53 protein-coding genes and 1 pseudogene (2 of these 54 cut by a window edge) are annotated in these 56,880 nt (G+C 63.1%); 25 read left to right on the top strand and 29 right to left on the bottom strand.

Annotated features, from left to right (window positions below; genetic code table 11):
- Positions 1-861 carry the 3' end of an EAL domain-containing protein gene (locus N0P34_RS19020; protein ID WP_275604770.1) on the top strand. The gene continues 1,797 nt to the left of window position 1, outside the view, so 861 of the gene's 2,658 nt are visible here — the last part of the coding sequence; its start codon lies off the left edge, out of view; it ends in the stop codon at positions 859-861.
- 132 nt (positions 862-993) lie between these two features.
- Positions 994-2,028: a Gfo/Idh/MocA family oxidoreductase gene (locus N0P34_RS19015; RefSeq protein WP_275604769.1), complete on the top strand. Its 1,035-nt coding sequence runs from the start codon at positions 994-996 to the stop codon at positions 2,026-2,028.
- Between the two features lie 64 nt (positions 2,029-2,092).
- On the opposite strand, the gene N0P34_RS19010 is transcribed toward N0P34_RS19015, so the two are convergent.
- The 5 genes from N0P34_RS19010 to N0P34_RS18990 all read right to left on the bottom strand — a co-directional run bounded on the left by N0P34_RS19010 (position 2,093) and on the right by N0P34_RS18990 (position 7,467).
- On the bottom strand, positions 2,093-2,920 hold the full coding sequence (locus N0P34_RS19010) for a dipeptide ABC transporter ATP-binding protein (protein ID WP_275604768.1): 828 nt from the start codon (positions 2,918-2,920) through the stop codon (positions 2,093-2,095).
- Entirely contained in the window at positions 2,920-3,765 is an 846-nt protein-coding gene (locus N0P34_RS19005) for an ABC transporter ATP-binding protein (RefSeq protein WP_275604767.1), read from the bottom strand. The genes N0P34_RS19010 and N0P34_RS19005 overlap by 1 nt, the downstream gene beginning before the upstream one ends.
- 6 nt (positions 3,766-3,771) lie before the next feature.
- Positions 3,772-4,674, bottom strand: a complete 903-nt coding sequence (locus N0P34_RS19000) for an ABC transporter permease subunit (RefSeq protein WP_275604766.1) — start codon at positions 4,672-4,674, stop codon at positions 3,772-3,774.
- 2 nt (positions 4,675-4,676) lie between these two features.
- Positions 4,677-5,684 (bottom strand): ABC transporter permease subunit, encoded by a 1,008-nt coding sequence (locus N0P34_RS18995; protein ID WP_275604765.1) that lies wholly within the window; start codon positions 5,682-5,684, stop codon positions 4,677-4,679.
- 187 nt (positions 5,685-5,871) lie between these two features.
- Positions 5,872-7,467, bottom strand: a complete 1,596-nt coding sequence (locus tag N0P34_RS18990; protein WP_275604764.1) for an ABC transporter substrate-binding protein — start codon at positions 7,465-7,467, stop codon at positions 5,872-5,874.
- A 226-nt stretch (positions 7,468-7,693) separates the two neighbouring features.
- Between N0P34_RS18990 and N0P34_RS18985 the strand changes: the two genes are divergently transcribed.
- The 3 genes from N0P34_RS18985 to N0P34_RS18975 are packed head-to-tail and all read left to right on the top strand — an operon-like array spanning position 7,694 to position 9,521.
- Positions 7,694-8,086: a VOC family protein gene (locus N0P34_RS18985; protein ID WP_275604763.1), complete on the top strand. Its 393-nt coding sequence runs from the start codon at positions 7,694-7,696 to the stop codon at positions 8,084-8,086.
- The gene (locus N0P34_RS18980; RefSeq protein WP_275604762.1) at positions 8,059-8,586 is read left to right on the top strand and encodes a hypothetical protein; all 528 of its coding nucleotides are present in this window, start codon (positions 8,059-8,061) and stop codon (positions 8,584-8,586) included. The genes N0P34_RS18985 and N0P34_RS18980 overlap by 28 nt, the downstream gene beginning before the upstream one ends.
- Positions 8,583-9,521, top strand: coding sequence for an aldo/keto reductase (locus tag N0P34_RS18975; RefSeq protein WP_275604761.1), 939 nt, complete (start codon positions 8,583-8,585; stop codon positions 9,519-9,521). Before N0P34_RS18980 ends, N0P34_RS18975 begins: the two co-directional genes overlap by 4 nt.
- A 58-nt stretch (positions 9,522-9,579) precedes the next feature.
- On the opposite strand, the gene N0P34_RS18970 is transcribed toward N0P34_RS18975, so the two are convergent.
- Positions 9,580-10,608 carry a LacI family transcriptional regulator gene (locus N0P34_RS18970; RefSeq protein ID WP_275604760.1) on the bottom strand — a complete coding sequence of 343 codons (1,029 nt, stop codon included), beginning with the start codon at positions 10,606-10,608 and terminating at the stop codon, positions 9,580-9,582.
- Between the two features lie 129 nt (positions 10,609-10,737).
- On the opposite strand from N0P34_RS18970, the gene N0P34_RS18965 reads away from it, so the two are divergent.
- Positions 10,738-13,932 (top strand): glycoside hydrolase family 38 C-terminal domain-containing protein, encoded by a 3,195-nt coding sequence (locus N0P34_RS18965; protein WP_275604759.1) that lies wholly within the window; start codon positions 10,738-10,740, stop codon positions 13,930-13,932.
- A gap of 151 nt (positions 13,933-14,083) precedes the next feature.
- Entirely contained in the window at positions 14,084-15,298 is a 1,215-nt protein-coding gene (locus tag N0P34_RS18960; RefSeq protein ID WP_275604758.1) for an ROK family transcriptional regulator, read from the top strand.
- A 16-nt stretch (positions 15,299-15,314) separates the two neighbouring features.
- On the opposite strand, the gene N0P34_RS18955 is transcribed toward N0P34_RS18960, so the two are convergent.
- On the bottom strand, positions 15,315-15,680 hold the full coding sequence (locus tag N0P34_RS18955) for an HU family DNA-binding protein (protein ID WP_275607031.1): 366 nt from the start codon (positions 15,678-15,680) through the stop codon (positions 15,315-15,317).
- Positions 15,681-15,824: 144 nt separating this feature from the next.
- On the opposite strand from N0P34_RS18955, the gene rirA reads away from it, so the two are divergent.
- Both rirA and N0P34_RS18945 read left to right on the top strand, forming a co-directional pair.
- The gene (gene rirA / locus N0P34_RS18950; RefSeq protein ID WP_275604757.1) at positions 15,825-16,301 is read left to right on the top strand and encodes an iron-responsive transcriptional regulator RirA; all 477 of its coding nucleotides are present in this window, start codon (positions 15,825-15,827) and stop codon (positions 16,299-16,301) included.
- 219 nt (positions 16,302-16,520) lie between these two features.
- Positions 16,521-18,332: an ABC-F family ATP-binding cassette domain-containing protein gene (locus tag N0P34_RS18945; protein ID WP_275604756.1), complete on the top strand. Its 1,812-nt coding sequence runs from the start codon at positions 16,521-16,523 to the stop codon at positions 18,330-18,332.
- A 44-nt stretch (positions 18,333-18,376) separates the two neighbouring features.
- Here N0P34_RS18945 and mnhG read toward each other — a convergent pair whose 3' ends face one another.
- The 7 genes from mnhG to N0P34_RS18910 form a co-directional block, all read right to left on the bottom strand.
- Positions 18,377-18,763 carry a monovalent cation/H(+) antiporter subunit G gene (mnhG, locus tag N0P34_RS18940; protein ID WP_275607030.1) on the bottom strand — a complete coding sequence of 129 codons (387 nt, stop codon included), beginning with the start codon at positions 18,761-18,763 and terminating at the stop codon, positions 18,377-18,379.
- The gene (locus tag N0P34_RS18935; RefSeq protein ID WP_275604755.1) at positions 18,760-19,041 is read right to left on the bottom strand and encodes a K+/H+ antiporter subunit F; all 282 of its coding nucleotides are present in this window, start codon (positions 19,039-19,041) and stop codon (positions 18,760-18,762) included. Before N0P34_RS18935 ends, mnhG begins: the two co-directional genes overlap by 4 nt.
- Positions 19,038-19,532 carry a Na+/H+ antiporter subunit E gene (locus N0P34_RS18930; RefSeq protein WP_275607029.1) on the bottom strand — a complete coding sequence of 165 codons (495 nt, stop codon included), beginning with the start codon at positions 19,530-19,532 and terminating at the stop codon, positions 19,038-19,040. Before N0P34_RS18930 ends, N0P34_RS18935 begins: the two co-directional genes overlap by 4 nt.
- 2 nt (positions 19,533-19,534) lie before the next feature.
- Positions 19,535-21,157, bottom strand: coding sequence for a monovalent cation/H+ antiporter subunit D (locus N0P34_RS18925; protein WP_275604754.1), 1,623 nt, complete (start codon positions 21,155-21,157; stop codon positions 19,535-19,537).
- On the bottom strand, positions 21,157-21,495 hold the full coding sequence (locus tag N0P34_RS18920; RefSeq protein WP_275604753.1) for a Na+/H+ antiporter subunit C: 339 nt from the start codon (positions 21,493-21,495) through the stop codon (positions 21,157-21,159). The genes N0P34_RS18925 and N0P34_RS18920 overlap by 1 nt, the downstream gene beginning before the upstream one ends.
- The gene (locus tag N0P34_RS18915; protein WP_275604752.1) at positions 21,495-24,440 is read right to left on the bottom strand and encodes a monovalent cation/H+ antiporter subunit A; all 2,946 of its coding nucleotides are present in this window, start codon (positions 24,438-24,440) and stop codon (positions 21,495-21,497) included. Before N0P34_RS18915 ends, N0P34_RS18920 begins: the two co-directional genes overlap by 1 nt.
- A gap of 202 nt (positions 24,441-24,642) precedes the next feature.
- On the bottom strand, positions 24,643-25,635 hold the full coding sequence (locus N0P34_RS18910; RefSeq protein WP_275604751.1) for an aldo/keto reductase: 993 nt from the start codon (positions 25,633-25,635) through the stop codon (positions 24,643-24,645).
- A 110-nt stretch (positions 25,636-25,745) separates the two neighbouring features.
- Here N0P34_RS18910 and N0P34_RS18905 point away from each other — a divergent pair, with 110 nt between their 5' ends.
- A complete protein-coding gene (locus tag N0P34_RS18905; protein ID WP_275604750.1) occupies positions 25,746-26,762 on the top strand; it encodes a zinc-binding alcohol dehydrogenase family protein in 1,017 nt (338 codons plus the stop codon).
- A gap of 6 nt (positions 26,763-26,768) precedes the next feature.
- Here the strand turns inward: N0P34_RS18905 and N0P34_RS18900 are convergent, their stop codons facing one another.
- Complete coding sequence (locus N0P34_RS18900) at positions 26,769-27,461, bottom strand: FCD domain-containing protein (protein WP_275604749.1); 693 nt, start codon at positions 27,459-27,461, stop codon at positions 26,769-26,771.
- A 166-nt stretch (positions 27,462-27,627) separates the two neighbouring features.
- On the opposite strand from N0P34_RS18900, the gene N0P34_RS18895 reads away from it, so the two are divergent.
- The 6 genes from N0P34_RS18895 (at position 27,628) to N0P34_RS18870 (ending at position 34,825) form a co-directional block, all read left to right on the top strand.
- On the top strand, positions 27,628-29,175 hold the full coding sequence (locus tag N0P34_RS18895) for a sugar ABC transporter ATP-binding protein (protein WP_275604748.1): 1,548 nt from the start codon (positions 27,628-27,630) through the stop codon (positions 29,173-29,175).
- Between the two features lie 276 nt (positions 29,176-29,451).
- Positions 29,452-30,450 (top strand): ABC transporter permease, encoded by a 999-nt coding sequence (locus N0P34_RS18890; RefSeq protein WP_275604747.1) that lies wholly within the window; start codon positions 29,452-29,454, stop codon positions 30,448-30,450.
- 87 nt (positions 30,451-30,537) lie between these two features.
- On the top strand, positions 30,538-31,485 hold the full coding sequence (locus N0P34_RS18885) for an ABC transporter substrate-binding protein (RefSeq protein WP_275604746.1): 948 nt from the start codon (positions 30,538-30,540) through the stop codon (positions 31,483-31,485).
- A gap of 133 nt (positions 31,486-31,618) precedes the next feature.
- A complete protein-coding gene (locus N0P34_RS18880; RefSeq protein ID WP_275607028.1) occupies positions 31,619-32,353 on the top strand; it encodes an SDR family oxidoreductase in 735 nt (244 codons plus the stop codon).
- Positions 32,354-32,388: 35 nt separating this feature from the next.
- Positions 32,389-33,672, top strand: coding sequence for an L-fuconate dehydratase (locus tag N0P34_RS18875; protein WP_275604745.1), 1,284 nt, complete (start codon positions 32,389-32,391; stop codon positions 33,670-33,672).
- Between the two features lie 109 nt (positions 33,673-33,781).
- Entirely contained in the window at positions 33,782-34,825 is a 1,044-nt protein-coding gene (locus N0P34_RS18870; protein ID WP_275604744.1) for an HD domain-containing phosphohydrolase, read from the top strand.
- Between the two features lie 3 nt (positions 34,826-34,828).
- Here N0P34_RS18870 and N0P34_RS18865 read toward each other — a convergent pair whose 3' ends face one another.
- Genes N0P34_RS18865 through N0P34_RS18855 form a run of 3 tightly spaced genes read right to left on the bottom strand, consistent with a single transcriptional unit; the run spans position 34,829 to position 37,753 of the window.
- Positions 34,829-35,662, bottom strand: a complete 834-nt coding sequence (locus tag N0P34_RS18865; RefSeq protein WP_275604743.1) for an ABC transporter ATP-binding protein — start codon at positions 35,660-35,662, stop codon at positions 34,829-34,831.
- Positions 35,655-36,695: an iron ABC transporter permease gene (locus N0P34_RS18860; RefSeq protein ID WP_275604742.1), complete on the bottom strand. Its 1,041-nt coding sequence runs from the start codon at positions 36,693-36,695 to the stop codon at positions 35,655-35,657. Before N0P34_RS18860 ends, N0P34_RS18865 begins: the two co-directional genes overlap by 8 nt.
- Positions 36,692-37,753 carry an iron ABC transporter permease gene (locus N0P34_RS18855; RefSeq protein ID WP_275604741.1) on the bottom strand — a complete coding sequence of 354 codons (1,062 nt, stop codon included), beginning with the start codon at positions 37,751-37,753 and terminating at the stop codon, positions 36,692-36,694. The genes N0P34_RS18860 and N0P34_RS18855 overlap by 4 nt, the downstream gene beginning before the upstream one ends.
- A 61-nt stretch (positions 37,754-37,814) precedes the next feature.
- Here N0P34_RS18855 and N0P34_RS18850 point away from each other — a divergent pair, with 61 nt between their 5' ends.
- Positions 37,815-38,729 (top strand): iron-siderophore ABC transporter substrate-binding protein, encoded by a 915-nt coding sequence (locus N0P34_RS18850; protein WP_275604740.1) that lies wholly within the window; start codon positions 37,815-37,817, stop codon positions 38,727-38,729.
- Positions 38,730-38,893: 164 nt separating this feature from the next.
- Here N0P34_RS18850 and blaOXA read toward each other — a convergent pair whose 3' ends face one another.
- Positions 38,894-39,700 (bottom strand): class D beta-lactamase, encoded by an 807-nt coding sequence (gene blaOXA, locus N0P34_RS18845; protein ID WP_275604739.1) that lies wholly within the window; start codon positions 39,698-39,700, stop codon positions 38,894-38,896.
- Positions 39,701-39,838: 138 nt separating this feature from the next.
- On the opposite strand from blaOXA, the gene N0P34_RS18840 reads away from it, so the two are divergent.
- On the top strand, positions 39,839-40,264 hold the full coding sequence (locus tag N0P34_RS18840; RefSeq protein WP_275604738.1) for an organic hydroperoxide resistance protein: 426 nt from the start codon (positions 39,839-39,841) through the stop codon (positions 40,262-40,264).
- Between the two features lie 145 nt (positions 40,265-40,409).
- Here the strand turns inward: N0P34_RS18840 and N0P34_RS18835 are convergent.
- The 6 genes and pseudogenes from N0P34_RS18835 to pcaD form a co-directional block, all read right to left on the bottom strand.
- A pseudogene (locus N0P34_RS18835) lies at positions 40,410-40,745 on the bottom strand (lytic transglycosylase domain-containing protein); the annotation flags it as partial.
- 357 nt (positions 40,746-41,102) lie between these two features.
- Complete coding sequence (locus tag N0P34_RS18830) at positions 41,103-42,134, bottom strand: 3-carboxy-cis,cis-muconate cycloisomerase (RefSeq protein ID WP_275604737.1); 1,032 nt, start codon at positions 42,132-42,134, stop codon at positions 41,103-41,105.
- Between the two features lie 310 nt (positions 42,135-42,444).
- Positions 42,445-43,062, bottom strand: a complete 618-nt coding sequence (gene pcaG / locus N0P34_RS18825; protein WP_275604736.1) for a protocatechuate 3,4-dioxygenase subunit alpha — start codon at positions 43,060-43,062, stop codon at positions 42,445-42,447.
- Positions 43,062-43,808, bottom strand: coding sequence for a protocatechuate 3,4-dioxygenase subunit beta (pcaH, locus tag N0P34_RS18820; RefSeq protein ID WP_275604735.1), 747 nt, complete (start codon positions 43,806-43,808; stop codon positions 43,062-43,064). Before pcaH ends, pcaG begins: the two co-directional genes overlap by 1 nt.
- The gene (gene pcaC / locus N0P34_RS18815) at positions 43,805-44,194 is read right to left on the bottom strand and encodes a 4-carboxymuconolactone decarboxylase (protein ID WP_275604734.1); all 390 of its coding nucleotides are present in this window, start codon (positions 44,192-44,194) and stop codon (positions 43,805-43,807) included. Before pcaC ends, pcaH begins: the two co-directional genes overlap by 4 nt.
- The gene (pcaD, locus tag N0P34_RS18810; RefSeq protein WP_275604733.1) at positions 44,187-44,981 is read right to left on the bottom strand and encodes a 3-oxoadipate enol-lactonase; all 795 of its coding nucleotides are present in this window, start codon (positions 44,979-44,981) and stop codon (positions 44,187-44,189) included. The genes pcaC and pcaD overlap by 8 nt, the downstream gene beginning before the upstream one ends.
- A gap of 140 nt (positions 44,982-45,121) precedes the next feature.
- Here pcaD and pcaQ point away from each other — a divergent pair, with 140 nt between their 5' ends.
- Together pcaQ and N0P34_RS18800 are read left to right on the top strand one after the other, a co-directional pair.
- Complete coding sequence (pcaQ, locus tag N0P34_RS18805; RefSeq protein WP_275604732.1) at positions 45,122-46,048, top strand: pca operon transcription factor PcaQ; 927 nt, start codon at positions 45,122-45,124, stop codon at positions 46,046-46,048.
- 108 nt (positions 46,049-46,156) lie between these two features.
- Complete coding sequence (locus N0P34_RS18800) at positions 46,157-47,611, top strand: aldehyde dehydrogenase (RefSeq protein WP_275604731.1); 1,455 nt, start codon at positions 46,157-46,159, stop codon at positions 47,609-47,611.
- Positions 47,612-48,074: 463 nt separating this feature from the next.
- On the opposite strand, the gene N0P34_RS18795 is transcribed toward N0P34_RS18800, so the two are convergent.
- A complete protein-coding gene (locus N0P34_RS18795; protein WP_275604730.1) occupies positions 48,075-48,929 on the bottom strand; it encodes a helix-turn-helix domain-containing protein in 855 nt (284 codons plus the stop codon).
- Between the two features lie 71 nt (positions 48,930-49,000).
- Here N0P34_RS18795 and pobA point away from each other — a divergent pair, with 71 nt between their 5' ends.
- A complete protein-coding gene (gene pobA / locus N0P34_RS18790; protein ID WP_275604729.1) occupies positions 49,001-50,158 on the top strand; it encodes a 4-hydroxybenzoate 3-monooxygenase in 1,158 nt (385 codons plus the stop codon).
- Between the two features lie 128 nt (positions 50,159-50,286).
- On the opposite strand, the gene N0P34_RS18785 is transcribed toward pobA, so the two are convergent.
- Positions 50,287-52,173, bottom strand: a complete 1,887-nt coding sequence (locus N0P34_RS18785; RefSeq protein ID WP_275604728.1) for a sugar phosphate isomerase/epimerase and 4-hydroxyphenylpyruvate domain-containing protein — start codon at positions 52,171-52,173, stop codon at positions 50,287-50,289.
- A gap of 171 nt (positions 52,174-52,344) precedes the next feature.
- A complete protein-coding gene (locus N0P34_RS18780; protein WP_275604727.1) occupies positions 52,345-53,031 on the bottom strand; it encodes a TetR/AcrR family transcriptional regulator in 687 nt (228 codons plus the stop codon).
- Positions 53,032-53,229: 198 nt separating this feature from the next.
- Between N0P34_RS18780 and N0P34_RS18775 the strand changes: the two genes are divergently transcribed.
- Positions 53,230-54,093 carry a shikimate dehydrogenase gene (locus N0P34_RS18775; RefSeq protein ID WP_275607027.1) on the top strand — a complete coding sequence of 288 codons (864 nt, stop codon included), beginning with the start codon at positions 53,230-53,232 and terminating at the stop codon, positions 54,091-54,093.
- Between the two features lie 6 nt (positions 54,094-54,099).
- Here the strand turns inward: N0P34_RS18775 and N0P34_RS18770 are convergent, their stop codons facing one another.
- Entirely contained in the window at positions 54,100-54,777 is a 678-nt protein-coding gene (locus N0P34_RS18770; protein WP_275604726.1) for an FCD domain-containing protein, read from the bottom strand.
- A 245-nt stretch (positions 54,778-55,022) separates the two neighbouring features.
- Here N0P34_RS18770 and dctP point away from each other — a divergent pair, with 245 nt between their 5' ends.
- The 3 genes from dctP to N0P34_RS18755 all read left to right on the top strand — a co-directional run.
- Positions 55,023-56,003: a TRAP transporter substrate-binding protein DctP gene (gene dctP, locus N0P34_RS18765; RefSeq protein ID WP_275604725.1), complete on the top strand. Its 981-nt coding sequence runs from the start codon at positions 55,023-55,025 to the stop codon at positions 56,001-56,003.
- A 62-nt stretch (positions 56,004-56,065) separates the two neighbouring features.
- A complete protein-coding gene (locus N0P34_RS18760; RefSeq protein ID WP_275604724.1) occupies positions 56,066-56,584 on the top strand; it encodes a TRAP transporter small permease subunit in 519 nt (172 codons plus the stop codon).
- Positions 56,581-56,880: the start of a TRAP transporter large permease gene (locus N0P34_RS18755; protein ID WP_275604723.1), read on the top strand. The gene runs 1,008 nt beyond the window's last position; only the first 300 of its 1,308 coding nucleotides appear in the window; its start codon is at positions 56,581-56,583; its stop codon lies off the right edge, out of view. Before N0P34_RS18760 ends, N0P34_RS18755 begins: the two co-directional genes overlap by 4 nt.

Genomic DNA, 56,880 nt, shown 5'->3' with positions numbered 1-56,880 from the left:
GCCGATATTGCGCTCTATCGGGCCAAGGCCCGTGGCCGTAATCGCTATGAGTTCTTTTCGGCGGCGCTGCAGGCTGAAGTGATCGGCACCAAGCGCAGGGCCGACGAAATCCTCAAAGGTCTCGACACCAACGCCTTCATCGCCCACTACCAGCCCCAGTTTGACGCCCGCACCCATGATGTGGTGGGCGTGGAGGCACTGGCGCGCTGGAACCACCCGACCCAGGGGCTCAAGACCCCCGACAGCTTCATGAGCATCGCAGAGGAACTCAGCGTCGTCTCGAGCATCGACCGCATCGTGCTCGAACAGGCGCTGCGCGACCTCGAGCGCTGGCAGGCCATGGGTCTCGTCGTGCCGCGCGCTTCGGTCAATGTCTCCCAGCGCCGCCTCCACGACGAAGACCTGGTACAGAGCCTGCGCGAACTGCATATCGAGCCGGGCCGCATTGCCTTTGAATTGGTGGAATCGATCTATCTCGACGAGAGCGACGGCATCGTCGGCTGGAACATCGATCGCATCAAGGAATTGGGTATCGACATCGAGATCGACGATTTCGGCACCGGCTACGCCTCGATCGTCTCGCTGCAAAAGCTCCATCCCCGGCGCCTCAAGATCGACCGGCAGCTCGTCGACCCGATCCTGACGGAGCCGGCGCAGCGGCGGCTTCTGGCCTCCATCGTCGATATCGGCAAATCCATGGATATCGAAATCGTGGCCGAGGGTGTCGAAACCATGGAGCACGCCGCCATCCTGCGCGATCTCGGCTGCGACATCCTCCAGGGATATGCCTTTGCCCGGCCGATGGACCGATATGCCCTGGAAGATTTCCTCCGGCGGGAAAGCTGGCGGAAAGCGTCCTAGCACTCCGTCTTCGTCGCAACCTCGCCTATTCCATTGCCCCCCCAAGACTTTGTCGGGATGACAAGCGCCGGGTCTCGACGCATCATGGCCCGACCGACATGAAAACGCGGATCAACGCGGAGGAGGGACATAATGGCGGACGGGAACAAGCGCCTGGGCTTGGGCGTGGTCGGGGCAGGCATGGCGGCCAAGCCTCATGCCCTCGCGCTCAATGCGCTACGGGGCGAAATCGAGGTGCGTGGTGTCTGGCGGCGCAACGAGGCCGCGTTGAAGAGCTTTTGCCACGAGCATGGCTTTCCCCCGGCTGCCAGCCTTGAGGCCCTCCTCGCAGATCCAGGGATCGAGGCCGTTCTGATCCTCACCCCGCCCAATGCGCGCGAGGAGATCGTTGCAGCGGCAGCCGCGGCCGGCAAGCATGTGTTGATGGAAAAGCCCGTTGAGCGCACGACATCGGTGGCCCGCGCCATCGTCGAGCGGTGCGACGCTGCGGGTGTGACGCTTGGCATCATCTTCCAGCATCGATTCCGCGCGGCCTCGCAGGCGCTGGCGGCGAAAGTGGCGAGCGGCGCGCTTGGAAAACTCTTCGCGGTTCATCTCGTCGTGCCCTGGTGGCGCCCCCAGCAGGGCTATTACGACAAGCCGGGCCGGGGCACGCTTGCCCATGATGGCGGTGGCGTTCTCGTTACCCAGGCCATCCATTCGCTCGACCTCATGCTGAGCCTGACCGGACCGGTGCGCGCTGTCACCGCACTTGCGGCGACGACCGGATTTCACCAGATGGAGACCGAGGATTTCGTCGCCGGCGGGCTCGAATTTGCCAATGGCGCGGTGGGTGCGCTGATGGCGACGACCGCCAATTACCCAGGCGCCGCGGAAAGCCTTACCCTCAATTTCGAAAAGGCCAGCGCCACCCTGACTGGGGGCAATCTGACACTGCACTTGATGGATGGGCGCACCGAGACAATCGGGGAAGCCAGCAATTCGGGCGGCGGCGCCGATCCCATGGCGTTTCCCTTCGACTGGCATATGGCCCAGATCGCCGAGTTCGCCGATGCGGTGAGGGCAGGGCGCCAACCCGTCTCGACGGGGCACTCGGCGCTGCAGGTGCATGAGTTGGTCGATGCGCTGATCGCGTCGGCCAAAGAGGGCCAGCGGGTGGCGCTCTAGGAGAGAACAGGCGGTCATCCCCGGGCTTGCGCCGGGGTGACCGCCTCGATTTATGCCGCCGTGGTCAGGCGGCAGCCTTCTTGCGGGCGATGCGGGCGCGGATGCTTTCGACATCGGCATTGGGCGTCGCGGCAAAGAGCGTGCGCGTATAGTCGTGCTGAGGATTGGCAAAGAGCGCCTCGCGGCTGCCATGCTCCACCACGTCGCCGAAATACATCACCATCACCTCGTCGGCGATATAGCGCACGACGGACAGATCGTGGCTGATGAACACATAGGTCAGCCCGAACTCGTCCTGCAGATCCTTGAGCAGATTGAGGATCTGCGCCTGCACCGAAAGATCGAGCGCCGAGACCGGCTCGTCGAGCACGAGGAAACTCGGATTGAGCATCAGGGCCCGGGCGATGGCGATGCGCTGGCGCTGCCCGCCGGAGAACATATGCGGATAGCGGTTATGGTGCTCTTCGCGAAGGCCCACTTTGAGGAGCATGGCCATGGCCTTGTCCCGCCTGTCGGCCGCCGACATGTCGGTGTTGAGCAGGAGCGGCTCGGCCAGCACATCGCCCACCTTCTGGCGCGGATTGAGCGAGCCATAGGGGTTCTGGAAGACGATCTGCACCTTCTGGCGCAGTTCCTTGGTCACATGGGCGGCGCTGGCCGGAATGCCGTCGATCAGGATTTCGCCCGAAGTCGGGGGATCGATCAGCGTGATCATGCGCGCCAGGGTGGACTTGCCGCAGCCACTTTCGCCGACCACGGCCAGCGTCCGACCCTTTTCTAGCGAGAAATTGACGCCCTTGACGGCATGGACCACCTTGGCCGGGCGGAACAGGCCACCCGAGGAGACATAGTCGCGCTTGAGGTCGCGGACTTCGAGAACGGGTGTGGTCATCAGCGCGCTCCCGGCACGGGTTCAAACAGGATGTCGGAAACAGTAGGCAGACGGTCGCCCACCGCGTTTTCCGGCAGGGCCGAGAGCAGCGCCCGCGTATAGTTCGATTGCGGGTTTTCGAAGAGGGAGAGCACGTCCGCTTCCTCCATCTTGCGCCCCTTATATTGCACGATGACGCGGTCCGCCGTTTCGGCGACGACGCCCATATCGTGGGTGATCATGATCAACCCCATGCCGGTCTCGGCCTGCAGCCGCACGAGAAGGTCGAGGATCTGCTTCTGGATGGTGACGTCGAGTGCCGTCGTCGGCTCGTCGGCGATCAGCAGCTTGGGGTTGCAGGAGATCGCCATGGCGATCATGACGCGCTGGCATTGGCCACCCGACATCTGGTGGGGAAATGCGCGCAGCTTGTCGGCCGCATCGCGAATGCCCACCAGTTCGAGCAGCTCGATTGCCCGCTGCCGCGCAGCACGCCCGGATAGGCCGAGATGCTTTTCCAGCACTTCGCCTATCTGGAAGCCGACGGTGAAGCAGGGATTGAGGCTGGCGATGGGTTCCTGGAAGATCATGGCAATATCCTTGCCGATGATCTTGCGCTTTTCGGCGGCCGACATGGAGAGAAGGTCGAGACCCTCGAACTTCATGACGTCGGCGGTCACCGTGGCGGTGGAAGGCAGAAGACCCATGGTGGCGAGCATGGCCACTGATTTGCCGGACCCCGATTCCCCGACAATGGCGAGGACCTCGCGGGCGTCGACGGCAATGTCGATGCCGTCGACAGCCTTGAACAGGCCCACCGAGGTGTCGAAGGCGACGGTGAGATTTTTGATCTCGAGCAGGGACATTTTTGGTCAGCTCCGCTTGAGTTTGGGATCGAGCGCATCACGCAGCCCGTCGCCGATGAGGTTGATCGCCAGCACGGTGACGAGGATGCAGAGGCCCGGGAAGGTCACGACCCAGGGCGCCTTGAGGATGAATTCTCGCGCCGTGGCGAGCATGGTGCCCCATTCGGGCGTCGGCGGTTGTGCGCCCATGCCGAGAAAGCCGAGCGCCGCCGCGTCGAGAATGGCGTTGGAAAAGCTGAGCGTCGCCTGGACGATCAGCGGCCCGAGGCAATTGGGCAGGATGGTGACCAGCATCAACCGCAGATGACCGGCGCCGGAGAGTTTGGCCGCTGTCACATATTCACGGTTCTTTTCCGCCATCACCGCCGCGCGGACGAGGCGCGCAAAGTGCGGTTGCAGCACGATGGCGATGGCGATCATGGCATTGAACAGGCCCGGCCCGAGAATGGCCACCAGCACCAGCGCCAGCAGCAGGGACGGGAAGGCGAGGATGATGTCCATCACGCGCATGATGACGACGTCGACCCAGCCGCGGAAATAACCGGCCAGGACACCCAGGATAACGCCGACGAAGAGGGCGCCGATGACGACGAAGAAGCCGATGAACAGCGAATAGCGCGCGCCATGGATGAGGCGCGAGAGCACGTCACGGCCGACCGGGTCGGTGCCCAGAATGAAGCGCGGATTCCCATTGACGTCCCACATCGGGGGCTTGAGCAGGGCATCGCGATATTGCATGTCCGGCGAATGCGGCGCGATCCAAGGCGCCAGTATCGCCATGACGATCAGGATCGCAAAGACCGTGAGGCCGATGACTGCGCCGCGATTGACCGAGAAATAGTACCAGAATTCGCGGAAGCCGGAGATCGGCTTGGTGCCCGTTGCCACGGGTTCGGTAGTTTGAGCCATGACTATTGCACCCGGATGCGTGGATTGATGAGAGCGTAGAGCAGGTCGACGATCAGGTTCACCGCCATGACGATGAGGGCGATGATGAGCAGGCCCGACTGCACCACGACATAATCGCGCTTGAAGATGGAATCGATCATCCACTTGCCGATGCCCGGCCAGGTGAAGATGGTTTCCGTCAGGATCGCGCCACCCATGAGCAGGCCCACCTGCAACCCGATGGTGGTGACCACCGGGATCAGCGCATTGCGCAGCGCGTGGACATTGACCACCCGGCCGGGCGCCATGCCCTTGGCGCGGGCGGTGCGCACATAATCCTCGCCGAGCACTTCGAGCATGGCCGAGCGGGTCTGCCGGGCGATGACGGCGAGCGGGATGGTGCCGAGGACGATCGCGGGAAGGATGAGATGCCGCAGCGCCGAGACGAAAGCCGCCCAGTTTCCATAGAGGAGGCTGTCGACCAGCATGAAGCCGGTGATCGGCCTGAGGAAGAAGCTCAGCGCGATGCGTCCGGAGACCGGCGTCCAGCCGAGATAGCCGGAAAAGAAGATGATCAGCAGAAGGCCCCACCAGAAGATGGGCATGGAATAGCCGGTGAGCGCCACGCCCATGGTCAGCTGGTCAAACCAGGAGCCCCGCTTGACGGCGGCAAAGATGCCGGCGGGAATGCCGATGGCGACGGCGAACAGCAGCGCGCAGAGCGCCAGTTCGACCGTTGCCGGGAACAGCGCCATGAATTCGGTCAGCACCGGGCGCTTGGTGGCGAGCGAAATGCCGAAATCGCCGCGCAGCACGCTGCCCAGATAATTGAAATATTGCTGCCATATCGGCAAATTATAGCCGAACTGCTCGCGCAGGATTTCGTAGCGTTCCGGGGTCACGCCGTGCTGGCCGGCCATGGCCAGGATGGGGTCGCCGGGGAGAACGCGGACAAAGGCGAAGGCGCAGATGGAGATGCCGATAATGGTCGGCACGAGCAGCGCCAGCTTTCGCAGGATGTAATTCAGCATGTTGGGGGTCTTTCACCCAAGGGCAGCTGAGGCCGCCTGATGGCGGAGCCAGCTGATCCCGTTTCCTGTATCGGCCGGTCCTTGTGGGCATCATACGCCCATGTCCCGGCTCATTCTATAAAACAACGGAGCCCCGCTCCGGCTTGCCGGATCGAGGCCCCTTTGCCTGAGATAAGGCTCTAAAACCTTATTCCTGGATATCCACGTCCTTGAAGGAGTGGGTGCCCAGGGGGCTCATCTGGTAGTTCAGGACCGTCTTCTTCATCGGCATGAACACGCGGGAATGAGCGAGCGTGATCGCAGGTTCTTCAGCCTTGAAGATTTCCTGGGCCTTGGTGTAGAGCGCGGTGCGTTCTTCCGGGTCGGACGTGGTCTTGGCGGCCTGGATGGCAGCCTCGAACTCGTCATTGCACCAGCTCGAATAGTTCGAGACGCCGATGGCAGCGCACGAGAACAGGGTGGCGAAGAAATTGTCCGGATCGCCATTGTCGCCGGTCCAGCCGATCATGAACGGGCCCTTGCGATCGGCCTGCTTGCCGCGCTCGCGATATTCGGTCCATTCATAGGTGACGATATTGGCGGTGACGCCAACCTTGGCCCAGTCAGACTGGATCAGTTCGGCAACGCGCTGGCCATTGGGATTGTAGGGGCGGGACACCGGGATGGCCCAGAGGTCGGTGGTCAGTTCGGTGACGCCCGCTGCTGCAAGCATCTCCTTGGCCTTTTCCGGATTGTATTCGTCGGCCGGAATGGCGTCGTCATACGACCACATGGTGGGCGGGATCAGGTTCTTGGCGTCCTGGCCGGCACCCTGGTAGACCGCCTCGATGATGGCGGACTTGTCGATCGCCATGGTCAGGGCCTTGCGCACTTCGGCAGTGTCGAACGGCGCTTCGGTGGTGTTGTAGGAGATGTAGCCGATATTGAGGCCTTCCTGCTCCATCACGGTCAAATCGGTGTCGGCCTTGAGCACGTCGATATCTGCAGGGGCCGGATAGGCCATGATATCGCATTCGCCGGCCATCAGGCGCTGGGCGCGGACCGAGGCATCGGTGGTGATGGCGAAGATCAGATCGTCGATCTTCTGCTTTTCACCCCAGTAATCGCCAAAGGCCTGGTAGCGGATGACGCTGTCGAGCTGGTAGTCGACCAGCTGGAACGGACCGGTGCCGACCGGCTGGGTCGAGAAGGAAGCGAGGTCTCCCGAAGCTTCCACCTGGTCTGCATATTCCTTGGAGACGATCGAGGCGAACTGCATCGCCAGGTTCGCGAGCATCGGCGAATTGGCTTCGGTCAGCGTCAGCTTGACGGTCAGGTCATCGACCTTTTCCAGCGAGGAGATGTATTTGGGCATGTCCATGCCCTGGAAATAGTCCCAGGTCATGCCTTCGAGATAGGCATACCACTTGTTGTCTTCCTTCCACTGGCGCTCGAACGAGAAGATCACGTCGTCTGCGTTGAGGTCGCGCGTGGGGGTGAAGTAGGGCTGGGTGTGCCACTTGACGCCGGGGCGCAGGTGGAAAGTATATTCCAGGCCGTCCTCGGAAATGTCCCAGCTCTCGGCCAGGCCAGGCACGACATCGGTGCCGCCCGGAGCGAATTCGACGAGGCGCTCGAAAATGGTGTGCGCGGAGGCGTCGAAATCATTACCACCGGTCAGCGGGCCGGGGTCGAAGTGTGCCGGCGAAGCTTCCGAGCAATAAACCAGCTGCTTGGCCTGCGCGGCGCCGGCGGCAAGGGCCACCATGGCGGTCGCGGCCATCAGGGTTCTCATCAATTTCATGACTGCTGTCTCCCGAAGTAATTTTTGCTCTCCAGCTGCATTTCTGGAGGCTTGGCGCACACAAAAGCGCAGTTTTTGGGCAAGCGCAATGGGGAGATTGACCAATTGGTCAATCTCGTGGGGAGGTTGATTTCTTTTGCTTGGAAATCAATAATTTAGCGCCCGGCCTGTCGGTCACAATCGCTTCGCACTTGACCGGAATGGCGATGAAATGCTGGTGTTGGGCATGGTTCAGAAAATTGCGACTATTTCTCTTCTCGTCGAAAATTATCAGGACGCGATAACATTTTACTGTGACAAGCTCGGCTTTGACCTGGTGGAGGATACCGATCTAGGCGCCGGCAGGCGCTGGGTTGTTGTTGCCCCGAGGAGTGGTGGCGGGGCGCGTATCCTGCTGGCCCGGGCAGAGGGCGAGGCCCAGCGCCAGGCGCTTGGCAACCAGGCCGGTGGCCGCGTCATGCTGTTTCTTGAAACCGATGATTTCGCCGGCGATCACGCCAAGATGGTCGAACGTGGCGTCGCCTTCCTCGAGCCGCCCCGCCACGAAGCCTATGGCAGCGTCGCCGTTTTCGCCGATCTTTATGGAAACAAATGGGACCTTATCGAGCCGCGGCGGTGAGCCTGTTGTTCTGCGCACCGGTCGTCGCCCAGGGGCCCGGCTGGAGCTTTTCACCCCTCATGGGAGAGGGAGATCGCGCCGCCATGGGCTGCGACCGAGACAGCACCAGGGACGATTTCATCTGTATCGTCGTCCGCTGCGAGGACGATTTTTCCCCTGGCATCCACCTCTTTTCGAGCCGCAAGCCGGATGCTCTGGGCACCTGGGCGCTGACACTGGATCGGGAGGATCGGTCCGTAGACGTCGTCGCCGATGCAGCGCCCTATTCGGGGCGTGTCGCGACCGATACCGAATGGCTGCTCGATCGGCTCCAGCAGGGCAGCTACATCTATCTGCGCCACAGCGCCGACGAAACCGCCGCCTTTCGCTTCATCACCCTTGCCGGCTCCTTCGCCGCCATTCATGAAGCGCTCTATTGGTGCGCTCCGCGCGTCACCCCGACCGAACAAAACGCCGAGACAGGCGTTGAATCAAACAACGAACTTGGAGAGAAGCCATGAACCGTCGCCCCCTTGGACGCAGCGAAATCGTCATCGAACCCCTGGTTCTGGGCGGCAATGTCTTCGGCTGGACCGCAGACGAGAAGCAAAGCTTCGAGATCCTCGACGCTTTCCTCGAAGAGGGTTTTAGCGCCGTCGATACGGCCGAAGGCTATCCCAACTGGGTCGAGGGCAACCCGCCCGGCATGAGCGAAACCATCATCGGCAATTGGATGAAGGCGCGGGGCAATCGCGACAAGGTGCATCTGATCACCAAGGTCAATTCCGCCAAGCATCCCGGCGGCCTCAGCCATGATGGCATCAAGCAGAGCGTCGAGGCCTCGCTCAAGCGCTTGCAGACCGACTATATCGACATCTATTTCAGCCACTGGCCCGATCCCACGACCGAGATCGAGGAAACGCTCAGCGCCTATGACATGCTGGTCCGCGCCGGCAAGGTGCGCACCATTGGCGCCTCGAACTACAATCGTGCCCAGATGGAAGAGGCGCTAGAAACCTCCATCGTCAAGTCGCTGCCGCGCTACGATGTGGTCCAGCCGCTCTACAATCTCTACGAGCGCCAGGATTTTGAAGAGCTGCGCCGCTTCCTCCTCGAAAACGACGTCGGCGCCATTGTCTATTACAGCCTTGCCGCCGGTTTCCTCACCGGCAAATACCGCTCGGCCGAGGATAAGGAAGGACGTATCCGCGGTCTCAAGATGGACCGGTTCCTCAACGACAAGGGGTTCCGCATTCTGGCGGCCATGGACGAGGTGGCAGCAGAGACGGGCGCCACGCTGGCCGAGATTGCGCTGGCCTGGCTGGTCGCCCAGCCCGGCGTCAGCGCTCCCATCGCTTCGGCCACTTCGGTCGAACAGGTCCGGAGCCTGGCCAAGGGTGTACGTCTGACGCTCTCGGACGATGCCGTCGCCCGCCTGAACGCCGCCGGCGCATAATCGGTCCTGCAGGGATAGTGAACGCCTCCGGATCTCCGGGGGCGTTTTTGTGTCCGGCCTAGCTGCGCCAGTGCAGCACGGGTTCGGCCAGGGTCTGCAAACCCGCAACGGGCGCCCCTTCTATCCGCTGCAGCAACAAGCGCGTGAGCTCGACACCTGCCGCGAAAACATCTTCCTGGATGCTGTCGAGCCGGGGGAACAGGGTGGGGAGTATGCCCGAGGTCTGCTTGTAGATCAGCTCGATCCCGTCTCCAGGCGTCAACCCGCCTTCCAACAGCCCCCCGATCAAGGCGATGGCGCGCATTTCGCTGTCGCACACAATGCCGTCGGGACGGTTCTGGCGCCCCGCCAAATCCAGCCCCAGCGCGCGCATCATGGTCGGGTTGCTGCGCGGTACGCCATTGTCCAGCACCTCGGCCGCAAGGCCCGCCTTGCGCGCGGCCTGCTCGAAGGCGCCGGTGAGATTGCGGTAATTGGTGGTGCGGTCGTCGCCGATGACCAGCATGATCCGCCGGCAGCCTTTGGCGGCCAGCCGCTCGACGGCGCGTCCGGCAAACGCCTCGGCGTGAAAATCGTGAAAGGCGTGCTGCGCGGTAAAGGCGGTGCGGCCGTGGCTGACGAACGGAAACCCCGCCTCCATCAATGCCTCCACGCGGGGATCATCGGGCGCGGTATGGGTGATGATGACCCCATCGGCAGCGCGGTTTTCGAGAATATAGCGGATCGTGTCGGCCGATTGGGTCCGTGAAAACTCCGGCGTTACGTTGAGATGATAGCGGGTGCCGGCGATGGCCTGGCCGATGCCCTGGATCATCTGCCGCGCAAAATCGATGGAGTCTTCGGCTCCGTCGAGCACCAGGGTCACCACATTGGTCTTGCCGGTGCGAAGCCGCACCCCGGCGCGATCGGGCACATATCCGAGGGCCTGCGCCGCCGCATTGACCTTGTCGCGCGTCTCCTGCTTGAGCGTCGTGCCGCCGCGCAGCGACAGCGAGACGGTCGAGAGGCTGAGGCCGGTCATCTCGGCGATGGTCTTGAGCGTGACCCGGTCCCCGCGCTGCGGGCGAAGCGGCTCGTCTGCAGTCATGGCAACCTCCAGGCCGCCATCCTAAAGGGTTTTGGTGCCCCTGCAAATCCGGCTCCCCGGTGTCCTTCCCTATCTTTGCAACGTTGCATTTTCGTGATTACCTGCCGATGCCGCCATTCGGGGATCTCCATGACCTATTCCAATCCGCTTTCGACAAAGCTTGGCCTGCTCGACGACGATCTCAAGATAGAGGGCAAGCTGCTGCGGCTCTGCGCCGACCTCGAGCGCAAGATCCGCACGCCGATAGATGGCGTGCCGTTTCAGTGGCATGTCGAGCGGGCGGACGGCGTCAGCGCTGCGGACGCGCTGGCGGCAGACTGGCAAGGCTGGGAAAAATTCGGCCCCCATACGGTCTGGGGCAAGCATCAGGAACACACCTGGTTCGCGGCGGAAATCATCGTCCCGGAGGCGGCGCGCGGCAAGGTTTTCGTCGCCCGTTTCACCAGCCAGTGGCAGGACCGCCCCGGCTCGACCGATCCGCAATGCCTCGCCTATCTCGATGGCAGGATCGCCCAGGCGCTCGATGGCAACCACACCGAACTGGTGATCGAACGGAACGCCGTACCCGGCAGTCGGCATGTGATCCTCGTCAACGCCTTCACATTTTTCGACCGTCCCCTGGTCGGCTTCGGCGTCGACTTCTTCATCCGCAATGAGCGGGCCGAACAGCTCTATTATGATCTGCAGACGCCGGTGGACGTGGCCATCCGCCTCCACCAGAACGACCCGCGCCGCCACGCCATCCTCGCCATCGTCGAACGCGCCCTGCGCGCCCTCGATCGCCGCGATGGCCATACCGAGGCTTTCGAGAAATCCCTGCCGACGGCAGAAAAGATCGCCGCCGAAATCTATGACCTGACCGATACGGAAGTGCAGCCCCAGATCACCGCGGTGGGTTCCACCCATCTCGATGTCGGCTGGCTCTGGCGCGTGCTCCACACCCGCGACAAGACCGCCCGCAGCTTTGCCACCGTGCTCAAGCTCATGGAGGAATATCCCCAATATGTCTTCATGTATAACCAGTCTGTGCTCTTCGACTTTTTGAAGCGCGATTACCCAGAAATCTGGGAGGGCCTGCTCAAGCGCGTGAAGTCCGGCCAGTTCGAAATCGAAGGGGCCATGTGGGTCGAGCCCGACGTCAACATCGCTTCCGGCGAAAGCCTCGTGCGCCAGATCATGCGCGGCCGCCGTTTCCATCAGGAGCATTTCGGCGTCACCCCCAAAACCGTCTGGCTGCCTGACACTTTTGGCTATTCGGCCAATCTGCCCCAGATCATGGAAAAGTCGGGGCTCGAATATTTCGTCACCTCGAAGCTCTCCTGGAACGACACCGACCGGCATCCCTACGATACCTTCTTCTGGCGCGGCATCGACGGCACGGTCACCAAGGCCCAGCTCATCACCGCCCAGCGCTATGAGAGCGATGCGATCTACACCACCTATAATGGCGATCTCTCCGTGTCCGAGACCATGGGCGCCTGGAAGCGCTATGAGCCCAAGGCGGCCAATAGCGAAGTGGTCATGTCCTATGGCTATGGCGACGGCGGCGGCGGCCCCACCAGAGCCATGATCGAGCGCGGCATCCGCCTCGAACGGGGCATTCCCGGCGCGCCCAGGGTCAAGCTCGAAGGCATCGTGCCCTATCTCGACCGCCTCGGCAGACGCATGGATACCAATCCGGCAAAATTCCCCACCTGGAATGGCGAGCTCTATCTCCAATATCACCGCGGCACCCTGACCTCGGTGGCCAAGAACAAGGCCAATAACCGCAAGGCCGAGCGCCTGCTGCGCGAGCTCGAATTTTTGGGCTCCATGGCCCTGGCCAGGGCTGGCATGGACTATCCCACTGAGACGCTCGCCGAGTTCTGGGAGCTTCTGCTCATCAACCAGTTTCACGACATTCTCCCCGGCACCTCCATCCCCGAGGTGTATGTTGACAGCGATTCCGATTACGAGCGCATCTTTTCCACCCTTGCATCCGCCAATGGCCCCTGGCATGCCGCCGCCGAGGCCGCGACTGGCCCAGGCCGGGATCGCCTGCGTCTCCTCAATTTCACCAGCCAGGCCCGGTCCGAACTGGTCCATCTCGGCGATGGGCACGATCTCGATGGCCTGTCCCTCGCCACCGGTCACGATGTGCAGCCGATCCAGAAAATCACCCGCGCCGACGGCTCGACAGATTACGTGGCGCCCATTGCCAATCTCCCCTCCCTCGGCTGGGTGGAGGCGGGCATCGCCTCCGGTCCGGGCAATGCCGCGAGCGGGGTGTCGGTGTCGAAAACCCATCTCGAGAATGATCGCCTGCGCGTCGTCTTCGACGACAAGGGCGAAATTACCTCCATCATGGACAAGGCCCGCGCCCGCGAGGTGCTCGCCCCGGGTGCCCGCGCCAATCGGCTCATCGCCTACGAAGACAAACCCATGGAGTGGGACGCCTGGGATATCGACCGCTATTTCGAGGAGCAGTTCTGGCTGCTGGCCGATGCGCCCTCGACGATCGACGTGGTCGAAACCGGTCCCCATCGTGCGGCCATCCGTGTGGAACGCCGCTATCAGAACTCCCGCATCGTCCAGGTGATCTCCCTTGCCGCCGGCGAACGCCAACTCGAATTCGACACTTTCATCGACTGGCAGGAACGCGCTCACGTGATCAAGGCGGTCTTTCCCTTCGATCTCAACACCTCGGAAATTCGCTCCGAAATCCAGTTCGGCCACGTCCGCCGCCCCACCCACCGCAATACCAGCTGGGACAAGGCGCGCTTCGAGGCCTCGATGCAGCGCTGGGTCGATCTCAGCGAGGCCGATTTCGGTGTCGCGCTCATCAATGATTGCAAATATGGCTATGATTGCCACGAGCAGTGCGTGCGCCTGTCGCTCGTGCGCGGCTCGAGCTTTCCCGATCCCGGGGCCGATCTTGGCGAACATCGCCTGCGCTATGGCTTGTTCGTCCATGAGGGCGTCGCCGACATCGCCCAGGTGCATCGCGCCGCGGAACGGTTCAACAATCCGGTCGCTATCATCGGCCCGCGCCGGCCCGGCACGGCGGTTGTGGAGGCCGCCGGGTTCAGTTTTGCCTCTGTCGACAGGGACAATGTCACCATCGAAACCGTCAAGAAGGCAGAGCGCTCCTCTTCCATCGTCCTGCGCGTTTTCGAGCATGCCAATACACGAGCCGATGTTCGCATCAGCTTTGGCCCGGAGGTGAATTCGGCAAAGATCGTCAACCTCATGGAGGAAGACGGCGCCCCCCTGGCGGTGGAGGACAATGGCATTCGCCTGTCGCTGCGGCCGTTCGAGATCATTACCATCGAGGTGGGCATCTGACTAAAGTCTAAGCTTGCAGCCTATTTTGCCGAATAACGTGATTTTGGCATTATGCCGCAGGGGGAGCCCCGAATCACGCCGCCGTCTTCGGAAGGGCTGCGTGGCTCGGTGTGCGTCCGGCTGGCGCACGCCGCGCATCACGGGACACATCATGACCGACGACTACGCTGCGCCAGTCGATATTTTCCAATTGAAATCGAAGGGGTTGCAACACCACGGCCTGCGGCAGAACAATCTGCGTGTCGTGCTCAACGTCATCGGCTTCAATGCCGGACTTTCCAATGCCGAGATCGCTCGCATGTCTGGCCTCGCCCCGCAGACGGTCTCCGCCATCCTCAACGATCTCGAACGCGAGGGGCTGATCGTGCGGGGGCCCGTGCTGCGCGGTCGGCGTGGCCAGCCGGCGATGCCGATTTCCCTGCGGGCCGAGGGCGGGTATTCCATCGGCATTGAAATTGGCTGGCGACATGCCGAGGTGGTGATCATCGATCTCCACGCCACCATCGTCGGTCATCGTCGGCTGACCTATTCCTATCCCGATCCCCGCACCATCATCGACCAGGTCGCGGGCCTGGCCAGGGCGCTGATGGAAGAATTGCCCCCGGAAAGCCGGGCCCGTCTACTTGATGCTGGTATCGCCATGCCCGGGCGCATGGCCCAGGCGCTCGCCAGTCTGGGCGCCAGCGAAGACGTGGTCACGCTCTGGGCCGAGCTCGCCCCAGCGGCCGAACTCGAGCAGCGTCTCGGTCTTTCGGTCTATGCCTATAAGGACGGCAATGCCGCCTGCTGGGGCGAACTGATTGCCCTCCAGGCGCCGCGACCCGCAAGCTTTATCTATCTGCTGGTTTCAACCTATGTCGGCGCGGGCATATTCGGCGATGGGCGCCTGTGGGAGGGCGCTACGGACAATTCCGCCGATCTTGGGTCCATGCTGATCCGTGTCGACGGCGACAGAACCCGGGCTGCCCATCACATCGCCTCCTTGTCGGCCCTTGAAGCCAGGCTCAGGCAGGCTGGCTTTTCGGTCGACCTTGACGACGGAGAAAACTGGGACCTTGCCGCGATGGAGACTGAAATCGAGGCCTGGATCGGGGATGCGGCCCGCGCCTTGGCAGTGGTCATCTTCAACACGATGCGGGTTATCGATGCCGGGCTAATTGTTGTGGATACCGTCCTGCCGGCGCTCTCCGATCGCCTGGTGGCGCGCGTCGAAGCAGAATTGGAAAAACTGCCGACCGCGAATGCCTTGTCGCCCAAGGTGCAGAGGGGCCGTCTGGGGCATCTTTCCCCAGCTGTCGGGGCGGCTGAATTGCCGCTTTATCGGCGGCATTTTTCGCGCATGCAGAGCATGGATCCGCACCGCTGAGACATCGTCCGCTGCGTCAGCGGGCGTCCCCATTGGTCGGTTTTTTCTTGGTGCCGGGTTCGTCCTTCAACAGGGCATCGAGTGCCTCGCGGAGGCGTCCACTGGGCGTGAACATGACGGTGTGCCGCGGTGTGATCCGGTGCTGCGTGCCGGTCCGCGGATTGCGGCCCACGCGTTCGGCACGGGAGCGAATCTGTAGCGACCCAAATCCCGTGAGCTTGACCGTCTCGCCCTCCATCAGGGCCTGGCCGATCAATTCAATCATCCGATCGCTGATTTGACCGACATCGGTCCGGGCAAAACCCGTCGCCTCAGCAACAGCTTCGCTGAGCATGGCGCGCGTGACTGTCTTGGCCACCTGCGTTCTCCTGTACGAATAAATTCATATGCCGAAGTTAAATGGCTGTCTAGATCGGTGCAAACCTGACGCAATCGTTCAGGATTAGTTGACTTTTTTTAGAATGGTTATAAGTTCCGACCGACCCGGGGCCGAGATTGGCCGCGCATTGCAAGGGATTGCCCGCCCGTGAGAATGACTCGTCAATCAAACTATGCCATCCGCACTTTGGTGTATTGCGCGGTAAACGAGCCGCAATTAAGTCGGGTTGCAGAGATTGCGAGGGCTTACGCAATTTCCGAGCTTTTCCTGTTCAAATTGATCAAGCCGCTGGTTGAGAACGGTCTTTTGCAGACTGTCAGGGGCCGGCATGGCGGCATCCGCCTCGGCAAGCCTGCCGATCAGATCACCCTGCTCGACACTATCCGCCTCACCGAAGAAAGCTTCGCCCTGGCGGAGTGCTTTGAAGAGGGTGCCGATTGCCCGCTCATCGGCGAGTGCGACCTCAATTCCGCGCTCCGCGAGGCCCTTGGGGCCTTCTTCGATGTGCTGGCGGGCTACACGATTGCCGATCTGGCCAGCAAGAAGCGCTCGATTCGTGAACGCCTCGGTCTCTACGATCTCGAATTGCCGACGCCGTCCGACGCGCAATTTGCTGAAATATGAGTTTGACGATCAAGTTTAACTGTGCTTGATTATGGGCATGGTGCAGCGCCCCCGTGGGGCCTGTGGGGTGCAGCGCCAGTCTTCTGACGGGGCTTGCTGCTACCGTCTCCCCGGACCGGCCAGGATCCTCAACATCCTGGCCGGTCTTTTCGCATTCCCCCCAAACATTGATCTGCTGGTTGGGCTGTGCTCTATCCCGCACAACATTCCGGATTGACCATGGCCGCGCCCCCCCTTCTTTCTCTGCAGAATATCCAACTGACCTTCGGTGGCACCCAATTGCTGGAGGCTGCCGAACTCATCGTGTCGCCGGGCCAGCGCATTGCCCTTGTGGGGCGCAACGGCTCGGGCAAGTCGACCCTGCTCAAGATCGCCGCCGGCTTCATCCAGCACGATGCCGGTGTTCGCTTCGTCGAGCCCAGCGCCACGATCCGCTATCTGCCCCAGGAGCCCGATCTGGCCGGCTTTGCTACTACCTTGGCCTATGTCGAGGCGGGCATGGCGGGCGGCGACGACGATTATCGCGCCCAATATCTGCTCAATGCCCTGGGTCTCACCGGCACCGAAGATCCGACAACTCTTTCGGGCGGCGAGGCGCGCCGGGCCGCATTGGCGCGCGTCCTGGCCCCCCAGCCCGATGTGCTGCTGCTCGACGAGCCGACCAACCATCTCGACTTGCCCGTCATTGAATGGCTGCAGGCCGAGCTCGATTCCATGCGCTCCGCAATGGTGATCATCAGCCACGACCGTCGTTTCCTCACCGATCTCTCGCGCTCGACCGTCTGGCTCGACCGCGGCGTCACCCGCCGCATCGAACGCGGCTTTGCCGCCTTTGAAGGCTGGCGCGACGAGGTGCTGGAGCAGGAAGAAAAGGATCGCCACAAGCTCGATCGGCAGATCGTGCGCGAGGAGCACTGGCTGCGTTACGGCGTCACCGCTCGGCGCAAGCGCAATGTGGGTCGTCTCGAGCGCCTGTCCGATCTGCGCCAGGACCGGCGCGAGCAGCGCCGCGCCGTCGGCAGCGTCAGCATGGCCGTCTCCTCGGGGCGGACGTCGGGCGCGCTCGTGGTGGAAACGGAAAACATCTCCAAGAGCTATGGCACGAGACCCATCGTCACGGAATTTTCGACGCGCGTCCTTCGCGGCGACCGCGTCGGCATTGTCGGGCCCAATGGCGCCGGCAAGACCACGCTGATCAAGATGCTGACGGGGCTCTCCGAGCCCGATAGCGGCACCATCAAGATGGGCTCGGCGCTCGAACTGGCCATGCTGGATCAGGGGCGCGCCCGCCTCGATCCCGACACGCGCCTGCGCGATGCGCTGACCGGCGGCGGCAGCGACACGCTGCTGATTAACGGCGAGAACAAGCACGTCGTTGGCTATATGAAGGATTTCCTGTTCACGCCCGAGCAGGCCAATACCCCAATCGGCAAACTCTCGGGCGGCGAACGTGCCCGCGTGGCCCTGGCCCGCGCCCTGGCGCTGCCGTCCAACTTCCTCGTCCTCGACGAGCCGACCAACGATCTCGACCTCGAAACGCTCGACCTGCTTGAGGAAATGGTCTCCGACTATGCCGGCACCGTCATCGTCGTCAGCCACGACCGTGACTTCCTCGACCGCGTGGCGACGTCCATCATCATGGCCGAAGGCGATGGTCTTTGGATCGAATATGCCGGTGGCTATTCCGACATGGTTGCCCAGCGCGGCGCCGGCGTAAGCGCGCGCGTCGTGGAAAAGGCTGCCAAGGCCGAAAAGGCCCGCAATCAGGCGGCGCAGCCTTACCCTTCATCGAAGCGCAAGCTGAGCTTTAAGGAAAAGCACGCGCTCGAAACCCTTCCGGGTGAAATCGAAAAGCTGGAAGCCAGGATGCGTCAGCTCAACGAAAAGTTGGCCCAGGGCAATTACTACACAAGCGACCCCGCCGGCTTTGCCAAGGACAGCAAGGCCTTGGCCGAGGCCGAGGCGAAACGCAGCGCTGCCGAGGAGCAATGGCTCGAGCTCGAATTGCTGCGCGAAGAGATCGAGGGCTAGCCCTCGATCCCGCTACCAGGGTCACGCCCGGTGCATCTTGCTCATCAGGGTTGTGCCGGGTTTTCCGGCTCGACCACGACGTCCTGGCCGACCGGATCGGGCACATTGCCATTGGCCTCGGCGCGGTCGCGATAGAGCGCAGCGCGGGCCAGGAGCATCAGCGTCACTGGCGTCGTCACCAGCACGAAGGCCAGGATCAGCAGCTCATGCACCGCCGGCCGCTGCCCCGACACGAAGAAATACAGCATCGACGCCATGACGATGAAGATTGTGCCAAAGCTGGTGCCCAGCGTCGGGGCGTGGACGCGGGAGTAAAAATCCTTGAACCGCGCCAGCCCGACGCAGCCGAGCAGCGTCAATATTGCGCCTGCGATTGACAGCGCGACGACGATGATGGCGACCCAGACGGGAATATCAGCAGCGTCCATTATTCGATCACCTCGCCGCGCATGAGGAATTTGGCCAGCGCCACCGTCCCCACGAAACCCAGAATGCCGATGATCAGCGCCACCTCGAAATAGATCGCTGAGCCGACGCGAATGCCGAACAGCATCAGCATCAGCATGGCCGCGACATAGAAGGCATCCAGTGCCAGCACGCGGTCCTGGGCCCGCGGCCCGATAACGATCCGGTAGGCGGCAAAGGCCATGGCCAGCGCAATGATCATCTGGGCTGCAGTCAGTCCCCAATGAAGGATGATTTCGCTCACTCGAAAATCTCCATCAGCAGGCGCTCGTAATTATGTTTGACGGTCCGGACCCATTCGTCCTCGTCCACCACGTCGAGCACATGGAGCAGCACCGTATTGTGGCCCGGCGTATATTCGAGCCAGGCGCTGCCGGGCGTCGCGGTGACGATGATCGAGAGTACCGCAAGGCCAAGCTTGTCGGTCAATTCGAGCGGCATCAGGATAAAGGCGGGGTGCGGCTGGTGCTTGCGTCCGCTGACGGCGATGATCGCCACGGCGATATTGGAGCGCAGCACGTCGGCAACGACATAGAAGATCAGCTTGATGATCGCGATGGGATTGCGGACGCGCGGTGGGTCAGGCTGGAGCGCCTGCATGGCCCGTCCGGCGCCGATGGCGATAAGGCTGCCGAGCAGGACATGGCCGAGGCTCAGGCTCTGCTGCAGCAACAGCCACATCACCACCAGCGACAGTGACAGCAGCGGATAGGGCAAGATGTGGCGCCTGATCATGCTCAATGGACCGCCTCCACGCTGACCACCAGGGGTGTTTCAAGGATCCGGGTGACGGCGCCACCAGGCAGGTACAGCTCCTCGGCTGCGGCCTGCATGTAGTCCATCACCGGTGCGGCCATGATCGTCATGCCGACGGCAATGCCCAGAAGCAGCGCCACCGGCATCATCTCCAGCACCCGCACCGGTCCGGGCGTGTCGGAAAGCGTTGCCCAGAAAGTGTTGATGCCCTCGCGCATCAGCGCGATCAGCGTGGCAAAGCCCGAAAAGATCATCAGGCCGGCGAGCCCCCAGGCCCAGGGCGAGATCGCCCCGGTCTCGGTCAGGCCTTCGGGATTGAAGAGGCTGCTGATGATGGCGAACTTGGCGAGGAACCCGGCCAGCGGCGGGAAGCCGGCCAGCAGCAGCGCCGAGACGCAAAAACTGATGGACAGCATGGCCAGCGCGCCGGGGATCGAAAGGCCCACCTCTTCCTCGGCTTCCTCGTCATCGTCGCCGAACACTTCGAGCGTCAGGGCAAGGACATTGGCGCCCTCGATGCGGACGCGATCCATCAGTTCGATCAGCATGAAGAAGGCGCTGACCGCCAGGGTCGAGACCACGAGATAATAGAGCGCGCCGCCCGTCGTTGTCGGATTGCCGATGCCGATGCTGGCCAGCAGCGTGCCCGCCGAAACGAGGACGCTATAGCTGGCCATGCGGCCCGGTGTCCGCGAGGCGAGCAGTCCGATCACCCCGAAGACGATGGTGGCCATGCCGCCGCAGAGCAGCACGATCTGGCCGAAGCCCTGCGACGCGCCGGCTTCCGTCCCGAAGGCCAGCGTCGAAAGGCGCAGCAGCGCATAGATGCCCACCTTGGTCATGATGGCAAAGATCGCCGCCACGGGGGGAGCCGCAACCGAATAGGTCGCCGGCAGCCAGAAGCCCAGCGGCCAGGTGCCGGCCTTGATGAGGAAGGCCACGGCAAGCACGGCCGCGCCCATTTCCATCAGCCCGCGATCGGCTGCAGGCACCATCGCCACTTTCATGGCGAGATCGGCCATGTTCAGCGTGCCGGTGACGCCATAGATGAGCGCCGCCCCGATGAGGAAAAGGAAGGAGGCTGCGAGGTTGATCGCCACATAGTGCAGGCCCGCCTTGACGCGGGCGCTGCCTCCGCCATGGAGCGCCAGGCCATAGGAGGCCGCCAGCATCACCTCGAAGAACACGAAGAGGTTGAAGATGTCCCCGGTGAGGAACGCGCCATTGAGCCCCATGATGAGGAAGTGCATCAGGCTGTGGAAGCTGGGCCCCGAGGTGTGCCAGCGGGCCAGGGAATAGACCAGCGTTGCCAGCCCCAGCGTCGTCGCCAGCAGCACCATCATCGCCGACAGGCGATCGGCCACTAGCACGATGCCGAAAGGCACCGGCCAATTGCCGATGGCGTAGCTGATGGTGGAAACGCCTTCGCTCTGGCTGACCTGGACGACCATGGCAATCGCCGCGGTCAGCAGAATGAGCAGCCCGGTAAAGCTGATAATGGCCTTCAGCGTGCGCTGGCGATCGTCGAACAGCACCAGCACCGCGCCGGTAATCAGCGGGATCAGGATGGGCAGGACGGGAAGGTGAGCGGCAAGTCCGTGCATCAGCGTTGCTCCCGTCCGTCGACATGGTCGGTGCCGGTCAGGCCACGATTGACCAGCAGCACCACGAGGAACAGCGCCGTCATGGCAAAGCCGATGACGATGGCGGTCAGGACCAGCGCCTGCGGCACCGGATCGGTATAGAGCGCGGGGTCGACAGTGCCATGGTCGATGACCGGCGCTGCATCCACCCGCAGCCGCCCCATCGAGAAGATGAAGAGATTGACCGCATAGGACAGCAGCGACAGGCCGATGATGACCTGGAAGGTGCGCGGGCGCAGCATCAGATAGATGCCGCTGGCGCAAAGAACGGCGATGCCGATGGCGAGAACGAGTTCCATCAGGGCTTCTCCACCGGTGCGTCTGCCGACACTTCAATTTCCCTTATGGGCGGTGCGGGCATACGGGCTGCCTTGGGCGAGCGGACCGATTGGTGCGCCAGCGCGATGAGGATGAGCACGGTTGCACCGAGCACGAGAACGAACACGCCAAGATCAAAGATCAGCGCGCTGGCCATGGGCACCTTGCCGATCAGCGGAACGTCCAGATACTGGAAGCCCGTGGTCATGAAGGGATAGCCCATGATCTGCGGCACGACGCCGATCAGCACCGCCAGCACGAGCCCGGTGCCGATCCATTTGAGCGGCAGGATGCGCAGGCGTTCCTCGGTCCAGCGCGTGCCGCCGGCCATATATTGCAGGATAAAGCCGATGGACATGACGATGCCGGCTGCAAAGCCGCCACCCGGCTGGTCGTGTCCGCGCAGGAAGAAATAGGCGGCCAGGACGATGATGACGGGGAACATCCAGTTCATCATCACCGCCGGGATCAGCAGATATTCCTTGACCGTGTCGCCGACCTCGCGCTCGGGCTGCTTGTCGTCGAAGGCGGCCTGAATCTTCTGCTGTTCGGTCTTGCCCACCGAATCGGCGGCCGGACGGAAACGGCGCAGCAGCGCGAAGACTGTCAGCGCCACGATGCCGAGCACGGTGATTTCGCCCATCGTATCGAAGGCGCGGAAATCGACGAGCATCACATTGACCACATTGGTGCCGCCGCCCAGCGTGTAGGAATTTTCGAGGAAGAAATCGGAAATCCCTGCCGGCAACTGACGGGTCATCACCGCATAGGCCGTGAGCCCGAGGCCGAGGCCGGCGACGATGGAGATGGTCAGGTCGCGATAGCGGCGCAATTGGGCGCGCATCAGCAGGGTTTCGTCGCGGTTCTGCTCGACCCGCTTGGGCAGCCAGCGCAGCCCGAGAAGGATCAGGACGGTGGTGACGATTTCGACCAGCAGCTGGGTTACCGCCAGATCGGGGGCGGAGAACCACACAAAGGTCATGCAGACGACAAGGCCGGCCCCGCCCATCAGCACCAGTGACACAAGCCGGTGGAACTTGGCCTGCTGTGCCGCCATGACGGCGCAGACTATGCCGATGGCCCACATCATGGTGAAGGCGGGGTCGAACCCGTCCATCGAGAAATTGACCTGCCCGATGCCCCCCAGCAGCGACACGCCGGCAGCGAGCGTTGCGATAAAGAACAGCAGCATCAATTGCGGCTGCAGCCGGCGCGTGCCGAGAACGCCTTCGAGCGTGCGCGCCCATTTGGAGGTGACCGTCAGCATGATGCGCTCGAAGATGCGCTGCCCCTTGAACTGGCGGATCAGCGGCGCGCCGTCGATGCCCTTGGCCAGATAGCGGTAGAGCGCCCAATAAAGGAGGGCGCCACCAACCAGGGCCAAAAGGCTCATGAACAGCGCCAGGTTCCAGCCGTGCCAGATCGAGAGCGAATAATAGGGCGTATCCGGCCCGACGACCGACAGCACCGCGGCCGCCAGGAACGGCGCCATGGTGATGCCGGGGATGATGCCGACGAGAAGGCAGAGCAGGACAAGGATTTCGATCGGCCGGCGCATCAGGGCAGGGGGCTCGTGCGGCTCCTTGTCGAGGCCCACGGGGGCCGGGCCGAAGAACACGCCGTGCACGAAGCGCAGCGAATAGACCACGGCGAAGATGCCCGCGATCGTCGCGCCCAGCGGCAATGCGATATTGACGAAGGGATTGGCGTCGCGCTGGGCTGTTTCGGCGAAGAACATTTCCTTGGAAAGGAAGCCGTTGAGCAGCGGCACGCCGGCCATGGCCGCGCTCGCCACCATGGCGAGGGTCGCTGTGAAGGGCATGAAGCGGAAGAGCCCGCTCAGTCTTCGGATATCGCGCGTGCCGGTCTCGTGGTCGATGATACCGGCTGCCATGAACAGCGAGGCCTTGAAGGTGGCGTGATTGGCGATGTGGAAGATCGCCGCCACCGCCGCCAGCGGGCTCGACATGCCCAGGAGCGTGGTGATCAGCCCCAGATGCGAGATGGTCGAATAGGCGAGCAGCCCCTTGAGATCGGTCTGGAAGATCGCCGCATAGGCGCCAAAGATCAACGTCGCCATGCCGGCAAAGGTCACGACCCAGAACCAGGCGTCGGTGCCGGCCATGACGGGCCAGAACCGCACCAGGAGAAACACGCCGGCTTTCACCATGGTGGCCGAGTGCAGATAGGCCGAAACCGGGGTCGGCGCCGCCATGGCCTGAGGCAGCCAGAAGTGGAACGGGAACTGCGCGCTCTTGGTCAGCGCGCCAAGGAGCACGAAGCCCAGCGCCGGAAGGTAGAGATCGCTGTTGCGGATGAGATCGCCCGAATTGAGCACCACGTCGAGATCGTAGGAGCCCACGATATGGCCCACGATCAACATGCCGACGAGCAGGCCGAGCCCGCCAAGGCCGGTCACCGTCAGCGCCATGCGGGCGCCGTCGCGCGCCTGCGCCAGATGGAACCAGTAGCCGATCAGAAGGAACGAGAAGATGCTGGTCAGCTCCCAGAACACCACCAGCTGGATGATGTTGCCCGAAAGCACGAGGCCGAGCATCGAGCCCATGAAAGCCAGGAAGAACGAGAAGAAGCGCGGGACCGGGTCCTTGGGCGACATGTAATAGCGTGCATAGAGCACGACGAGGAAACCGACGCCGGTAATCAGGATGCCGAAGAGCCAGGAAAAGCCGTCAAGCCGGAAGACGAGGTTCAGGCCCATTTCCGGAAGCCAGGCCACGTCGTGGCGAATGACGCTGCCATCGGCGATCTGGGGGAAGAGCCAGATCATGGACCCCAGGCCAAACACCGCGACCGCGCCGGCCAACCAGGCTTCCGCATTGCGCGCGTTCGAGGGCAGGGCTGCGGCCAGTACACTGGCCATGAAGGGCACGAGCACAACGAAGAGCAACAAGACGGATGGCGTCATCAGCGCGTTAAAGACCTCTAGGGTAATGATCGGGAGCTAGACGTTCAAAAGAACGCATCACTGCTTTTCGCTGCACAAGCTCAAATGCGCAAGTCGGAATTTGGGCGTGAATGTACAAGGGGCGATTTTTTTTAGGCGCGGCAATTGTCCGGGCCGACACGTGCCGGCCCGAATAAAGATATTGTTAACCCCTCAATGCGGTTCAGGCCAGGCGCGAGGGGCCCGAGCCTGCCCCGGTCCGCTCGATGGACTGGGCGATGGTCTCGAGATCGTCCGCATCCAGTTCGAGCCGGGCTGCATCGATCCAGCCATCCACCTGCGCCGGCGAACGGGCGCCGACGATCGCCGCCGTCAGGCCCGGCCAGGACAGGACCCAGGCCAGCGCCACGCTCGAAACGCTGGTGCCGTGCTTTTGCGCGATCGGCTTGAGGCCGTCGGCCAGGGCCAGGTTCGCCACGAGGGCGTCCCCCTGGAATTCCGGGCTTTCCCGGCGCCAGTCATTATCGGCCAGAGCGGAGGCCCGCTCGGCGGTAAATGTGCCTGTGAGAAGTCCTGCCTGCATGGGGCTATAGCAGATCACGCCGGTCCCATGCTGATGGCACCAGGGCAGGATTTCGGCGGCAGTCTGCCGCTTGATCATCGAAAAAGGCGGCTGCAGCGTCTCGACATGCCCAATCGCCTCTGCCTTGGCGAGCTGCTCGACGCTGTGGTTGGAAAGGCCCACATTGCGCACCTTGCCCTCGGCCTTGAGCTCGAGCAGCGCCCCCCAATACTCTTCCAGTCCAACATCGTCCGATGGCCAATGCATCTGGTAGAGATCGATGGTCTCGACCCCCAGCCGCTTGAGCGAATTCTCAAGCTCTCCGCGCAGATGATTGCGCTCGCCGATCCGGCGCGGGTTCTTGCCCTCGCTGTCGCGCACGATGCCGCCCTTGGTGAAGACCAGCGGACGCCTGTCGGCCGGCAGTTTCCGCAGCGTCTGGCCGATCACCTCTTCGGAATGGCCATTGCCATAGACGGCGGCTGTGTCGATCCAGTTGATCCCGAGCTCGATGGCATGGCGAATGGCAGCGTCGGATTTCGCGTCGTCCTGCGGCCCCCACATATTGCCGCCCATGGCCCAGGCGCCGATCCCGACGCGGGTGATGTCGAGGCCGGTCTTGCCCAATGGGCGCGTTGGCAAATCAGTTTTCATGTCCGCATTCCCTTGCTCGCTTTGCCTGCTGTTTATCGCTTCGAGGCCGTTGCTGTCATCCTTCATGTATGGAAGATAGTGGGTGGCGCTTCGGCGTCCAGGAGACGATCATGCAAGCCCTCAGCATTCTCAAGCCCGGCCAGGCCGGCCTTACCGAAATGGCAGTGCCCGAGCCGAAAGCCGGCGAAGTGGCCATCTCGATTGCCTATGTCGGCTATTGCGGCTCCGATCTCACCTCCTATCGCGGGCTCAATCCATTGGTGAGCTATCCCCGCGTGCCGGGCCATGAAATCGCCGGCACCATCGCGGCGCTCGGCGAGGGCGTGACCGGGCTTGCCGAGGGGCAGGCGGTCACTGTCATCCCATATTTCAATTGCGGCACCTGCCACGCCTGCACCACAGGCCGCCCCAATGCCTGCGTCAGAAACCAGACCATGGGCGTGCAGCGCGAGGGCGCCATGACCGGGCGCATTGTCGTGCCCGCGGCAAAGGTTCTGCCCGTGGACGATCTGCCCCTGCGCGATCTGGCGCTGATCGAGCCCTGTGCCGTTGGTTTTCACGCCGTGCGCCGCGCCGGTCTGCAGGAAGGCGAGACCATTGTCGTCCTCGGTTGTGGCATGATCGGGCTCGGCGTACTGCTCGGCGCCCTGCGGGTTGGAGCGCGCGTCATCGCCGTCGATCTCAGCGACGCCAAGCTGGACATCGCCAAAAAACTCGGCGCCCACGAAACCATCAATGCAAGGACAGATGTCCGCGCCGCCGTCTCTGCCCTCACCGGCGAGGGGCCCGATGTGGTGATCGAGGCCGTGGGTGCGGAGGCGACCTTCCTCCAGGCGGTGGATATGGTCGTCACCACCGGGCGCGTGGTCTATATCGGCTACGCCAAGGCGCCCATTGCCTATGACACCAAATATTTCATCACCAAGGAACTCGACATTCGCGGCTCGCGCAACGCCCTGCCTGAGGATTTTGCCGCCGTTATCGATTGCCTAAAGGCCAATCCCGGCGCCGGCGATCTCATCGTCTCGCGCATCGCTTCGCTCGATGAAGCGCCCTCGGCCCTTGCCGAATGGGATGCCGATCCCGGCGCCTTCACCAAGATCCTCGTTGATCTGCGGGCCGGATGAAGCGGTCTATTCCCAGCTATTGAGCATGGCGGCGGTGACATAGTCGAGATGGGCCGCCATCGCAGCCCGCGCAGCCTCTGCATCGCGCTGCACGATCGCCGCCACAATGCTTCTATGGTCTTCCATGATATGCAGGCGCACGTCCGATATCGTCGCCAGATGCTCGTGGAAGCGCTTGTCGACGTCCTCGGAACGAGAATTCCACAGCGTGTCCAGAATTTCCCGTAGCATGGAATTGCCCGACCCCTCGGCGATGGTCAGGTGCATGGTCCTGTCCCATTCCGATGTCCACAAATCCCGATCCGCGTCGGCCTGCATATGTCCCAGCACTTCGGCCAGCCGCGCCAGACCTTCGGGGGCAATGGCCTGCGCTGCAAGTGCGGCGGCTTCCGGTTCGAGCAGTCTGCGCACATTCATGATTTCGATAGGGGAATGGCTCTGCTCGGGCAGCGCCTCGCCCGGCTTTTCCTGGCCCCGCACAAAGGCGCCGACACCGACGCGCACCTCCACCAATCCTGCCACTTCCAGCGCGATCAGCGCCTCGCGCAGCGTGGGCCGGGAGACCCCCAGGCTTGCCGCAAGATCGCGCTCGGAGGGCAATTGCCTGCCCGGCGCCACCGCGCCCGCGCTGATCTGCTCGCGGATCTGATCGGCGATCTGGAGATAGAGTTTCCGGTTAGAGACGGCCTGTAGTTTCATTGCTCCCCCGCAGCCGCGGAACGATGCGGCAGCCGGTCAAGACATAGCGCCGCGGACCGACCCTGTCCACTGGTCTGACCACTTGACAGCTTGTCAGACTTGTCATTAGCTCGTCGGGCTTGTTGAGCATCGCCGCAGAGCGGGCCGGCCGGCTGGAGGACGTCACATGGTTGCAAGCCAGTCGGACCGCGCCGAACGCAGCGCTCCGCTCGTCGAAATGACCGATATCGACAAGAATTTCCCCGGTGTCCGGGCCCTGTCCCATGCCCGCTTCGATCTGGTGGCAGGGGAAGTCCATGCCCTCATGGGTGAAAACGGCGCCGGCAAGTCCACGCTGATGAAAGTGCTTTCGGGCGTCTATCAGCGCGACAGCGGCACGGTCCTGCTCGAGGGACATCCGGTGGAAATCGTCTCGCCGCGCGAGGCACAGAATCTGGGCATTGGCATCATCCATCAGGAACTCGCCCTGATGCGCGATCTCACCGCCGCCCAGAACATCTATATCGGCCGCGAGCCACGCCGCTTCGGCCTCCTCGACGAGCGCCAGCTCAACCGCGATACGGCCGCGATCTTTCAGTCCATGAACCTCAATCTCGATCCCACTGTGAAGGTCGAGACGCTCACCATCGCCAAGCAGCAAATGGTCGAGATCGCCAAGGCGCTCTCCTATCGCTCCAAGGTGTTGATCATGGATGAGCCCACCGCGGCCCTCAACGACGCCGAGATCGCCGAGCTCTTCGCCATCATCAATCGGCTCAAGGCCGAGGGCGTCGGCATCGTCTACATCTCCCACAAGATGGACGAGATCAAGCGCATCTCCGACCGCGTCACCATCATGCGCGATGGCGAATATGTCGGCACGGTTCCCGCTGCCGAAACCCCCATCGAAACCATCATTTCCATGATGGTGGGGCGCACGCTGAGCCAGGAAACGCTCTCCATTCCCAACACCGCCGATGCGCCGATAGCGCTGGAGGTCCGCAACATCCGTCGCGGCCGCGACATTCGCGATGTCAGCTTCTCGGTGCGCAAGGGTGAGATCCTCGGCTTTGCCGGTCTCATGGGCGCTGGTCGAACCGAGGTCGCCCGCGCCATTTTCGGGGCCGATCGGCGCGAGGGCGGCGAAATCTGGGTTCACGACAAGCGGGTCGGCATCTCCTCGCCTCGCGATGCGGTTGCCTGCGGAATTGGCTATCTCTCCGAGGATCGCAAGAATTTCGGCCTCGCCACCGGCCTTGATGTCCGCAACAACATCGCGCTCCCCAGCCTCGAGCGCTTCACCGGCCCGGCCGGCGTGCTCGACGAGGCCGGCATGCGCGAGGCCGCACAGAAATTCATCCGCCAGCTTGCCATCAAGACCCCGTCCGACACCCAGGAAGCGCGCCTCCTCTCGGGCGGCAACCAGCAAAAGGTCGTCATCGCCAAATGGCTTTTGCGCGATTGCGATATCCTGATCTTCGACGAGCCGACGCGCGGCATCGATGTCGGCGCCAAGTCCGAAATCTACAAGCTCCTCAATGCCCTCGCCGCGGAGGGCAAGGCCATCATCGTCATCTCCTCGGAGCTGCCGGAGATCCTGCGCCTCTCCCACCGCATCGCGGTGATGTGCGAGGGCCGCCTCACCGGCATCCTGCCCGGCGGCGCCAGCCAGCAGGACATCATGCGGCTCGCCACCATGCGCGAACCCGCCATGCAGGTGCGCCATGCCAGCTAGCCTTTTCCACGAACACCGCCCCTCTCTTCGCCTCTCCCTTGGGGGTGAGGTCGGCGCTCCGCGTTGGGTGAGGGGGCCTCGCCTTAACACCGACATACATGTTCATCGTCTCCCTCCCCCTAGCGGGGAGGGATCAAGGGTGGGGGGGCGAGAGCCCGGATATCAAGGCTTCCGACACCCCCTCCCAACCTCCCCCGTCGAGGGGGAGGTGTCGCGAAGCGGGCGGGGCAAATATCGAGCCAAAAATTCAGGCTGCATCACCGCCGGAGGAAATCCATGACCGACACCACAGCCCCAGCGGCCCAAAAATCGGGCCCGCGCATTTCCGGTGCCTTCCATCGGCTGCTGGCCTTTTCCGGCCTCATCGCGCTGATCGTGGTCTTCTCCCTGGCCTCGCCAAATTTCATGCAGACCCAGAACGTGCTGGCGATCCTGCAGGCCACCTCGGTTAATGGCGTCCTCGCCATCGCCGCGACGCTGGTCATCATCACCGGCGGCATCGACCTCTCGGTCGGCACGCTGATGACCTTCTGTGCCGTGATCACCGGCGTGCTCTTGACCTTTCTGGGCCTGCCCCTGCCGGTCGGCGTGGTCGGCGCCATCCTTGCCGGCGCCTTTTGCGGCACGGTCTCGGGCGTGGTCATCGCCAAGCTCAAGGTCCCGCCTTTCATCGCCACGCTCGGCATGATGCTGATCCTCAAGGGCCTGTCGTTGGTCATTTCCGGCACGCGCCCGATCTATTTCAACGATACGCCCGGCTTCACCCAGATCGCCCAGGGCTCCATTGTCGGCACAATCATTCCGGCCATTCCCATTCCCAATGGTGTCGTCATTCTCTTTGCCGTCGCGCTGCTGGCCGCCTTCGTCCTCGGCAAGACCGCGCTTGGCCGCTACACCTTCGCCCTAGGCTCGAACGAGGAGGCGGTGCGCCTCTCTGGCGTCAATATCGATCGCTGGAAGATCGCCGTCTATTCGACGGCCGGCGCCATTTGCGGGGTCGCGGGCCTGCTCATCGCCTCGCGCCTCAATTCGGCCCAGCCGGCGCTCGGCCAGGGCTATGAGCTCGACGCCATCGCCGCCGTGGTCATTGGCGGCACCTCGCTCTCGGGCGGCCGCGGCACCGTGCTCGGCACGCTGATCGGCGCGCTCATCATCTCCGTGCTGGCCAATGGCCTGCGCATCCTTTCCGTCGCCCAGGAATGGCAGACCGTGGTCACCGGCACGATCATCATCCTGGCCGTCTACGCCGATATCTTGCGGCGCCGGGCTCTCTAGCGCCCCCTTCGTTCCCGCGCATTCCGCGCCAACAAGAGGCAGACAAAAATGCCCGCCAAAATCACCGCAGCATTTGGGAGGAAAACCATGCTCAACCGTCGCACCCTGCTCGGCGCCCTCAGCGCCGTGGCCATGCTGGCCGCCACGTCCGGCGCCGTGCAGGCCCAGGACAAATATGACATTGCCCTCATCTCGAAGGGCTTCCAGCACCAGTTCTGGCAGGCCGTGAAGGCCGGTGCCGACAAGGCGGCAGCCGAGTTCAACGCCAATGTGACCTTCGAAGGCCCCGATACCGAGACCCAGGTCGACCGCCAGATGGACATGCTCGCCGCCGCCCTCTCGCGCCAGCCCGACGCCATCGGCTTTGCCGCCCTCGACAGCCAAGCCGCAACCCCGCTGCTGCAGCAGGCCCAGAGCGCAGACATTCCGATCATTGCCTTCGACAGTGGCGTCGACAGCGATATCCCGTTGACCACCGTCACCACCGACAACGTCGCTGCCGCCGCCCTTGCAGCTGACAAGATGGCCGAGCTCATTGGCGGCGAAGGCAAGGTCGCCGTCGTCGCGCACGACCAGACCAGCCGCACCGGCATCGACCGCGTCGATGGCTTCGTCAACCGCATCAAGGAAGCCTATCCCAATATCGAAGTGGTCACCGTCCAGTACGGTGGTGGCGACCAGTTGCAGTCGACCGAAATCACCAAGTCGATCCTGCTCGCCAATCCCGATCTCAAGGGCATTTTCGGCGCCAATGAAGGCTCTGCCATCGGCGTTGCCAATGGCAAGACCGAACTGGGCTCGGAAATCGTCGTCATCGGTTTCGATAGCGGTGCTGCACAGAAGGGCATGATCACCTCCGGCGTCATGGCCGGCGCCATCACCCAGAACCCGGTCGGCATCGGCTACGAAACCGTCAAGGCCGCCATCGGCGCGCTCAACGGCGAAGAACTGCCCAAGATCATCGACTCCGGCTTTGCCTGGTTCGATGCGACCAATATGGACGCCCCCGAAATCGCAGCCGTGCTCTACGACTGAGAAATATCTTGGCCCTTCCCCTCGGGGAGGGGCCTTTGCACAATGTCATTCCCGCAAAAGCGGGAACCCCCTTTTTTGAACCGGGGGGTCCCCGCTGTCGCGGGGATGACGGATCTAAGTTTTAGCGAGAAAAATAATGACCGACATTGCCGGCAAAACAGTTCTTATCACCGCCGCTGCCCAGGGCATCGGCCAGGCCTCGGCTCTCGCCTTCGCCCGCGCCGGGGCCAGTGTGATCGCCACCGATATCAATGCGGCCAAGCTTGGTGAGCTCAACGGCACCCCCGGCATCACCACGCGCGTCCTCAACGTGCTCTCCAATGAGGACGTCACCGCTGCAATGGCCGAAATCGGCCGCATCGACGTTCTCTTCAACTGCGCCGGCGTCGTCCACAGCGGCACCATTCTCGAGATGAGCGATGCCGATCTCGACTTCGCGCTCGATCTCAACGTCAGGGCGCAGATCCGCACCATTCGCGCCGTTCTGCCGCAAATGATCGAGCGCCGCGATGGCGCCATCATCAACATGGCCACGGTCGCCTCCTCGGTGAAGGGCGTTCCAAACCGCGCCGCCTATTCCATCTCCAAGGCCGCCGTCATCGGGCTGACCAAATCCGTCGCCGCCGACTATGTTGCCCACAATATCCGCATCAACGCCATTGCCCCGGGCACGGTCGAGAGCCCGAGCCTGCATGAACGCTGGCACGCCACCGGCGATTTCGAGGCGGCCAAAAAATCCTTCATCGCCCGCCAGCCCATCGGCCGCATCGCCCAGCCCGAGGAAGTCGCCGACCTCGCCGTCTACCTCGCCGGCGCCACCTACACCACCGGCCAGGTCCACATCATCGATGGCGGCTGGACAGGCTGACCCATTTTGAGGGTGGCGGAAAAATGGAAACGGCCATGACCAAAATCACATCGCTTAAAACCCACGACCTCCGCTTCCCCACCTCGGCTTCGCTCGACGGGTCCGATGCGATGAACCCGGACCCCGATTATTCCGCCGCCTATGTCGTGCTGGGCACGGACAGCGCTCTTGAAGGCCATGGCCTCACCTTCACCATCGGCCGCGGCAATGAAGTCGTCTGCGCCGCGATTAACGCCCTCACCGATCGGGTGAAAAACCTCGATCTCGACTGGATCGAAGAAAATCCCGGCCGCTTCTGGCGCCATATGACCGGCGACAGCCAGCTCCGGTGGATTGGCCCCGACAAGGGCGCCATGCATCTGGCGACCGGCGCGGTGGTCAATGCCGTCTGGGATCTCCTCGCCAAACGGGCCGGAAAACCGGTCTGGCTCTATGTCGCCGAAATGAGCCCCGAACAGCTCGTTTCCATCATCGATTTCCGCTACCTCACCGACGCCATCACGCCCGAGGAAGCCCTCGCCATCTTCCGCGCTGCCGAGCCCGGCAAGGCCGAACGCATCGCCAATCTGCGCGCCGGGGGATATGCCTGCTACACCACCTCCGCCGGCTGGCTCGGCTATCCCAATGAAAAGCTCATCCGCCTCGCCAATGAGGCGGTGGCGTCCGGCTTCACTCATATCAAGATGAAGGTCGGCCGCGATCTCGAGGACGATATCCGCCGTCTCGACATTGTCCGCTCCATCATGGGACCGGACCGCTATCTGATGATCGACGCCAACCAGGTCTGGGAAGTCGACCAGGCCATCGCTTGGGTCAACCAGCTCAAGCGCTTTAATCCGTTCTTCATCGAAGAGCCGACCAGCCCCGACGACGTCGAGGGCCACCGCAAGATCCGCGAAGCCATTGCCCCGGTAAAGGTCGCCACCGGGGAAATGTGCCAGAACCGCATTCTCTTCAAGCAGTTCATCACCCGCGACGCCATCGACATCGTCCAGATCGACGCCTGCCGCATTGGCGGCCTGAATGAGGTCCTCTCCGTCCTGCTCATGGCCGCCAAATACGAAAAGCCCGTCTGGCCACATGCGGGCGGGGTCGGCCTCTGCGAATATGTCCAGCATCTCTCGATGATCGACTATCTCGCCGTCTCCGGCACCAAAACCGGCCGGGTGATCGAATATGTCGATCACCTCCACGAGCATTTCCTCGCCCCCTGCGCCATCCGCAATGCCGCCTATATGCCGCCGGAGGCGCCCGGCTTTTCCATTCAGATGAAGCCTGCCTCCATCGCCGCCAACACGTTCCACCCGCTCGCGAAATAGGAACGGCTTTTTTGCCAGATCCATCAAATCCGCCTGGGTTCCGTTAAGCCTCGACTAAGAGCTCTCCCCCTAGTCTCAAATCGAAAAGTTCTGCCGGGGGGCCGAAGCAGTGCGTTTGTTGATTGTCGATGATTCTCGATCAAGCCTTGCCCTGCTCGGCTCGATTGTGGGCCAGTCCGTATCGGGCGATGTCCAGCTTTGCCTCAATCCCCGCCAGGCTCTCGCCCGGGCCGATGCGGAGCAGTTCGATCTGATCCTCGTCGATCATATCATGCCCGAAATGAGCGGCATGGAATTCACCGCCGCCCTGCGCCAGCGCCTCACCTATCGCAGCGTGCCCATCATCATGGTCACCTCCGATATCGACAAGCAGGTGCGCATCGAGGCCATCAAGTGCGGCGCCAATGATTTCCTGACCAAGCCCTTCGACCCTATCGAGCTTCAGGCGCGCGTCACCAATCTGCTCGCCCTGCGCGGCGCCCAGCTTGAGCTGGCCGGCCAGGCCGAGCGGTTGGCGCGCGAGGTCGAGGCAGCCACAGCCCATCTTCTCGAGCGCGAAGAAGAGATCATCTGGCGCCTCGCCCGCGCCATCGAATATCGCGATGGCGACACGGGCGAGCATGTCTCGCGCGTCGCCCGCATCAGCCAGATCATCGCCGAAGGCGTCGGGCTCGATGCCCATCGCTGCCGCATGATCTATCTGTCGGCCCCGCTGCATGACATCGGCAAGATCGGCATAGCCGATGCCATTCTGTCCAAGCCCGGCAAGCTCACCTCCGAGGAAATGACGCGCATGCGCGAGCACGTCACCATCGGCGCCAGAATTCTCGAAAACGGCGACAGCGATCTCATTCGCACCGCCGAGCTGATCGCCCAGAGCCACCATGAAAAATGGGACGGCACCGGCTATCCCGACCGCCTTTCGGGCACCGACATTCCCGTCGAGGCGCGCATCGTCGCCATCGCCGATGTGTTTGATGCGCTCTGCTCCGAGCGGCCCTATAAAAAGGCCTGGCCCCTGGCCAAGGCCTATGCCGAGATCCTCAATTGCGCCGGCACCCATTTCGACCCGGCCTGCGTCACCGCCTTCCGCAATGGCTGGGGTGAAATCCGCGCGCTCATGGAGCCCCCGGCATTGGCCGAGAGCGCCTGATCGTCACGCCACGGCGTTGAGCTCTTTTTCGGCCGCAGGCCTTGCCCGTCCGCGTGGAATACAGATCGGCCGGCCATGCACGGGGTCGGTCATGATCGCGGCGTCCACCTCGAACACCTCCGCCAGCAATTCCGGCTTCATCAGCTCTTCGGGCCGGCCCAGCGCGCGCACGCGCCCTTCATGGACAAACACCAATTGGTCCGCATAGCGGGCCGCCAAATTGAGATCGTGCAGCACCAGCACGATGGTCCGCCCATTCTCGCGATTGAGCTTTGCCACGAGGTCGAGGCAATCGAGCTGATGGGCCATGTCGAGATGGTTCACCGGCTCGTCGAGGCAGATAATGTCGGTCTCCTGCGCCAGGACCATGGCAATCCAGGCGCGCTGCAGCTGGCCACCGGACAGCGAGCCGATATGGCGTTGGCGCAGGCTCGTCACCCCGGTCCCGTCCATGGCCCGCAGCACCGCTGCCCCGTCCTTTTCGCTCCAGGGCTGCATCATCGCCTGGTGCGGGTAGCGGCCAAGCCGCACCAGCTCTTCCACGCTCATATCCGGCGGCGCATTGGGGCTTTGCGCCAAAAGGCCGATCTGGCGCGCCAGCTCCTTTGCGCCCAGCTTGCCGATATCGATGCCATCGAGAAGGATATGCCCCTTCTGCCCCGTCTGAAGCCGGCGGATCGCCCGCAACAGTGTGGATTTCCCACACCCGTTGGGCCCTGCCAGCACGGTCACCTTGCCGCGCGGGATCGGCAGGCTGAGTGCGTCGAGCACCGTGTCATTGCCATATTTCAGCGTCAGGTCGACGACATCGATGCGGCTCGTCGGGATCTCAGCCATTGGTCTTGTCCTTGCGCATCAGCAGGAAGAGGAAATAGGGGGCGCCGACAATGGCGGTAATGGTGCCCGCCGGCACTTCGGTCGGTGCAAAGGCAACTCGCACCACCAGGTCCGCCGCCACCAGCATCATCGCCCCCAGCATCATGGATGTGACAATGCCGGCAAGGCGCGCCCGGCCGACCAGCAGCCGCGCCATGTGCGGCGCAATCAGCCCGAGAAAGCCGACCGCGCCGACAAAGGCGACCGCGATGGCCGTCAGCGCGCCGGCAATGAAAAAGACGGCAATGCGATAGAAATGCAGATTGAGCCCGACGCTGCGCGAGGAGACATCGTCGAGATCGGCCGGCGGCAGATCCCGTGCGAGCCAGCCGGCGATCAGCACCGTGGGGATCAGCGCCGCCAGCATGATCTGGATTTCGCTCCAGCTGATGGCATAGACGGCGCCGGCCAGCCAGCGGGCGGCCTGCGTGGCCTGATAGTTCGGACCGATCAGGATGAAAATGGTCGTCAAGGCCTTGGCGACGGCGGCAATGGCGATGCCGAACAGCAGGAGGCGTATGGTCGACGATGCCTGCCGCCCCGATAGGATGAAGACCAGCGCGATGGCAACCAGTGCCCCGATTGCCGCCGCCAGCGGCTGCCAGCTCACGGGCACCATCAGGGCATTGGCTTCATTTGAAAAAATAGCGAGGAACAGCACGACGCCGAGCGACGCGCCATCGACCACGCCCAGCACGCCCGGCGAGGCCAGCTCGTTGCGGGTGATGCGCTGCAGCAGATAGCCGGAAAAGGCGATGGCCGCCCCCGCAATGATCGCCGCCACGACGCGCGGCAGGCGCAATTGCAGGATGACGAGGCGTTCCGATTTTTCGCCGCCGCCCAGCAGGACATTGGCTATGGTTTCGGGCGACATCCAGATCGTGCCGAAGCCGATGGCGCCGAGCAGCAGGAGGAAGAAGGCGCCGGCAACGATCAGTGTCGGCACGGCCGGGTTGAGGCGTCTCTGGCCGGTCATGGTGAGTGAAGCGCTCATGCCGCACGCCTCCGGAGCAGGACCACCAGCGTGATGGCCCCCACCACGGCGGTCACCGCCCCCACGGGCGCCTCCACCGGATAGATGACGAAGCGCGCCGCCACATCGGCCAGCGTCGCATAGACGGCGCCGAACAATGCCGCCGCTGGCAATTGGTGAATATGCCTCAGCCCGACCAGCCGCCGTGCGGCATGGGGAACGACAAGGCCGACAAAGGCCACCGGCCCCGCCATCGATATGGCCGCACCGGTCAAGATCGCCACGGCCACGAAGGCCAGGGCGCGAACGAGGCCCAGCGGCACGCCCAGCCCCTGCGCGGTGGCATCGTCGGCCTGCAGCGCATCGAGCGCCCGCGACAGCCCCACTGCGACAATGCCTCCAACCAGAACGACGGGCAGGGCGGTGTAGAAAAGCCCGATGGGCCGGTCGACAAAGGCGCCCGATAGCCAGAACAGCAATTGCTGCAGCATGGCCTCATTGCTGGTCAGCAGCACTTCGACGAAGGCATGGGAGAGGCTGGCAAAGGTCACCCCGACCAGGACGATCTTGAGCGGCGAAAGCCCGCCCGCGCCGGCGGCGATGCCGAACACCACGATGGCGGTGACAAAGGCACCGAGCGAGGCGGCCATGGCAAGCCCTGCCAGCGACTGCACGCCAAAGACGATGCCCGCCACGACGACGGCGAGGGACGCGCCGGCATTGAGCCCGAGCGTATCCGGCGAGGCGATGCGATTGCGCGACAGCGTCTGCACCAGCACCCCCGCCATGCCAAGCGCCGCCCCGGTCAATGGCGCAATCAGCGCCCGCGGCAATCGCAGGCCCGCAATCACCACGGAGGTTTCCGATCCGTCATGGGCAAAGAGCGCAGTGAACACCTGGTCGAGCGAGTAGACCTTGTAGCCCAGGGTCAGGCTGGCCAGCATCGACAGGGCAAGCAGCAGCGCCAGCCCGACATAGACCTGGACCCGCGAGGGGCGAGACAGGGAAATCGGCCGGGGCACTGACAAGGCTGAGGCCACGTGGATACTCTCTATGTTGATATTGACAGTCAGGTTCACTTCTGGCTGTTTGCAGCCATCTTATTTCTGACGCTCGATGTCAAGAAAAGAGGGAACTCCAATGAAGTATGCCTCCACGATTTTCGCCTCGATCGCCCTTGCCGGTCTCCTGTCCGCGCCGGTGCTGGCCCGCGAAATCACCCATTCCATGGGCGTCACCGATGTGCCGGACAATCCGCAGCGCATCATCGTGCTGACCAATGAGGGCACCGAGGCATTGCTTGCCGTCGGCATCACGCCGGTCGGCGCGGTCAAATCCTTCCTCGGCAATCCCTGGTACGATCACATCGCCGCTGACATGGCCGATGTCGTGGTTGTGGGCGAAGAATCCGCGGTCAATCTGGAGCTTCTCGTGTCCCTCGAGCCCGATCTGATCCTGGGCAACAAGATGCGCCATGAAAAGATCTACGAGCAGCTGTCCGCCATTGCCCCGACCGTGATTTCCGAGCGCCTGCGCGGCGACTGGAAGATCAATATGGAGCTCTATACCGACGCGGCCGGCGTGGGCGAAAAGGGCAAGGCCGAACTGGCCAAATTCGATGCGCGCATCGACGCGCTGAGTGCCGAACTGGGTGACGCGCTCAACGAACAGATCTCCATCGCCCGCTTCATGGCCGGCCAGACCCGCATCTATTACAAGGATACTTTCTCGGGCCTGATCCTAAACGAAATCGGTTTCAAGCGTCCCGCGACCCAGGACAAGGACGATTTCGCCGAAGAAATCACCAAGGAGCGCATTCCCGAGCTCGAAGGGGATCGCCTGTTCTATTTCAACTATGAAACCGGCAATGGCGAAGCCGACAGCCAGGCCGCCGACTGGACAGCCGATCCGCTCTGGCAGAATTTGAACGTGGTCAAGGCCGGTAAGGTCCATGCCGTTTCCGACGCCATCTGGAACACCGCCGGCGGCATCATCGCTGCCAATATCATGCTGGACGAGATCGAAAAGTTCTACGGCGTCGCCCCCACGCGCTGATCGCCACGTCTCAAAGAGGGGGGCATTCCGCCCCCCATCCCCGCACCGGCTTCCCTCGGGCTCGACCCGAGGGCCACTCCGCGAGCCCCGATACCGCCAATTCGCGTGTCAGTTCGGTGACTGGGGCCGAATGTCGGCCAAGCAGGTCGTCGGCCCTCCCCCCCTCAAAGCCCCGCTGCCCGGATCAGTCCCGCCCAATCCCGCACCAGCGCATCGCGCGCCCGAAGCCCGCCTGAAACAGGGTGCCGCTCTTCGTCCTGGGCCAGCCGCGCGAAGACCAGTGTCTGCCCGCCTTTTTCGGCCCAGCCGACAAACCATCCCCAGCCCCGCGCCCGGTCGAAACTCTCGTCCCGATTGCGAGGATAGGCCGATCCGGTCTTGCCGAAAATGCGCCAGCCATCCACCGTGCCGGCCTCTTCGACCAGCGCCATTGCCCCTGCCATCGCCTCCGCCGAAACCGGCAATGTCCCCTCGACCAGCGCAGCCAGAAATGCCGCCTGCTCCAGCGGCGAAATGGCCAGAGACGACGATATCCAGGCGCGTTCGAGGCCATTGTTCTTTCCGGGGTCCCCGGAAAAATCGGCATTGCCATAGCCGAAATTGCGCGCATGCAGGCCCAGCCTTTCGGCACCCATCGCCTCGGCCAGTCTCTGCGAATACCAGACGATGGAATGCTCCATCCATCGCGCGGGCGTCGCGTCTTCTTTCCAGGCTGCTCCGCCCCAATCGGCATAGCCTTGCTTGAACGGCAGCTTCGGGACCTCGCTCGAAATGAGGATCCCATCCGCAAACCCCATCACCGCCAGCGCGATCTTGAAGGTCGAGGCGGGGGTCCCCCGGGTCTCGCAATTCCCCTCCTGATGGAGGATTGCCCGTGTCGAAGCGTCGGCGACGATGGTGCAGAGATCGCGTCCCAGCGCCGGCGACTGGACGCCGAGTGCCAGAACGGCGGCAACCATCAGGGCGGACATTTTCGCACGTATCATATTGCCCCTATCGAGCCCGTCAGTGTCATGATCTTGTTCGTGTCGCAGCCGATTGTCTTCATTGTGACGCAACCGGCCCACCATCCCGCGTGGTTACCCAATGATAAACCAAGGAGATGCCTGATGACCAAGATCATGTATACGGCGCGTGCCACTTCGACCGGCGGCCGTGTCGGCCACGGTGCGACCGATGATGGCGTGCTCGATGTCACTTTGACGTCGCCAAAGGAAATGGGCGGCGATGGGGCGCGCGGCACCAATCCCGAACAGCTCTTTGCCGTGGGCTATTCCGCCTGCTTCCTCGGCGCCATGAAGGCGGCCGCCCGCAAGAGCGGCGACAAGATCCCCGACGAAGCAAAGGTTACCGCCGAGGTGAGTTTCCGCGATCGGCCGGATGGCGAGGGGTTCTGGATCCAGGCCGCGCTCAAGATCGACGTGCCAGGGCTGGACCGGGAGAAGGTTGAGGACATCGTCAATCGCGCCCACATCATCTGCCCCTATAGCGAGGTCAGCCGGAAGGGCTTTGAGGTCAATCTCGAAGTGGTGTGAAGACGACAGGGTATGCCCACCCCCACCTGACCTCCCCCTGCGGAAGGGGGAGTAACCCATCGAGTGTGTCGCAATATATGTGTGCCACCGGCCGATCCCTCCCCCTTCTTCAGGGGGAGGTCAGGAGGGGGGCCTCCGCCTAGCGCAGGCCGCTCTTTTGCAGAAGGCCCAGGCGCTTGGCGTCGTAATAATAGCCCTTGGCGTAGAATTGTACCGCGCGGTCGTGATTGCCATTGGCCGTCACATAGGCCCCGGCCAGATAGCGCACCGCATAGCGCAGATTGGTTTCGGCATCGAGCAGGCCCGCCGCTTCCCCCGAATAGCCCATGCCGCGCGCGGTGGCGTGGCTGATCTGCATGAGGCCGTAATAAGGTCCGTTGCGCGCGCCGGCATTATAGCCGCTTTCGCGCACGATCACGCGCCGCACGAGGCTTTCCGGCACATTGTAGACGCTGGAATAATGGGAAATCAGCCCATCGAGCGCGCCGCGCTCACTCTGCGCGAAGCCGAGAAGAACATCGGAGCTGGCCTTGGGAACGGCGCTGGCGCGGGGCACATGGCCCTCCGGCGTAGCGCCGCCCGATGCCAGCGCGGCAATGGCCGAACTTGCAGGAATGGCGGCCTGGGCGCCACCGGGAAGCGGCTTGACACCCGCCATGGAACAGCCGGAAACCGCGACGGCGAAAGCCAGTGTTGCCGCTAGGCCTGCTACTCGTGCCCGCATGCGCAAAATCCTTGTCGACGGCAATAAGTTTGGCGGATACGCCCTAATCTGGGCCCCTTGATGGCGAAACGACGGCGATTGGTCAAGGAAAACGGCCACGGGCGGCGCTCTGGCTCAGCCGATCCGCAGCTGCGAAAGCAGGGTTTGTCCGATCCGCAGGCTCGCCCCACAGGCGATCAGCATCTGCGGCAGGGTCAGCCATTCGAGCGTCCAGGCCGCGCCGGAGCGCTCATATTCATGGATCTGCGCCTGGGCCAGAACCCCCGATAATCCGGCATTGTAGCGCGCCAGCGCCACCAGCACTTCGGCATTCACGGGGTTCGATTTATGCGCCATCGCCGATGAACCGCCGCCGCCTTCGAGCCGCACCGCGCCGATCTCGTTCTGGGCCAGCAGCGCAATATCGACTCCGATCTTGCCCAAGCTGCCGCTGATCTGGGCGAGGAGCGCTCCCAGCGCCACGATCGGGTCGCGTTGCGTCTGCCAGGGCGTCGCGATCCCAAGGCCGAGCCGCTGTGCCACGCCGGCGCGAATGGCTTCGGCATGCCCCTCGAAGCTGCCGCCATCGCCGACCGGCCCGCCCAATTGCACCACCAGCAGGCTACCCCGCAGTCCGGAGAGCGCGCGCAGATGCCGCCCCAGCGGCTCGCCCCAGCTCGAGAGCTTGGCCCCCCAATTCGTCGGCAGCGCCATCTGCATGCGCGTATGCGCCATCAATTGAGCATGGCCATGGGTCCTGGTGAGCCCATCCAGAGCGTCCAGCACCGCGTTGAGGCGTCGCTCATAGACATCGAAAATTCCGGCAATCTGCACCATCATCGCCGTATCGATGGCGTCCTGGCTGGTCGCCCCACGGTGCAGCGCCCCGCCATGCGGTTCGGCCACGCGTGCCCGCAATTGCTTGACCAGCGCCGGCACCACCACCCCATCCCGCGCCATGCCGGCATATAAATCCGCCCAATCCGGCTCGAACCCGTCAATCGCCGCCCCGACCGCCGCAGCCGCATCCTCGCCAATCCAGCTGCAATCCGCACTCGCCTCCGCCAGCGCCCGCTCAAACGCCAGCATGGCCGCCACCTGCCGTGCATCGCCCAGCAGCGCCTCGATTTCATCATCGCCACAAAGGGCCGAGAGCAGATTGGTCATGGGCAGTTGGTGTCCGTTCCTGTTCATTTATACCATCGCCCCCCGCACAGTCCGGCCCGCAGCGGCCTCAGTGACATGCAGCCTTGGCTTCCCTCGGGCTTGACCCGAGGGCCACTCTCCAACGCACCAGCATTTGGGCCCTCAAATTGACCCTCCGCTCAAGCTCGAGGGAAGTACCCCCACCCAACCTCCCCCTGAGAGGGGGAGGGGTGCTTCGGTGGCTCGCAGACCGATGAGCAAACTCGGTTCGTCCCTCCCCCTATCAGGGGGAGGCTAGGAGGGGGTATCGAGAGCCCCAAACCCAAAAAAATCAAAAATCAAAAAACACCGTCTCCTTCTCCCCCTGGAGATGGATATCCAGCACATATTTCGGCACCGCCCCCTCTTCACGCCTTGCAATCAGCGTCGTGCGCCGCCGCTTGTCCATGATCTTGCCGAGCACATAGTCACTCTCATTGGCCGCGGCCTCGTCCTCAAAATAAAGCCGTGTCATCAGCCCGATATTGATCCCGCGCGCCACGATCCAGAGGCTGACATGCGGCGCCTGCAGCTTGCCGTCCCGCCCCTCCACCGGGCCGGGCTTGATCGTCTCGAACGTCAAGACGCCCTCGCCATTGGCCGGCTGGCGCCCCCATCCGGTATAGGCCGGCGCCGCATTGAAGTTTCGCGTGGTCGGCGCCGCGAACTGCCCGTCGCCATCGGCCTGCCAGATTTCGACGACCGCATCCCCCACCGGTACGCCGCTGCCATCGATGACCCGCACGACGATGTCGATGCGCTCGCCCTTGGTATCCGGCGTCAGCATAGTCTTGCCGGGGTCGTCATAGACGCCCCCCAGTTCGGCAAAGTTCGGCGTCAGACCGATATGCACATAGGGCCCCGCCGTCTGCGACGGGGTTTCCTTCAGGATCGGGGTCGGGTGCAACATCAGTTCCCCTCCATTTTGTTCTCGAACATGGTCGAGCGGCGGCCGCGCAGCACGATATCGAAACGATAGGCCAGCGCATCCATCGGTGTCGTATTGTGCCGGTCCAGTTTTGCGATCAGCTGCTCGATCCCGGCCTTGTCCGGCACGGTGCCGACAATCGGGCACTGCCAGATCATTGGGTCGCCCTCGAAATACATCTGGGTGATCAGCCGCTGTGCAAAGGCGTGGCCGAAGACCGAGAAGTGGATATGGGCCGGCCGCCAGTCATTGCCGCCATTGGGCCAGGGATAGGCGCCCGGCTTGACGGTGCGGAACGAATAAAAACCGTTTGAATCGGTCAGCGCCCGCCCGAACCCGCCGAAATTGGGGTCGAGTGCAGCCAGATAGCCTTCCTTCTTGTGGCGATAGCGCCCGCCGGCATTGGCCTGCCAGAATTCCACCAGCGTATTGGGCACGGCGCGCGCATTCTCGTCCAGCACCTGACCATAGACGATCATCCGCTGCCCGATGGCCTCGGTGCCGTCCTGGCTGAAATTGCGAATGAGATCATTGTCGAGCGGCCCGAGCTTTTCATGCCCAAAGGTCGGCCCCGTCAGCTCCGACTTTGTCGGTCCCAGTGACAGAAGACTATGGCGCGGCGCCCGGAAGGTCGTGCTCTTATATCCGGGCGTATTGGCTGGCGGATGCCAGGCCATGTCGCGCTGATAGAGCGCCCCGTCTTCTCCCGGCAGAATAATGCCACTCATTGCGCGCCCTCCTTACGCTTTGCCAGTTCTTCCTTGGCGATCCGGAAGGCGCGATTGGCCGCCGGCACGCCGGCATAGACGGCCACATGCAGCAGCGCTTCCTTGATGTCGTCCGGGCTCGCCCCGGTATTTTCCGTCGCCCGCACATGCATGGCGACCTCCTCGTCATGCCCCGCCGCTGCCAGCAGCGCCAGAGTGATCAGCGAGCGCTCGCGCTTCGTCAGCCCCGGCCGCGACCATACCGAGCCCCAGGCGCCTTCGGTAATAAAAGTCTGGAAGTCGGTGTCGAACGGCGTTGCCCGCGCGCTCGCCCGGTCCACATGCGCATCGCCCAGCACCGAGCGGCGTGTTTCCATCCCCTGCTCGAACCGCGTCTTGTCAGCCATGACCGGCCTCCTTGAAAAAATCCGCCATCAGCGTCGCCAGTTCCGCCGGCCGCTCGATGGAAGGAATATGGCCCACCCCCGGCAGGCTCACAAAGCGCGCGCCGGGGATCGCCTCGGCCGTCCTGCGCACGAGATCGGGCGGCGTTGCGAGGTCATCCTCCCCCGCCACCACCAGCGTCGGCACGTCGATCTTCCCAATATCGCCCCGCAGATCGGCATCGCGCAATGTCGCGCAGGTCGCCGCATAGCCCTTGGGGTCGGCGCGCAAGAACATATTCCGCCACCCGGCCAGCGCGATCTTCTCATTCTCGCGAAATCCCGGGCTGAACCAGCGCTCCATGATCCCATCGGCAATGGCCCCGAGCCCTTCGGACAAAACCTTGTCCATCCGCGCCGCCCAGAACGCCCCGTCGCCCACTTTCGGCGCCGTGTCGCACAGCACCAGTGCCCTGAGCCGCCCCGGGTGCTTGAGCGCAAAACCCTGCGCGATCAGCCCGCCGACCGAGACCCCGCCCAGCGCCAGTTCATCGACACCGAGATGATGGAGCAGTCCGGAAAGATCGTCGATATGCTGCTCAAGGCGATACTCCCCGGCCGGCGCATCGCTCAGCCCGTGCCCGCGCTTGTCATAGGAAATGACGCGATAGGTCTCGGCCAGCCGCGCAATCACCCCGTCCCAGATGCGCGCGTCCGTGCCCAGCGAATTGGCCAGCGCCACCACCGGCGCGCCCGCCGCTCCGTTGACCCGGTAATGCAGCACCACGCCGCCAATCTCTGCAAAAAGCATGCTGATCCCCTCTTCAGCCCGATTTAATCCCCTGTCGCCCCGCGAGTAAAATGATAAAGATCGGCAACAGTATAACCGCCTGATTATTCAAATCCCGATTTGGGGCAGGCCTGTGCCGATTTCGATAACCGGAACCCTCAATGCGTGAGCGCCTCATCGATCCCCGCATAAAACTGCGCCATCTGGCCTGCTTCCTCGAAGTCGCGCGCCTCCGCAGCATGGTTCGTGCCGCCGAGGCCCTCAATATCAGCCAGCCTGCCGCCACCAAGACCGTGCAGGATCTTGAGGACATTCTCGGCGCCCCGCTCTTCGATCGCGGCCGCCGCAAGCTCCAGCTCACCGCCTTTGGCGACGTGTTTTACCGCTACGCCGCGACCGCCATCGCGGCCCTCCGCCAGGGGATCGACGCCGCCCGCACCGGAGCCGAAAGCGCATTGGTCCGCATCGGCGCGCTCCCCACGGTTTCCGCCCGCATCCTGCCCGAGGCCGTCCAGACCTTCACCACCCACCAGCCGGGCGTGCATACGCGCATCGTCACCGGCCCCAATGACTATCTCCTCACACGCCTGCGCACCGGGGATGTCGATCTCGTCATCGGCCGCATGGCCGAACCCGAGGCCATGCTGGGCCTCGCCTTCGAGCATCTTTATTCCGAGCGCGTCGCCATGGTGGTTCGGCCCGGCCATCCCCTGCTGGGCCGCCCCGATTTCACGCTCAAAAGCATAGAGCCTTACCAGGTGCTGATGCCCACGCCCGGCTCGGTCATTCGCCCGCTGGTCGAACGGCTCCTCCGCACCCATGGGCTCACCGCTCTGCGCGACGAAATCGAAACCATCTCCGATGCCTTCGGGCGCTCCTATGTGCGCCAAACCGATGCGGTCTGGATCATTTCCGAAGGCGTCGTTGCCCGCGACGTGGGCGACGGGCAATTGGCGCTGCTGCCGGTCGATACGACGGAAACCCTGGGCCCGGTCGGCTTCACCACCCGCGCCGATGCTGCCCCCGGCCTCGCCGCCCAGGCGCTGATGCAGGCCGTCCGCGACATTGCCGCGCGGCTGCGTCCTTGAAGCGCCAGCCAGGGTCTTGCCATTGCCTTCTTTCTTGTCTCCCTTTGCATTTTCGGCTGCGGAGCCTATCTCCGAGCTGAGCCATCGAACGAAACCGGAGTACGCTGCATGAACGCTCTCAGCCTGCTGATCGACAATCAGGACGTCCAAGCCAGTGGCGGGGCCAGCTTCGAGCGTCACAACCCCATGACTGGCGAGCTGGCGACAAGCGCCGCTGCCGCCACACTGGATGATGCACTGCGCGCAGCCGATGCCGCCGCCGCTGCTTTCCCTGGCTGGAGCCAGACCCCGCCCGCGGCCCGCCGCAAGATTCTCCTCGCCGCCGCCGACAAGCTCGACGCCAGAGCCCCCGATTTCATCGCCGCCATGGCCGCCGAAACCGGCGCCACCGCCGGCTGGGCCGGGTTCAATGTCATGCTCTCGGCCGAAATGCTGCGCGAAGCAGCGGGCCTCACCACCCAGATCACCGGCGAGATCATCCCCTCCAACCGCCCGGGCTCGACGGCCTATGGCGTGCGCCAGGCAGCGGGCGTCGTGCTCTCCATCGCGCCGTGGAATGCCCCGGTCATTCTGGGCGTTCGCGCCATCGCCACCCCGCTCGCCTGCGGCAATACCGTGGTTTTCAAATCCAGCGAGATTTGCCCGCGCACCCATCGCCTCATTGCCGAAGTGCTGGTCGAGGCGGGCCTGCCCAAGGGCGTGCTCAATGTGGTGTCCAATGCCCCGGCCGATGCTCCACAGCTGGTCGAGGCGCTGATCGCCCACAAGGCCATCCGCCGCGTCAATTTCACCGGCTCCACCAAGGTCGGTCGCCACATCGCCGAGCTGGCGGCAAGGAACCTGAAGCCCGCCCTGCTCGAACTCGGCGGCAAGGCGCCCTTCGTCGTCCTCGATGATGCCGATATCTCTGAGGCCGTCGCCGCTGCCGCCTTCGGCGCCTATATGAACCAGGGCCAGATCTGCATGTCGACCGAGCGCATCGTCGTCGATGCCGCCATCGCCGATGAATTCGTCACGGCGCTGGCCACCAAGGCAAAATCGCTCAAGGCCGGCGATCCGCGCGAAAACAACACCCCGCTCGGGTGCCTGGTCGATGCCTCGGCGGCCCAGCGCATCGATGGCCTCATCAAGGACGCGGTGGCCAAGGGCGCAACAATCCTCGCCGGTGGCGGCATTGACGGCGCCATCATGGAAGCCACCGTCCTCGACAATGTCACCGCCGAAATGAAGATCTACCACGAGGAAAGCTTCGGCCCCATCGTCGCGGTCACCCGCGTCAGCGGCGTCGATGAAGCCGTGCGCGTTGCCAACGACACCGAATATGGCCTCGCCGCTGCCGTCTTCGGCCGCGACACCACCCGCGCCATGGCCGTCGCCGGCCGCATCCAGAGCGGCATCTGCCATATCAATGGCCCCACGGTCCACGACGAAGCCCAGATGCCCTTCGGCGGCGTCAAAGCCTCCGGCTACGGCCGCTTCGGCGGCAAGGCCGGCATCGCCGAATTCACCGACCTCCGCTGGATCACCGTCCAGGGCGCCGACCACATTCATTACCCGTTCTGACGCCCAACCGCGCAATCAACCACCAGCTTCCCTCGGGCTCGACCCGAGGGCCACTCAGGGAGCCGCGATGATTTTCATGCGCATGGACAACACCCCTCTGCTCAAGCCCGAGCGCAGCCCAATGCGGGGAAACCTAACAGCGCCACAAACGCCGAATTCACCCTCGCCCCGGAGGGGAGGGTAGCAAAGCTTGGGCCGCAAGCCCCAGCGGCGCTAGGGAGGGGGATTTTAGCCCCGAAACCAGCTTCCCTCGGGCTCGACCCGAGGGCCACTCCGGGAGCCGCGATGATTTTCATGCGCACGGACAACGCCCCTCGGCTCAAGCCCGAGCGCAGCCCAATGCGGCGAGCCCAACGGCGCCAAAAACGCTGAATTCACCCTCCCCCCTGAGAGGAGGGTAGCAAAGCTTGGGCCGCAAGGCCCTTGGCGGCGCTAGGGAGGGGGACCGCCCCCCGCCAAAACCTCACCCCTCCCGCTCCAGCGCCCCTTTGCGAATTTCCCCCGGCGGCGCCCCCAGCACCCGCGTCAGCACCCGCGAAAAATAGGCCGGGTCCTCATAGCCCAGCTCCGCCCCGATCTGCTTGATCGACAGCGATGAAAAAGCCAGCATCCGCCGCGCCTCGAGCGCGAGCCGCCGCTCCACCACTTCCAGCGCCGATGCCCCCAGAACCTCCCGGCACACCCGGTTGAGATGGGTCTGGCTGATCCCCAAAAGTTCGGCATAGTCCCCAATCCGTCGCGTCTCGCGAAACCGCTGGTCCACCAGCGCCCGAAACGCCTTGGCATGGATCAGCGCCCGCTGCGCCGGTCCGCCGGCCGGGGCAGCCTCCTGGCTCGCCCGGTTGAGCGCCACCAGCAGCAGTGTCAGATGCGCCCGCATCGCCGCCTCATGGTCGCTGCCTGGCCGGTCTGCCTCACCGATCAGCCGGTCGATCGCGTCCCCGATGAAAAGGCTCGTCCCCTGCAACACCTGCGGTCCCGGCAGGCCTAGCCCCATGCCCACCAGGTCCCGCTCCATCAGCGTCACCACGATACCCTCCACATCGTCGCTGAAGAGGAACCCGTGCACGCTCAGCGCCGGCAGCACCACCACGCCCTCATGCCTGATGTCGAAACTGGCATCGTCGATGCCGACCCTTGCCCACCCGCCCGTCAGATGCAGCACCTGGAAGAACTGCTCATGCCGGTGCGGGGCGATGCGATAGCCATGCAGGCGACTGCGCGATTGGATGGTCTCCCAGTGCAGCCAGTCCTGGCTCACCTCCTGCTCGCCATAGAGTGCATAGACCGGAATGTGGTTCATGTTCGGATAGTGCAAGACTATGCACCCCCTGTCCATTCACCAATCCCCGCCAACGCGCATGATAATGCTAACAATGGGGTAACAAATTGCGCACTGAAGTTACTATTATCGGAGCCGGACCTGCGGGCCTGATGCTGGGCCGCTTGCTCGAACTGGCAGGCATCGACGCCATCATTCTCGAGCGTAAGAGCCCCGATTACGTGCTCGGCCGCATTCGCGCCGGCGTGCTCGAACAGGGCACGATGGAGCTCATGGACCGCGCCGGCGTCGGCGCCCGCATGCATGCAGAGGGCCTCATCCATCACGGCATTGAACTGAGCTTTGACGGCGACCGCCAACGCCTTGATTTCACCGAACTTATTGGCCGCCATGTGATGGTCTATGGCCAGACAGAAGTGACCCGCGATCTGATGGCGGCCCGCCAGGCCCGGACCATATACGACGCCGAAAATGTCGAACTGCATGATTTCGACACCAGCCCCTATGTCACCTACACCAAGGATGGCGTCACTCATCGCATCGATACCAACTATATAGCCGGCTGCGACGGTTTTCACGGCATCAGCCGCCAGAGCGTGCCCCTGTCCGCCCTCACCACTTTCGAGCGCGTCTATCCCTTTGGCTGGCTTGGCATTCTGGTCGACAAGCCGCCGGTCGCCGATGAGCTGATCTATGCTCACCACGCCCGCGGCTTTGCCCTCTGCTCCCAGCGCTCGCCCACGCGCAGCCGCTATTACGTGCAGGTGCCGACCGACGAAAAGGTCGAGGCCTGGTCCGATGACCGCTTCTGGGACGAGTTGCGCGCCCGCCTCAATCCCGAGACGGCCGAAGCCCTGCAAACCGGCCCCTCCATTGAAAAATCCATCGCCCCGCTGCGCAGTTTCGTGGCCGAACCCCTGCGCTTTGGCCGCCTCTTCCTCGCTGGCGATGCCGCCCATATCGTGCCGCCCACCGGCGCCAAGGGCCTTAACCTGGCCATGAGCGACGTGGCCGTCCTCGCCGATGCGCTGATCGAGGCCGTTTCAGAAAAGTCCGAAGCCGGCATTAATGCCTATTCGGCCAAAGTGCTCGACCGCATCTGGAAGGCGGAGCGCTTCTCCTGGTGGATGACCAGTCTCCTCCACACTTTCCCCGATGCCGGGGCCTTTGGCCGTCGCATCCAGCGCGCCGATTTCGACTATCTGGCAAGCTCCCGCATCGCCCAACAGAGCCTCGCCGAAAACTACACTGGCCTGCCGGGTTGATTTCTCCCCCCAGCCGCGCCATGGCGTAAAATGGCGCGGTTTCGGCCCCCCTTTATGCCGGGCCTCTGCCCGCGGTGTCGCACAAGGGGGATAAAGGGGATAAGTGGGTTGGGATCGTCCAGTCCGGTTTAACGCCGCGGCACGCTCGCCGGCCGGATCGCCCGCTTTTGCGCTGCGATCCGGAACGGGGCATTGATGGCGCCATATCCCGAATAGCCACCCCGGCGCTCGACGACTTCGAAGAAGAACCCATCGGCAAAGCTGGGCAGGTAGAACTGGAAATATTCCCCCGCCCCATCGCGGTCATAGAGCAGGTTATGGCGCTTGAGCGTCGCGATCAGCTCCGGCTCAATATCGATCCGAGCCGCCAGGTCATCGTAGTAGTTCGGTGAAATCGCGAGCGGAACCAAGCCATTAGCCTCCATGGCCTTCGCAGTCTCGACAATGTCCCGCGAAGCGAAGGCGATGTGCTGGACGCTCGACCCAAAGGTCTCGGCAATGAAATGACCCGCCAGCGTTCGATGACTTTCCGCCCCGTTGAGCGTCAGCCGCAACGTCCCCTCGGCATTGGCAATCACCTGGCTGCGCACCAGCCCCGCCGGATCGATGACATCGACCATCGTCCCCTTGTCGACCACGAAGATCGACCGATAAAACAGAATCCAGGTCAGCATCTCGTCGTAATTCATCGTCTGGGCGATGTGATCAATGCGGATAAGTCCGGCGTCGGACGCCTGATCGGCCGTTTCCGCGAACTCGATATCCCAAACCCGCGCCAGATCGGTCCCCTGATCGAGGAAATAGATGAGCCCGCCACCCACGCCGCGAATTGCGGGGATGGAGAGTTCGCCTTCCCCCACATGCTGGGAAAAGGGCTTTGCATCGAGCGCTTTGGCCCGGTTTAGCGTCGCCTCTGCATCCTCGACCTCAAGTCCGATCGCATAGGCCGCGGTGCCATGGGCGAGATAGGCCGCATGCGCCAGCCCTTCGCGATCGGTGTTGACCACGAGATTGATCCCGCCCTGGCTGAAGCGCTCGACGCTCTTGCTCCTGTGCTGCCCGCTGCGGGAAAAGCCCAATTGACCCAAGAGCTTGGTCAACGGCTCCGCGTCCCGCCCGCCCGTCGCAAACTCGACGAACGACACTCCATTCACCGCCACGCGCGGGGGCAGGGCGCTCCCACCGGCAAACAGCGCCGGCTCGGCCACACGCATCTGGTCTTTGAGATAGATCAGCGAGCGGTGGCCATCGGCGGCAATGGTGCCCGGGGCGCCGGAGCGGAACTGATCGTTGAAGATTTCCAGCGATAGCGGCCCGTCATAGCCGGTCGCCGCCACGGCGCGGGCAAAGTCCACCACCGGCAGATCGCCCTCGCCAGGCATATTGCGGAAATGCCGGCTCCAATAGAGCAGATCCATATCGAAGGCGGGCGCATCGGCCACCTGCACGATAAAGATCTTGTCGCCGGGAATGGACCGGATCGTGTCGGACGGGATGCGCCGCGAGAGAGAGTGAAAACTGTCGAGGATCAGCCCGATATTGGGGTGGTCGGCCCGCCGCACCACTTCCCAGGCATCGCGGTGATCGAACACGTGGCGCCCCCAGGCCAGCGCCTCATAACCTACCTTCAGCCCACGCTTTTTCGCCCGCTCCCCCAGCTCATGAAAATCCGACGCGGCCCGGTCGATCCCGCCCAGCGCCGCCGGCGATACGCTCGAGCACACCAGCATCAGCGGCGCACCCATGGCTTCCATCAGGTCGAATTTGCGCTCGGCCCGGTCAAAGGCCTTGGCCCGCAGCGGCTCCGGCAATCCTTCGAAGTCGCGGAAGGGCTGGAACAGCGTGATTTCGAGCCCCAGATCGCGCGCCATCGCGCCGACTTCGGCGGCCGAGAGGTGGTAGGCCAGAAAATCGTTCTCAAAGATTTCCACCCCGTCAAAACCCGCGGCTATAATGGCCTCGAGCTTTTCGCGGAGGTCCCCGCTGATCGACACAGTCGCAATCGACGTCTTCACGCCCGTCACCCCACAGTAAACGAACTAGTTCGTACATTGTTAGGATGAATAGTCCAACCGGTCAATCGCACCGCACAAACGTGACGAGGCAGGGGCTTGGTGCTGAAGGCTTGGCAGCACCGACAGAAAGGAATTATGTCGCCATAAGGCCCCGCCGAGGCGACGGAAAAATCAGAGCCCAGCCAGCTTTTCCGGCCGCACCATATAGCGCAGCACCATGTCTATCGTGTTCTGCTTGAGCCGGCTCTGCATCTCGTCGGCGCCGAAATCGCGCGCGAACAATTGCGAAAACGTCGCCCGGTTGGAGACATTGAAAAAGCACAACGCGCTGATCTGCCAATGGATTTCCAGCGGGTCGAGATTGGGCCGGAAAAGGCCGTCCGCCAAGCCGCGCTCATAAAGACTGCGGATATGGGCGATGGCGGTCACATTGAGGTCGCGGATCACGCCGGATTTTTCGAGATACTGACCATGGTGGATATTCTCGATCATCACCATGCGGATGAAATCTTCATGCTGGTGGTGATGCTCGAAGGTGAATTCGACGAGCTTCTTCAGCCCCTCCATGGGGCTGAGGCCTTCGATGTCGAGCTTGGCTTCACCGCTCCGCACCTGCGCATAGGCGTTTTCGAGGGCACTGAGATAGAGCCCTTCCTTGTCGCCGAAATAATAATAGATCATGCGCTTGGAGGCGCGAGTCTTGGCGGCGATCTCGTCGATACGCGCTCCCGAAAGCCCGTTCAGCGCGAATTCCTGGGACGCGATCTCGATGATGTTCTGGCGCGTGCCTTCCGGATCCTGCTGGCGCGTCGTGGCCTTGCGGCCGGTGGCCGGCAGGGAGGAACCAGGAGATGACATGAAGGCGCCTTTCTCGTCCGCACCCGCAATTGACTAAACTAACCAGTTCGTACATCGTCGGGCAAATCGCTTCGCCTGTTGTATCGGGCTGGCGCTGCACAAGACAAGGGCAGAGGGGCAAAGCGTCCTCGCCGGGGAGCATGGCCATTGGCTGATCAAGACGAGCGAGTGCGTCGCGCCTTTGCCGCGATCGCCCCAATGCCGGCCGCCGGGCCTGCCGGCGCGCTGGTCCGCATCGGACTGCTCGGCCGCGGCATCGGCTCGTCCCTCTCCCCGATCATGCACGAAACCGAGGGAAGACGCCTCGGTCTCGACTACAATTATGATCTCATAGATTTTGACCGGCTAAACCTTGAGGACATTGATCTCGACGCCGTTCTCGCCGAGGCCCAGGCACAGGGCTATGCAGGGGTCAACGTTACCTATCCGTTCAAGCAGGCGGTGCTCGTCCTGCTCGATGGCCTCTCCCCCGAAGCTGCCGCCATCGGCGCGGTCAATACCGTGGTGTTTCGCGACGGCGTCCGCACCGGCCATAATACGGATTGCTGGGGCTTTGCCGAAAGCTTTCGGCGCGGCCTGCCATCTGCCTCCCTTAGCCGCGTGCTCCAGATCGGCGCCGGCGGGGCAGGGGTGGCGGTAGCCCGGGCTCTCGTCCAGCTGGGTGTTGGCGAAATCAACATTGTCGATGCCGATCAAGCCAAAGCCTCAAGTCTCGCCGCCCAACTCGTCGAAGAGAGCGTCGCCGCAACCGCTCTTCCACCCGACGCACTCCCTGAAATCCTTGCCCGGGTCGACGGCGTCGTTAACGCGACCCCCGTGGGCATGGAAAAATACCCCGGCACCCCGTTCGATCCGGCGCTCCTCGCTGGGCATCAATGGGTCGCCGACATCATCTATTTTCCGCGCCGTACCCATTTGCTGCAGCAGGCGGCCGAACTGGGCTGTCCCACCCTGCCGGGCGGGGGCATGGCGATTTATCAGGCCGTGCGCGCCTTCCAGCTTTTCACCGGGCTAGAACCCGATCCCGCCGAAATGGGAAGAACCTTCGCTGCGCATGCCTGACTGCGCTCAGCGCGCCAGAGCTCCCGTCGAAAGTACGTGCTCCACGCCTTTTTCGACATGGGCCTCCAGCATGCTGACGGCCCCTGCGGCGTCGCGCGCCAGGGCGAGTTCGAACAGCGCCTGGTGATCTCCGACCACGCCCTTGCCACGAAAACTCGACGCCAGCATGTGGTAGCGCAGGAACCGGTCGAAGATCGCCGCGTGCAGCGCCAGCAATGCCGCCGAGCCGCAGGCCGAGATCAGCGCATTGTGGAACGAAAAATCATAACGCACCCAATCGACGATGTTTCGCGCCTCGCCGGCCAGAAGCCGTTTTTCGATTGCCGCCAGCTTGTGGTGGGCGGCAACCACGCGCCCCTCCCATTCGAGATCGCCGCGCTCGAGCGACAGCGCCAGCGCATGGCCTTCGAGCAAAAGCCGCAATTCGGCGATTTCGCGCAGATCGGCCTCCGTTGCCGGGGCCACGGAAAACCCCTTCTGCCCCTCGGCCACGACAAGACTTTCGCTCGCGAGCCGATTGAGGATCTCCCGCAACGTGCTCACCCCCACGCCATATTGGGTCCGCAGCGGGTCAAGCCGCAGCTTTTGTCCCGGTGTCAGGGTGCAGGCCACGATATCCGCGCGCAGCCGCTGATAAGTGCTTTCGGCCAGAGTGGGCTCGGCGCTGAGATCAAATTCGGACATGTGCTTCAGCAGTTGAAATCAAGAATATCGGAGATATAATGGATCATAGGATAGAACACCAGTTGCCTCGCCATCCTGCATTGACATGAACGAACTGTTTCGTACAAAGTGCGATTGGCTGGCACGGAGGAGCGTGTGGCCGATGAGCCGGAAAGCGCAATTTGCGCGGCCGGACATTATGGTTCAGCGTTTTCCCAATTCGAGGGGCCAGGCCTCCGGGGAAGAACGCCCAAGGGAGGACAATTATGACTCTTTCGCTTTCGCGCCGCGCCCTCATGGTCGGTGGCATCTTGTTGGCGGCCGCTTTCCCGGCCATGGCGCAGGACAAGCCGGTCTTGCGCTTTTCGGCCGTGTTTTCCGAGGCCGATATTCGCGCCGAAATGATGAACCTGCTGTCGGCGCAGGTTGCTGACGATTTCACCATCGAGACCTATCTCGGTGGCAATCTGTTCAAGCAGGGCACCGAGCTGGTGGCGCTGCAGCGCGGCAATCTCGAAATGGGCAATATTGCGCCGCAGGATATTTCCAACCAGATTCCGGCCTGGTCGGTTCTGACCTCGGCCTATCTCTTCCGCGACGCTGACCATCTGCGGACTTTCTTTGACAGCGAAGTCGGCGCCGAATTCAAGCAGATGGCCGAAGACCAGCTCGGCATCCGCATTCTGGGACCCACCTATTTCGGTGCCCGCCACGTCGGCCTTATCAATGACAAGGAGATCAAGACGCCCGCCGATCTGGCCGGGGTCAAGCTGCGCATGCCCGGCGGGGACGCCTGGCAGTTCCTCGGCTCCTCGATCGGCGCCAATCCCACGCCCATGGCCTATGCCGAGGTCTATACGGGCCTGCAGACCGGCGCCATCGACGGCCAGGATAACCCGCTGCCCAACGTCGAGAACATGAAGTTCTATGAAGTGATGAAACAGGTCGTCCTGACCTCGCATCTCGTCGGCTTTGATCTCCTCGTCATCAGCAAGACCGCCTGGGATGCGATGACGCCCGAGCAGCAGGCCGAATTCGACGCTGCCGCCAAGGTCGCGATCGACTTCAGCCAGAAAGAGCATCTGGCACGCGAAGCTGAGCTCGTCGAACGCTTCAAGAGCGCTGGCCTCAAGATCTATGAGCCGGATCTCGAAGCCTTCCGCACCTTCGCCCAGCAGAAATATCTCGAATCCGAACTGGCCAAGGATTGGCCCGAAGGCGTCGTCGACCGCATCAACGCGCTCTGATCTGCGGAGAAGGCGGGGCCGGGCCCCGCCTTCATTCTCCAAATCTGTCCCGGAGGATATCCATGTCCCCTCAGCTGCGCCGGGTCGGCGCCTGGCTTTATGCGCGCGCCGAAAATCTGCTGGCGGCCATGCTGGCGACCATGTTCGTCGTCTTCATCATCCAGATTGTCTTCCGCTATCTCCTCAACCTGCCCATTGGCTGGACCCATGAGATCAGCGTGGTGATGTGGCTCTGGATGGTGCTGTTCGGCACCGCCTTCGTCGTAAGAGACAGCGAGGAAATCCGCTTCGATATTCTCTATGGCTCGGTGGGCCCGAATGTTCGTCGCGGCATGATCCTCTTCAGCAGCCTGACGCTGGTCGCACTCTTCGCGCTCTCCCTGCCGGCTGTCATCGACTACATTCTTTTCATGAAGGTCGAGCGCACCGCCTATCTCAAGATCCGCTTCGACTATCTCTATTCCATCTACGGCATCTTCGCCGTCGCCATGATCATCCGCCAGCTCGTCCTCGCCTGGAATGCAGTCTGGGGCAAGGATGCGACGGACTTCGATCCCACCAAGGCGAGTTCGGGCATATGACCATTTCCCTCGGCTTCGGCCTGGCCCTCGGGCTGATCACCGTGCTGGCCTTTCTCGGCCTGCCCATGGGCATGTCGATGATCTGCGGCTCGATCCTTTACCTGTTCATGCGTGGCCAGGACCCCGGCATCGTCGCCGAGCAGTTCCTCAACGGCATGTATTCCAACTACATCATGCTGGCAGTGCCGCTCTTCATCCTCGCCGCCGAGATTATGAACTCCGGCACCATGTCCGAGCGCCTGCTGAAATGGTGCGATGCGCTGGTCGGGCGCTTCCGCGGCGGCCTCGCCCAGGTC

This window comes from Devosia sp. FJ2-5-3 (assembly GCF_029201545.1).
GTDB lineage: Bacteria > Pseudomonadota > Alphaproteobacteria > Rhizobiales > Devosiaceae > Devosia.
Note: the sequence above shows the minus strand (reverse complement) of the source record. Positions and strands in the feature narration are given on the sequence as shown.

Coding starts and splice junctions, on each gene's coding strand:
- N0P34_RS19015 (WP_275604769.1), top strand. CDS start 994: ATGGCGGACGGGAACAAGCGCCTGGGCTTGGGCGTGGTCGGGGCAGGC.
- N0P34_RS19010 (WP_275604768.1), bottom strand. CDS start 2,920: ATGACCACACCCGTTCTCGAAGTCCGCGACCTCAAGCGCGACTATGTC.
- N0P34_RS19005 (WP_275604767.1), bottom strand. CDS start 3,765: ATGTCCCTGCTCGAGATCAAAAATCTCACCGTCGCCTTCGACACCTCG.
- N0P34_RS19000 (WP_275604766.1), bottom strand. CDS start 4,674: ATGGCTCAAACTACCGAACCCGTGGCAACGGGCACCAAGCCGATCTCC.
- N0P34_RS18995 (WP_275604765.1), bottom strand. CDS start 5,684: ATGCTGAATTACATCCTGCGAAAGCTGGCGCTGCTCGTGCCGACCATT.
- N0P34_RS18990 (WP_275604764.1), bottom strand. CDS start 7,467: ATGAAATTGATGAGAACCCTGATGGCCGCGACCGCCATGGTGGCCCTT.
- N0P34_RS18985 (WP_275604763.1), top strand. CDS start 7,694: ATGGTTCAGAAAATTGCGACTATTTCTCTTCTCGTCGAAAATTATCAG.
- N0P34_RS18980 (WP_275604762.1), top strand. CDS start 8,059: ATGGGACCTTATCGAGCCGCGGCGGTGAGCCTGTTGTTCTGCGCACCG.
- N0P34_RS18975 (WP_275604761.1), top strand. CDS start 8,583: ATGAACCGTCGCCCCCTTGGACGCAGCGAAATCGTCATCGAACCCCTG.
- N0P34_RS18970 (WP_275604760.1), bottom strand. CDS start 10,608: ATGACTGCAGACGAGCCGCTTCGCCCGCAGCGCGGGGACCGGGTCACG.
- N0P34_RS18965 (WP_275604759.1), top strand. CDS start 10,738: ATGACCTATTCCAATCCGCTTTCGACAAAGCTTGGCCTGCTCGACGAC.
- N0P34_RS18960 (WP_275604758.1), top strand. CDS start 14,084: ATGACCGACGACTACGCTGCGCCAGTCGATATTTTCCAATTGAAATCG.
- N0P34_RS18945 (WP_275604756.1), top strand. CDS start 16,521: ATGGCCGCGCCCCCCCTTCTTTCTCTGCAGAATATCCAACTGACCTTC.
- N0P34_RS18930 (WP_275607029.1), bottom strand. CDS start 19,532: ATGATCAGGCGCCACATCTTGCCCTATCCGCTGCTGTCACTGTCGCTG.
- N0P34_RS18925 (WP_275604754.1), bottom strand. CDS start 21,157: ATGCACGGACTTGCCGCTCACCTTCCCGTCCTGCCCATCCTGATCCCG.
- N0P34_RS18920 (WP_275604753.1), bottom strand. CDS start 21,495: ATGGAACTCGTTCTCGCCATCGGCATCGCCGTTCTTTGCGCCAGCGGC.
- N0P34_RS18915 (WP_275604752.1), bottom strand. CDS start 24,440: ATGACGCCATCCGTCTTGTTGCTCTTCGTTGTGCTCGTGCCCTTCATG.
- N0P34_RS18910 (WP_275604751.1), bottom strand. CDS start 25,635: ATGAAAACTGATTTGCCAACGCGCCCATTGGGCAAGACCGGCCTCGAC.
- N0P34_RS18905 (WP_275604750.1), top strand. CDS start 25,746: ATGCAAGCCCTCAGCATTCTCAAGCCCGGCCAGGCCGGCCTTACCGAA.
- N0P34_RS18900 (WP_275604749.1), bottom strand. CDS start 27,461: ATGAAACTACAGGCCGTCTCTAACCGGAAACTCTATCTCCAGATCGCC.
- N0P34_RS18895 (WP_275604748.1), top strand. CDS start 27,628: ATGGTTGCAAGCCAGTCGGACCGCGCCGAACGCAGCGCTCCGCTCGTC.
- N0P34_RS18890 (WP_275604747.1), top strand. CDS start 29,452: ATGACCGACACCACAGCCCCAGCGGCCCAAAAATCGGGCCCGCGCATT.
- N0P34_RS18885 (WP_275604746.1), top strand. CDS start 30,538: ATGCTCAACCGTCGCACCCTGCTCGGCGCCCTCAGCGCCGTGGCCATG.
- N0P34_RS18875 (WP_275604745.1), top strand. CDS start 32,389: ATGACCAAAATCACATCGCTTAAAACCCACGACCTCCGCTTCCCCACC.
- N0P34_RS18865 (WP_275604743.1), bottom strand. CDS start 35,662: ATGGCTGAGATCCCGACGAGCCGCATCGATGTCGTCGACCTGACGCTG.
- N0P34_RS18860 (WP_275604742.1), bottom strand. CDS start 36,695: ATGAGCGCTTCACTCACCATGACCGGCCAGAGACGCCTCAACCCGGCC.
- N0P34_RS18850 (WP_275604740.1), top strand. CDS start 37,815: ATGAAGTATGCCTCCACGATTTTCGCCTCGATCGCCCTTGCCGGTCTC.
- blaOXA (WP_275604739.1), bottom strand. CDS start 39,700: ATGTCCGCCCTGATGGTTGCCGCCGTTCTGGCACTCGGCGTCCAGTCG.
- N0P34_RS18840 (WP_275604738.1), top strand. CDS start 39,839: ATGACCAAGATCATGTATACGGCGCGTGCCACTTCGACCGGCGGCCGT.
- N0P34_RS18830 (WP_275604737.1), bottom strand. CDS start 42,134: ATGACCAATCTGCTCTCGGCCCTTTGTGGCGATGATGAAATCGAGGCG.
- pcaG (WP_275604736.1), bottom strand. CDS start 43,062: ATGTTGCACCCGACCCCGATCCTGAAGGAAACCCCGTCGCAGACGGCG.
- pcaH (WP_275604735.1), bottom strand. CDS start 43,808: ATGAGTGGCATTATTCTGCCGGGAGAAGACGGGGCGCTCTATCAGCGC.
- pcaC (WP_275604734.1), bottom strand. CDS start 44,194: ATGGCTGACAAGACGCGGTTCGAGCAGGGGATGGAAACACGCCGCTCG.
- pcaD (WP_275604733.1), bottom strand. CDS start 44,981: ATGCTTTTTGCAGAGATTGGCGGCGTGGTGCTGCATTACCGGGTCAAC.
- pcaQ (WP_275604732.1), top strand. CDS start 45,122: ATGCGTGAGCGCCTCATCGATCCCCGCATAAAACTGCGCCATCTGGCC.
- N0P34_RS18800 (WP_275604731.1), top strand. CDS start 46,157: ATGAACGCTCTCAGCCTGCTGATCGACAATCAGGACGTCCAAGCCAGT.
- N0P34_RS18780 (WP_275604727.1), bottom strand. CDS start 53,031: ATGTCATCTCCTGGTTCCTCCCTGCCGGCCACCGGCCGCAAGGCCACG.
- N0P34_RS18775 (WP_275607027.1), top strand. CDS start 53,230: ATGCCGGCCGCCGGGCCTGCCGGCGCGCTGGTCCGCATCGGACTGCTC.
- N0P34_RS18770 (WP_275604726.1), bottom strand. CDS start 54,777: ATGTCCGAATTTGATCTCAGCGCCGAGCCCACTCTGGCCGAAAGCACT.
- dctP (WP_275604725.1), top strand. CDS start 55,023: ATGACTCTTTCGCTTTCGCGCCGCGCCCTCATGGTCGGTGGCATCTTG.
- N0P34_RS18760 (WP_275604724.1), top strand. CDS start 56,066: ATGTCCCCTCAGCTGCGCCGGGTCGGCGCCTGGCTTTATGCGCGCGCC.